The organism is Methylobacterium sp. 2A (assembly GCF_009806555.1).
GTDB lineage: Bacteria > Pseudomonadota > Alphaproteobacteria > Rhizobiales > Beijerinckiaceae > Methylobacterium.
In genome coordinates this window covers 564,652-619,683 of the sequence record NZ_VUOK01000003.1, presented here as the reverse complement: position 1 = coordinate 619,683, position 55,032 = coordinate 564,652, and the positions used below count along the sequence as shown (strand labels likewise).

The following is a 55,032-nucleotide window of genomic DNA, read 5'->3' as shown; positions in this document are numbered from 1 at the left end:
CGGCAGCAGCGCCCGCGCGGCCGGGTTGGCCTCCACCACCAGGGTCCGCCGGTCGACCAGGATGACCGGGTCGGGAACGTGGGCGAGCAGCGCCTCGGCCACCGCGTGGCGCTGCGTGGTCGCGGCCGGCCGCGGCGGCGATTTGGTCGGGCCGCGGCCACCGAGCCAGCCGCCGAGGCAGATCGCGCCGAGGCCTGCCAGGATCAGCGGAAGGTCGAGGTGTCCGGCGAGCGCGGCCGCCAGACCGAACAATCCGCCGGCGATCGCGGCGCCGCTCCAGGCCGGAGAACTGCGCAGGGGCTCGGACATGGCGGGCGGTCCGGTCCGGTCAGCGCGGTCCGGCCTCATCGCGCCAGGCCCGGCCGGACGGGCCGGCGGTGCCCTCCGGAGGGCCGGGATCGCGCGCGCCGCCCGCCCGCTTCACGATCTCGTAGAGGCCGAGCATCGCCAGGGCGGTCACGAACGGCACGACGTAGTAGCAGCCGCGGAACAGCAGCAGCGAGGTCAGCACCTCGTTGCGCGGCAGGCTCGACAGGGCGAGCAGCACGGTCGCCTCGAACACCCCGATGCCGCCCGGCGCGTTCGACGCGATGCCCAGCATGGCGGCGAGCACGTAGATCGCCAGGAAGGTGGTGAAGCCCAGCGTCGTCTCCTGCGGCAGCAGGACATAGAGCACCGCCGCCGCCGCGCAGACATCGCCGATGCCGACGAGCATCTGGCCGATCGAGACCGAGGCGCCGGGCAATTCCAGACGCCAGTGCTTGACGGTGATGCTGCGCTTCTTGGCCGAGACCCAGGCGAGATAGCCCAGCACCAAAGCGAGCGCCACGAGACCCACGGTCTGATTGATCCGGATCGACGTGAAGGCGAGCCCGGCGAGCTGACCCGCCTCGATGATCAGGCTGAGGCCCAGGACCACGCCCATGCCGAGCCAGAAGGTGAAGCCGGCGATCACCGTGAGCGCCGCGATCTTGGGCGTGGTCAGGCCCTGCCGGGAATAGATCCAGTAGCGGATGGTGCCGGCAGTCAGCAGCGGGAAGCCCAGGGTGAAGCTCACCGCATAGCTCGTGAACGAGGCGAGCGCGGTGATCCGGTAGGGCACCTTGATCCTGAGCTGGCGAAGGGCCAGCGCGTCGTAGCCGGTGAGGAACAGGTAGCTGATCCCCACGAACAGGAAGGCGAGGCCGAGCTGTCCGGCGGTCGCGGCCGCGATCGCGCTGCGCACCTCCGCCCAGCTCACGCTCTGGACGAGCTTCCACAGGACGCCGAGCGAGACCGCGAACAGCACGATGCTGGCGCCGGTGCCGATCCAGGCATAGCGGCTGCGCCGGCTCTTGCGTTTTTCGGCCGAGGCCTCCTGCTGGACCGGCTCAACCGGCTCGGCCGGCTTCCGGTGCTGATCCTGAAAATTCATGCCGTTCGGCGTCCGCCCTTCCGGCTGCGCGGCCCGGCCACGGCCGTGAGCCCGCGCCGGATGGTCCCGGACCGCGGCCCGTTGCCCCGCATGTAGGCCGAACGCAGGCGCAAGGCCAGGGAAGGTGCCGCCGTGATGGGCGTTCTATCCTCAGCCGGTTGTCCCATCGAGGATTGCAGCCGCCTCCGCGAGGCCGCGTCGGATGCGGGCCGGCACCTCCGGCGAGGTGCAGACATAGGTCGGGCTCGGATGCGGGATCTTGATCACCGGCAGGCGCGGGCGCAGCGCCGTGATGGCGGGCGCCGCCTCGCCCGCGTAGCGCCCGGCCAGCACCGCCACGGCGAGATGCGGCAGGAGATCGATGAGCGGCGCCAGATAGGGGGCGGCCGCCGCGACTTCGGCCCGCCGGGGTGCCCGGTTGAGGGCGCCCTCCTGGTGGATCAGCCAGGGCACGGCGTTCCAGATCAGGGTGTCGGCGCGCCTGAGCTCGGCCTCGGCGAGGAAGTGGAACAGGTTGGCGGCGGTGCCGTTCGCGCTGTCGCGGGTGACGAAGCCGGTGCGCAGCACCGCCGGGCCGGGCGTCTCCAGCAGGAGCAGCATCCGCGCGCCGACGCCGCCGTCCAGCGGGTCGGGGATGGGGACCGGAGCGCCGCGCTCGGCAGAGATCCGCGCGGCGAGCGCCCGGATCGGCGCGATGTGCGGCGCCCCGATCAGCGCGCGGCGGGCCGCGAGCGCATCGGGGTCGGCCAGCGATTTCGGCGCCTGCGGCTCAGCCGGCATCGAGACCGGGGATGGATAAACCGAGCCGGCCCGAGAGGCGGAACCGCTCGATGCCGTTCTCCCGGACGAGCCGCGCGTCGAGGCCCGCCTCGCCGCCGAACTGGAAGCCGATCTGGCTGGCATAGGCCGCGCAGGCGGTGCGCTTCCGGGCCTGGGCGTCCGGATCGAGGGTCACGATCCGCGCGGGAAGCTCGGCGAACAGGCTCGCGAGCGGTTCCCGTGGGGCGGCCTCGCGCACCGTGTAGGGGAAGTCGCGCCACCACAGGATCGGGGGCCTTGGATCGCAGCCGCGCAGCGCCCGGACCGCCTGGACGTGATCGACATGGCCGCCGATCGCCTGCGGGGCGAGGAGGAGGTCCGGTTTCTCGGCGGCGATCAGAGCCGCGATGGCGGGTGCGAGGTCGCCCGCGATGCCGTCATCGGCCCGCGTCCCGGAGAAGAGCTCGGGTGCCGAGCCGTAGCCCCTGTGCGGCGCCTCCCGGAACGGCAGATGCACGGGCGGGGCGATGCCGAGCGCGGCGGCAGCCCGGATATCCTCGTCCCGGCGCAGCGCCATGTAGTCGATATCCGCAGTCAGGCCCTTGTCGAGCTGGCAGGCGAGCGCGAACCCCTTCGGGTCGGCGACGCTTCCGGTGAACAAAGTCGCCATGACCACCCGCCAGCCCCCCTGCGCGAGCCGCGCCAGGAGGCCGCCGCAGGAGAAGGCCGCGTCGTCGAGATGGGGCGAGAGGGCGAGCGCGGTGGGCATGGTTCGGAATGATCGCCTTCGACAGGTCCGATCCTCGCCCTCATCCTGAGGTGCTGCGGAGCAGCCTCGAAGGAGGGCTCCAGGGATCGCAGCGCTTTCTGGAGGGCTCCTTCGAGGCCCGCTGGCGCGGGCTCCTCAGGATGAGGGATTGGATTGGAATTCCCGAACCTAACGCATCCGTCAGAGCAGGTGCGGCTCGGCGCGGAAGCGGCAGGTCGGATCGTAGGGCAGATCCTCCGCGAAATCGGTCGCCGGCTTCTCGTGGCGCACCCGCGCGTAGATCTCCATGATCTGCCGCCCGACCGCGTGCCACGAATAGACCCGCCGGCACTCCTCCAGGCCGGCCGTCGCGAGGCGGCGGCGCAGATCGGCATCCGTGATGATCCGGGTCAGCGCGGCGGCGAGCGCCGGCACGTCGCCGGGATCGACCAGCAGCCCGTTCTCCCCGTCGCGCAGGCAATCCGAGACGCCGACCGCGTGGCACGAGACCGTGGCGAGCCCTGCCGCCAGCGCCTCCAGGATCGTGTTGGAAAACCCTTCCGCGTAGGTCGGCGAGACGAACACGTCCGCGCGGCGGTAGAGGTCGGGCACGGAGCCGTACTCGGCATAGCCCGTGAAGGCGATCTCGCGCTCCGAGAAGGCGTGCTCCGCGGCGAGCGCCTTGGCCGGGTCCACGTCGGGCCCGATCCCCGAGATGGTGGCGGCAAACGGCGTGCCCTGCGCGCGCAGGAGCGCCAGGGCCTCGATGAAGTCGAGCACGCCTTTCCGGCGGTCGACCCGGCCGTGATAGAACAGCCGCACCGGGCCGGCATGAGGCGCCGGCAACCCGTCTCGGGTGCCCTGCGCGAACCGGTCGGTATCGACCGCGCCGGGCACGATGGTGAAGCGCGCGGGGTCCGATCCCAGCCGCTCGCAGACCTCGTCCACGAAGGAGGCGCCGCCGATCAGCAGCGCGTTGGCGTGGGCCAGAACCTCGCACATGGCGACCCGGTGCGTCTCGCAGCAGGAGCCGACCCAATGGCCGTCGCCGCCCTGGATCGAGACGACGCTCGGCACCCCGAGTTTCCTGGCCGCGAGCAGCACCGCCCAGCCGGTCGGATAGCCGTACTGGGCGTGCAGGATGTCGAAGGGCTTCTGGGCGTGCTCCCGGGCGATGGCGTCGACCATCGTGGCGATGTCGCGCTCGAAATCGCCGGCGGTCTGCTCGCCGAGCTGTTCCAGGCCGATCACTTTGACGCCGGGCACAGGCGGGGGCGGCCCGCCGCCATAGACCCGGGTGCCGAAGGCATCGCCCCGGTACTGCGAGATCATCGTCACGTCGTGGCCGGCCTCGACCAGCTCGCGCAGGAGGTTCTGCGCGTAGACGCTCATGCCGGATATCGCCGGGAAGTAGCGGCGGCTGAGGAAGAGGATTCTCATATCCGCCTGCGGTCCGAACTGTCAGCCGAATGGCCTCCCCTACCCCTTGCGGGGAGGGATAGGGGTGGGGGTGGTGCAGGATTGAGCGGTGCGGGGCCTCCTGCGCCACCCCCACCTCCGGCTCCTCCCCGCAAGCTTGAGCGATCCCGGGCAGGCCCGGGGTCGCCAGGGGAGGAGAGAAGCGCGCACCTCCTCACTGCCATTGCCGCCGCGTCTCCTGCTCGCCGGCCAGCACCGGCCCCGGACGTCGGCAGCTGCGGAGATAGTCCAGCGCCTGCGGGATCATCACGTCGGCCCGATGGCTCTCGCGGGAGAGCTCGACGCAGATCAGCTTGCCGAAGCCGACCTCCTCCAGGGCTTCCAGAACCCCGGGCACGTCCATGTCGCCCTCGCCGAAGGGCAGGTGGATGTGGCTGCCGCGCTTCATGTCCTCGATCGCCACGGTGCCGATCCGGTCGGCGAATTCCCGCACGGCGGCCGCCGGCTCGCGCTCGCCGGTGACGAGGCAGTGGCCGGTATCGAGGGCGAGTTTCAGCCCCGGCACGGCGAGGGCGGCGTAATCGTCGAGCGTCTCGATCAGCATGCCGGGCTCGGGCTCCAGGCAGGGCACGACCCCGGATTCGGCGGCGAAGGCCGCGACCTCGTGCAGCCCCTCTTCCAGCCAGCGCCGGGCCTCGCCGTGGTCGACGCCCGGCTTCGGCACGCCGGCCCAGAACGAGACGGCCTCGGCGGAGAGCATGGCGCCGATCTCGATCGCCCGCTTGAGGAAACCGACCCGCCGGGCGCGGCCCGCGGCGTCGGCCGTCACCAGCGTCGGCTCGTGCTTGGCGGACGGATCGAGGAGGAAGCGGGCGCCGGTCTCGATGACGCAGGCGAGTTCCAGCTTCTCCAAGAGGCTCGCCACCCGGCCGGCTTCCGTCGCCCAGGTCTCGGAGAACGGGTCGAGATGGTGGATGTCGAGGGTGAGCGCCACGCCGTCGTAGCCCGCCGCCTTGATCAGGTGGAGCGCGTCGTCGAGCCGGTGGTTGGCCGCGCCATTGGTGTTGTAGGCGAACCGGAGCGTCATGCCGCCCTCCCCTTTCGCTCTGCGAGGCGGAACGGCGCGTGGTGCGATTCCGGCTCGCGGTAGAGCGGATAGTGGCGCCCGACGATCCGCTCGGCCAGGGCGGTATCGAACAGCGGCTGGCCGCCGAACCGTTCCAGGGCCTCCGGCGTGAGGCGAACCGGACGCAGGGTCTCGCTCTCGGTGCCGAACGTGATCAGCGGGTGGTCGCGGTCGAGGAGTTTTCGCGTGTTGCGCTCGCCGATCCGGTAGTAGCTCATGGTCTCGACCTCGAGCCCCGGCACGATCGCCTTCACGACGCCGACACCGCCGCCCGGGGGCGTGCAGTCGATGTAGAGCACGTCGAACCCGGCTTCTGTGAGCCGGTCGCAGGCGATCTTGCCGCGCGCATGGCCATCGGCGGCCGGCGTGGAGGGCAACTCCGAAAAACGCTTGGTGCTCCGCTCGGAATAGACGGTGTCGGCCAGCACCCCGCGCAGATCGGCGGCCGGCATCTCGATCCATTCGAGCATCGCCTGAAGGGCGCGGCTCTCCTCAAGGTCGAGGCTGGGCAACGCCTTCTGAATGAACGCGTCGACGTAGCCCGGCGGGGTCACCGTGGCGGCCATGGCGAGGGGGCCGTGCCCGAAGGTCTTGCGGACGCGGGCGGCCTGGAACTCCAGCAGCGCCTTGCGCAGCGCCCGCTCCCGGTCCGGATCGCAGGCCTCGCCGCAGGCCGACAGCGCGATCGGCGCGGGCGTGCGCGCCGGGTCCTCATCGTAGCCGACGACGTAGAGATTGGTCAGGCCGAACTGGTCGGTGGCGAATTTCGGCAGCGCCCGGATACCGAGATCCTTCAACCGCGCCAGCATCGCGGCGTTCTCCGGGCCGATGCCGTCGAGGTCGAGCATCACGCCCTGGTCGAGCGCCCGGAAGAGGAGGCCGTTGCCGTCCCGCTGGAGCAGCTCCAGCACGCCGTGACCGAGGGCGAAGGGCACGTCCGGCCCGGCGCCGAGGCCGTTGGTGATCAGGTTGGTGAAGGGCTTGTAGCCCTCCGACAGCTCGAAATAGTCGGTCGCCGCGATGTCGAGCGGCATCAGGACGATCTCGCCGGTGGCGTGTCGGATGGCGGGCGTCCATTCGAGCACCGTGTCGCGGCCGACCGGCGAGCCGGCGGGCAGGCACAGGGTCAGCGGGTCGGCGACCGACTGGGCGCCGTAGACGCGGGCGAGATCGGCGTAGCTCGCCCGCTCCTTCGCGCGGGGCAGCACCGCGAGGGACGGCATCAGGTTCTCGGCGATCTCCGCGACGGCGCCGATCAGCGCCTCGTCGTCGGTGGCGCCGTAGCCGATGCCCGACGGCATCGCGCCGACGAAGAACGGGTCATCAAGGAACAGGGCCACGAACCAGACCGGGATGCCGGTGCGGTCGAGGGGCGCCAGCGGGAAGCCGACGATGCGCCCCTCGGGCAGGATGTCGAGATAGGCCCTGACCGGATCCGGCAGGGTCTCGGGCAGGCCCTCGATCGGCCGCCTGGCGCCGAAGCGGTAGGGGCGCGGCGCCTTGATCCGCTCGTGACGGGCGCGGTCGTCCTGGTCGTGGAAGGCGTCTGCGTTGCTCACGTCGTGTTCCCGTCTGCCTCGAACCGTCGCCTGCTCCCTCTCCCATCCATCCCCCTCATCCTGAGGTGCCGGAGCGCCGCGGAGGCCTCGAAGGAGGGCTCCAGAGGCCACTGCGATCCCTGGAGCCCTCCTTCGAGGCCCGCTGGCGCGGGCACCTCAGGATGAGGGCGTGGGTGGGAGGTGCCAGGACCCGGTTGCGTGATCGAATATCCTGCCCGCTACCCCTGCCCGTAGGCGCGGGCGACGAGCCGCATCGTGTGAAGGTCGCGGGACGCCGAGTACGCCGCCCGCTCCTCGGGACGGCGCAGGGCCGAACCGAAGGCCCGCACCTGCTCGGTGAAGGGCGAGCTGTCGGCGTCGAAGGCCAGCGGCTCCGCGCGTCCGCTGGCACCGTCGATGAAGGTCAGCGCCCCTCCGGCCGTCTGGCCCATCGTGTTCTCGGCCACGAGCATTCCCTTCGTGCCGACCACCTCCAGGCGGCGGCGGGGCAGCGCGTCGGGGCAATTATAGGCGACGTGCAGGCTCGCCAGGGCGCCGCCCGCACTCCGCCCGATCAGCAGGGCGCCGTCATCGACCGCGTAATCCTGCGCCCTGGTCTGGGTCAGGGCCGCGAGATCGGCGATCGGCTCGCTGAGCAGGAAGTCCACGAGATCGAGCCCGTGGGGCGCAAGATCCATCAGGGCGCCGCCGCCGGCCTGGGCGGCGTCGATCCGCCAGTTCGGCTGGCCCGCCTCCGACCAGTCGCGCCCGAGCCAGCAGGCGTAGACGATCCGCACCGCCGTCACCGTGCCGAGCCGCCCGGCCTCGATCTGCGCGCGGATCATCCGGTGGGCCGGGTGATGCCGCTGATCGAAGGCCGTCCCGTAGAAGATTTTTTGCGACTCCACCGCGCGGACCATGGCCTCCGCGTCACCGAGCGTCGCCGCCATCGGCTTCTCGCACAGGATCGCCTTGCCGGCGGCGGCGAGCGCCTCGACGGCGCCGCGATGCAGGTGGTTCGGCGTCGCCACGTAGACCGCCTCGACCTCCGGCTCGGCGATCAGGCCGGCGAGACCGGCATGCGCGCGGGCGCCCGCCTGTTCCGCCGCCGCGCGGCTTGTCGGATCGGGATCGCAGACCGCAACCAGCCGATGCCCGGCGGCGCGGATCCCGGGCTCCATGTAGTCGCGGGCGACCCAGCCGTAGCCGACGATGCCCCAGCCGACCGCGTCCATCACCACCGCTCCGGCAGGTCGACGAATTCGCGCACGCGGACGCGCTGCGTGTCCGGGGCGTCGGGGTTTCCGTCGAAGGTCAGGTGCTCGGGGCCGGGGGAGTGCAGCGGATAGGTGGCGCGGGGGGCGTATTCCGCCTCGTAGCGCTCGGAGGGCCAGCGGATGACGTAGCGGTCACCCTCGGGTGCATAGAGGGGGTTGAGCCGCAGCACGGTGCCGGGCTTCGGCAGCGTCAGGCCGTCGACCAGGGCGCGCGGCGCCGGGCGCATCCCGGGCCCGCACACCACCGAGAAGGCCTCGCAGCGCCGCAGGGCCGCGGGCTCCTGCGGCGCCGGCGCGCGGACCCCGACGAGCGCCCGGGTCAGTTCCGCGTCGTCGTACACGAGGGCGTCGGGAAACAGCTCGGCGATCTCCTCGGCCGTGACCGCCCGCCCGGTCGAGAAGCCCGGGCAATCGCGGTTGTGGATGTGGCTGAGCGCCAGCCAGCCATCATCGCCGGCATTCTGGCGGAGGTTTTCCAGAAGGGCCGCCTTGTCGTCGAGGAAGTAGAAGGCGTCGTTGCAGGCGACGAGATCGACCGGCGCCCCCGGGATCGGCCAGTGCGGCGAGCCCGCGTCGAAGCAGACGAGCTGCGCCTTCTCGGCCACGACCCAGTGGCGCGCGACCCAGAGCTTGGCGAAGACCACGTCGGCCCCCGCGACCTTGCAGCCGCGCCGCTGCAGCTCGCGCAGGTAGTGGCCGATGCCGCAGGCGAACTCGAAAACGCACGTCGGCTCGTTCCAGTGCGCCTCCAGCAGCGACAGCCCGGCCAGGAAAGTCGGATCGCTCCAGCGATGCAGGAAATAATCGCCGACGCGGCCCCAGCCGAGGCGGTGAACGGCGTCGCGCAGGGTCGCGGTGCGCCGGTCCTTGATAAGCCGGATGATCGCGGCCGGGTCGGCGGGCGGGCCGTTCCACCAATCGTCCTGATCGACCAGCAGGGCGGCCAGCGCCTCGTCGGATTCGCCCGCGTCGAGATGAGCCAGCACCCGCTCGACCAGCGCCGCGCGGTTCACCCGCAGATACGGGATCCCGTCGATGACGGGCCAGCGCGCACCGGTCTCGGCGTCCCGCAGGGCATGCGGGCCGTCGGCCTTCAGCGGGTTGCCGGTGTCCGGCGCGAGGAGTTCGAACGGGATCATGGCTCTCGGGACCGCCCGGGCAGATGGGCCGCGGGGTCCGGCGATCAAGGCGGGATCTGCGATCAAGGGATGTGCATGTCGGCGAGGACGCGATCGTGGAACCCCTTCACCGGGCCGGCATGGACCAGCTCCCACTCGTCGAGCACCATCCCCATCGTGGTCGAGGCGCCGCGCAGGTGCTGGGCGATCTGGAGCACCCGGTCGATGCAGTCCGCCGCGTGGAAGGCGCGGCCCTCCCCGGTGGCGTCGTCCGGCAGCACCGCGCGGGCGCGCTCGACCTGGCCGCGCAACGGCTCGGCGAGTTCGGCGAGCGCCCAGGCAGTGGTGGCGGCCATGATCGGCCCGAGATGGTCGCCGAGCAGCATCTCGCCGGTGAAGCCGGCATCCGGCATGGCAGCGTTGTGGACGTGGTGGGCCATGGCGGCCAGGAACACGGTGCCGGGATCCGCCCGGTAGAACGGGCTGAGGCACACGCCGTAGACCGCCACCATCAGGCAATGCTCGGCGTGGTTCTCCGGCGGTTCGAGCAGGATGCGGGCACGGCCGGGACAGGTCACGCCGGCCCGCGGCTGCTGTGCCAGGGCGGCGACGAAGGCGGGCAACGGTCCAAGCTCGGCCGGTGGACGCGGAGCGAGCCGAGCCCGCAGGCGAGCCCTGAGCGCGGGATCGAGTTCGCCGGTCACGGCGTCGAAGCCCGCGATCAGCACCGCGGAGGCCGCATCGTCCGAGAGGCCGGCGGCGGTCAGGAAGGCTGCGTCGAGGTCGCACAGGCGCGTGGCCGCGAGAGTCGTTGCCGTGATGTCGAGGGCGACATCGTCGGGCGCGGCGCCGCCGGTCAGGAGCCCCCACGCTTGCGCGAACAGGCGCTCGGCGATCGATCCCGTGCGGCCCGCAGAGCGCACGCGCTTGAGGTCGTTCATCTCGACCAGAAGGTCGCGCAACGCCTCGGGCGCGGCGGCGCCGGGTTGGAGCGGATAGATCTCGCTGGACATCGTTTCTTTCGGTCCGCAGGGAGCGGTTCGCGTGGGGGCACATGCCCAAACCGCCGACCCTCGGAAACTAAACCGCGAATCCCCTCCCCCTTGCGGGAAGAGGTCAGGGGTGGGGGTGGTTCAGGATGGAGCGTCCCGGTGCCACCTGGACCACCCCCACCTCCGGCTCCTCCCCGCAAGGGGGAGGAGAGAAGGCCTGCGAACGTTCAATGCACGCCGAGCCAGTCCCGCAGCATCTGCTCCTGCTTGCCGAAGGCGTGCTCCGGCCCGTGGCCGTTCTTGACCATCGGCGCCTTGAAGAAGGTCGAGAGCTGCTCCTGCACGCCGCCGTCGCCGCGCTTGTGGGCGAGGTCGAGCACGCGGGCGATCTCGATGACGAGCGGCGCCGCCAGGATCGAGTCCTTGCAGAGGAAGTTCACCTTCACCTGCATCCGCTGGCCCATGAAGCCGGTGACGTCGATGTTGTCCCACGCTTCCTTGTCGTCGCCGCGCGGGCGGTAATAGTGGATGTGCACGAGGTGGTCCTCGACCGGGTAGCCGAGGATCGAGTCGAGCACCGTGCCCTTGGTGTTGAGCTTCGACTGGAGCGAGTTCGGGTCGTTCAGGGCCAAGCCGTCGCGGTTGCCCAGGATGTTGGTCGAGAACCAGCCGTCGACGTGGAGCGCGCGCGCCTTGAAGGCGGGGGCCAGCACCGTCTTCATCATGGTCTGGCCGGTCTTGCCGTCCTTGCCGGCCACCGGGACGTTCAGCTCCTTGGCGAGGTCGAGGAGCGCCGGCACGTCGGCCGCCACGCTCGGGGTGAAGTTGGCGTAGGGGATGCCGCTCTTGATCGCCGCATAGGCGTAGAGCATCGCGGGCGAGATCGCCTCGTCGCTCGAATCCAGCCCCTTCTCGAAGGCGGCGGTGGAGTTCAGGGTCGGGTCGTTGAGGTCGGGCCAGCGCTCGGTCGAGGCGAGGTTCACCACGACCACATCGTCGAGGTTGCTCTCCTTCTGGAAGCGCCGCAGGTCGTTGGCGATGACCGACACCGCCTCGCGGTGGTCCTTGGCGACGATGCGGTTCCGGCCGTCGATGTTCTTGCAGAACTTGGCGCTGCCCACCGCCGGCCAGGGCGTGATGCCCTTCAGCGCCTCGGCACCGTCCTCGATATCGTCCTTCGACAGCACGCCGTGGCCGCTCGCCGCGGTGGCGAGGTCGTCGCCGTTCAGGTCCCAGCCGCCGAAGACCAAATCCTTGTAATCGGCCATGCCCGCCACGGAGAGGCCGGCGAGCGGCAGCCCGTCGAGCCGGTTCGAGCCGGATTTGATCATCTCGATGCCGGCGATGGCGGTGGTGGCGACGGCGCCACCCATGCCAACGAACGCGACACCGACGCGGCGACCGGACTGCATGCTCATTGGAAACTGATGTCCTTTTGCGGACGCGGGTGGCGTCTTGAAGGGTCCGTCCTGGGACGGAAAGTTCGCCCGCCCGGGGCCGTACCTAACTGGCTCAGTGCTCCGGCGTTCCAAGCCGAATGCGACAACTTTGCCCCGTCAGGACATGCGCTTCACGGATGAAGACGCGCCTTCCGGCGCGAGAGGACTTGTCAAAACAAGACGTTGGCGCCGTCTCCGATTGTATCGGATCTGAAGCGCGCGCGGCACGGTCCGCCGCGATCCGCGTCCTTAAGGCCCGCCTAACGGGCACGGTTAACCCTTCGTTGACCGTGCCACGCTTGGATCACGGGGTCGTCCCATTCTGGTCACGGCCGGCGCCGATACGGCCGCCGCTCAAGAGAGCCCGGCCGCCAGACGCCGGGCCGACGCAAGGACCGATCTGAAGAGGATTGAGGATGGGGGTTTTCCCGGAGCCGGCGCGTCGCGCCGACGACGTGAGCCGACTCGTGCCCGACGCGAGCCGTTTCGAGGATGAAGCCGTGGCGTGGCTGCCGCGGGCCGGCCGCAAGATGGGGCGCCGGTCTTCCCGCCCGATGCACCGGAACCGGCTGCGCCAAGTCACCGGGAAAGTCACCGGTACGGTGGCGCTCGGACTCGTCGCCGGGTTCGGATTGCCGCAGGCCGCCTTCGCGCCCGCCTATTTCGCCCCCACCGCCCAGGCCCACGACCGGGTCGACACCAGCCCGCGCGCGGCCCAGGCCCTCACGGCTCGAACGCAGATGCAGGAGACCGCGGTGCCGGAGCCGTCGGGCCGGGATATGGCCCTGCGCTCGACGCTCGATCAGGATCTGCCGCAGGACGCGCAACAGGGCGCATCGGCCGACGCCGCGCTCCGGTGGAACGGCCTGCCCGTGCCGGAGCAGGAGCCGGCGACGACGGCGCTGATCCAGGACGACCTCGCCGCCCTGCCGCGGGTGACGCAGGCGCAGGGCGAGGACGCCGTGCGGTTCGGCGAGCGCACCGTGCCGCGCAAGGTGGTCGACACGATCGTGAAGGCCTCCGACGAAGCGGGCGTCGATCCCGTCTACATGATGGCTTTGGCCGACAAGGAATCGAGCTTCGACACGGACGCCAAGGCCGCGACCTCCTCGGCGCAGGGCCTGTTCCAGTTCGTCGCCCGGACATGGCTCGAAATGATCCGCGATTACGGTGCCCGCTACGGGCTCGCCGAGGAGGCCGCCGCCGTGAAGGGCCGGGGCGCCGCGATCACGGTGGCCGGCCCCATGCGGTCGCGGATCCTCGGCCTGCGCAACGACCCGCGGGTGGCGGCCCTGATGGCCGCGGAGCTGATCAAGCGCGATCGTGAGCGGATCGAGGCCCGGGTCGGCCGGGCGCTGACCAAGACCGAGCTCTACCTCGCGCATTTCCTCGGCACGGCGAGCGCCGGGCGCTTCCTCTCGCTCTCCTCCGAGAAGCCCGACGAGGTTGCGGGCCGCGCGTTCCGCAGCGCCGCCCGGGCCAACCGTCGCCTGTTCACCGAGGCCGACGGCGGCAAGCGCCGCAGCCTGACCGTGTCGGAGCTGCACGATCGGCTCGACGGCATGATCGACCGGCGGCTCAACCGCTACCAGGGCGTCACCGCGGTGGCGGAAGCGCTCGACAAGGCGCAGGGGCAGACCGATGTCGCCAGCACCGACGAGGCGGCTTCGACGGCCGGCAATCGCCGCGTCGAGGTGACGGAGGCGCTGCCGCCGGACGGGGTGTGACGGCCGCCTCACCTCAATGGCCACCGGCCGGTGCTCCGCCGCCGAGCCTGACGCTCTTCAGGCTGAGCGCGATCGGCACCGCGCAGGCCGCGACCAGGCCGAGCACCCAGAACACGTCGATATAGGCCCAGTAGGCGACCTCCGTGCTGAGTACGCTGCCGATCCAGGCGGTCGCCTGGTTCTGCGCCTCGACGCCGACATAGCCGTGCTCGGAGAAGTACTGCGTCGCCTGCCGCATCGTCTCCTGATAGGCGGGCTGGCCCGGATTGATGCTCTCGACCAGCCGGCTCTGATGGAACTGGCTCCGGTACGCCAGGATGTTCTGGGCGAGCGAGACGCCCATCGAGCCGCCGACGTTGCGGGCGACATTGATCAGCGCCGAGGCCTGATCGGTCTGGTCCTTGCGGATCCCCTCGTAGGAGGCCGAGGTGATCGACAGGAACACCATCGGCAAACCCAGGCCGATATAGACGCGCGACCACGCGAAGAACGCGAAGGTCGTGGTGCCGTTGAGCCGCGTCAGATCGTACATCCCGAGCGCCACGATCATCATGCCGGTGGCGATCAGCCATTTCGGCTGGACGTAGGCCGATGCGCGTCCCGTGAGGAACATCATCACCACCGTGACGATGCCGCCGGGACCGAGCACGAGGCCTGACAGGGTGGCGGTGTAGCCGTAATAATCCTGCGTGATCTGCGGGATGAACTGCGTGGTCGCGATCAGGATCGCGCCGGTGAACATCATCACCACGAAGCAGGATCCGAACTGGCGGTTGCCGATGAGCCGCAGGTCGACCGCCGGATTGTCCTTGTTCAGGAGCCACGGGATCATGGCGACGAACGAGACCACCATCAGCACGCCGGAGACGTTCATGAGCGTCGAGGTGCCGAACCAGTCCTTCCGCTGGCCCTCGTCGAGGATCACCTCCAGCGAGCCGAGGAACAGGGCGACCAGCAGGAAGCCCACGATGTCGAAGCGGATGCCCTTGCGCACCAGGGCGCGCCGCTCCTTCTTGGCCGCCTCGCTGTCCTCGATCAGCCAGTACATCAGCCCCAGCGCGATCACGCCCACGGGGCCGTTGATCAGGAAGCACCAGTGCCAGGAGGCGTTGTCGGACAGCCAGCCGCCGAGCGTCGGGCCGATCACCGGCGCGACCACGATGGCGACGCCGTAGAGCGCGAAGGCCTGGCCGCGCTTCTCCGGCGGGAAGGAATCGGCCAGGATCGACTGCGCCAGCGGCGCCATGCCGCCGCCGCCGAGCCCCTGCAGCACCCGGAAGAACAGGAGCGATTCCAGGCTCCAGGCGAAGCCGCACAGGATCGACGAGATCGTGAACAGCGCCACCGACCACATGAAGAACGCCTTGCGGCCGTAGCGCTTGGCCAGGAAGCTCGACGCCGTGAGCGTGATCGCGTTGGCCACGAGGTAGCTGGTGACCACCCAGGCGGCCTCGTCAGGACCCACCGCGAGGCCGCCCGAGATGTAGCGGAGCGCCACATTGGCGATGGTGGTGTCGAGCACCTCCATGAAGGTCGCGAGCGCCACGACGCCCGCGATCAGCCAGGGATTGTGGCCGCCCGGCGCCTTTCCGGGCGCCTTGCCGGGCGCCTTGCCGGGCGCCTTGCCGGGCGCCTTGCCGGGCGCCTTGCCGGAGGAGGCTCTTCCGGCCATCGCGCTCACCGAACCTTGACGGTCGGGACGATCGACATGCCCGGGCCGATCGAGACATCCGTCGGCCAGTCCTTGACCACGATCTTGACCGGGATGCGCTGCGTCACCTTCACGTAATTGCCGGTGGCGTTCTGCGCCGGCAGCAGGCTGAAGGCCGTCCCGGAGCCCGGCTGAACCGAGGCCACGGTGCCGTGGATCTTGCGGCCGGGATAGGCATCGATCTCGATATCGACCGGCTGGCCCGGCCGCATGTCGTTGATCTGCGTCTCCTTGAAGTTCGCCGTGACCCAGATGTCGTCGGGCACGAAGGTCGAGAGGGTCTGGCCGGCCTGGGCGAGCTGGCCGATGCCGCCGGTGAGCCGCACGACCCGCCCGGGTTGGACCGACCGGATCGTGGTGTAGCCGAGGTTCAACTGCGCCTGCTCGACCTGGGCCTTGTCGCGGGCGAGCTGTGCCTGGGTCGAGGCCTTCTGGGCCTCCAGCGAGCCGATCTGCTTCTGCGCCGCGACGACGCTGGCATTGGCGCTCTGGAGCGAGGCCTGACGCTGCTGGAGCGTCGAGGTCGCCGACTGCGATTGCTGGATCGAGCCCGAGCCGCGCTCGGCGAGGTCCTTGTAGCGGGCCGCGTCCTCTTGCGCGAATTTCAGCGCCGCCTCGGCGGTGGCGACCTGCGCCTTCGACACGTCGATATTGGCATTCTGCGCCTGGATCTGGGCATCGATGTTCTTGATCGCGGCCTGATCGGCCTCGACCTGCGCCTGGGCCTGATCGAGGGCGATCTCGTAGTCGCGCTGATAGATCTGGAACAGGATCTGCCCGGCCTCGACATGCTGGTTGTCGGTCACCGGCACATCGACGAGGTAGCCGCCGACCTTCGGCTGGATCGAGATGCTCCGGGCATCGACGAAGGCGTCGTCGGTATTCTCGTATGGATGCATGTAGAGCAGCCAGTAGAAGAAGATCCCGACGCCGAGGGCAATGACCGCGAGGCCCCCGAGCAGGAAGGCCCACGGATGCCGCCGCAGGATGTTGGGGCGGGACTGGCCGCCCTCGGCCTCGTCTTCCTCCTCGGCCTGGGCCGCGTCGCCGTCGGTCTTGCCGTCGGCCTGGGCAGAGGGGTCCTCGTCCTCCGAGCCGGGCTTGCGTGCCGTTTCGGGCCGGCCGAGATTCAGGACATCGCGATCCGGCGCGTCGTGGTCGCCGGTTCCGGTCCGGCCCTCGGCCGGCCGCGCGCGCGCGTCGGCTTCGGGGGCCTGCCGCTGATCGTCAAACATGGGAAGTCGCCGCCCGATGGGCCGGTCACCTGACGGCGACCGGGCGCTGCACATCGCCCGCCTCGCCCTGCAAAAGCCCGCTATGGCCGCAAGGTTCCATCAGGGATCAACCGCCCCCAGGAACGGTTACCGCAATGCGGCGTTCTGCGCCCGAAACCTTTGCCGTTCACGGCTGTGTTCCGGAGTCTTGCCATGACCAGCAGCGTCACACCGCAAAGCGGCCCGACAGGAACCTCCCCCGGCGGCGTTCCGCTGGTGGGTGTCGCCCGCCTCGATGCCATGAGCGCGGCGCTCGCCCGCAACTGGTGGCTCGTCGCCCTGCGCGGCGTCGTCGCGATCCTGTTCGGCGCCCTCGCCTTCATCGCACCGGGCGCCTTCGTGCTCTCCCTCGTCCTGTTTTTCGCCGCCTATACGTTGACCGACGGCGTCTTCGCCATCCTCGGCGCGATCCGGGCCGCGCAGCGCCACGAGCGCTGGGGCTTCCTGCTCCTGGAGGGGATCGTCGACATCGTCGTGGCGGTCGCCGCGGCGCTGGTGCCGGCGGCGGCCGTCTGGGCCTTCGTGCTCCTGCTCGCCGCCTGGGCTCTGGTGACCGGCGGCCTGATGATCGCCGCCGCGTTCCGCCTGCATCTCCATTACGGGCGCTGGTGGCTGATCCTCGGCGGCGCCGTGTCGATCCTGTTCGGGATCGCGCTGATCATCAATCCGGGCATATCGGCTTTGGTGCTGACATGGTGGATCGGCGGCTACAGCTTCGCCTTCGGCGTGCTGCTGCTGATCCTGGCGTTCCAGCTCCGCAATCGGCATGGCGCCGCCGGGCCGTCGCCGACGCCGGTCGGACGGTGAGCCTGTCCGGTGATCGATCTGCGTCGCGGCGCCGGAAGGACACCAGTCACGATGCGGCTTAGAACGGGCCTGCGGCCGGAATGACCGGCCCTGGGATGCCCATGCGATGATGCCCGATGCGCCGGAGAGCGCCCCGGCCGACGGGTCGGCACCGTCAAGCCGGAAGACCGGGCGGGATCCCGGCGCTCCCGATCCCCGCTCGGCCGCCCGGGAGGCACGGCGCGCCGCCGGCGACCTGACCCGCAGCCTGTGGGCGCTGATCGTCGCCGGCGTCCTGGCGCTTGCTCGGGCGGGACGCGCCGTGACGGCGCGATCACGCAGCCTGTTGGAGCGGCGCCGCCTCCGACCGGAATCCGTACCTGCGAGACCGGCCGTGGTTTCGCCGCAGGCCCGCGCCGCGTCGCCGCTCCTTGCGCGTCTGCGCCGGCGGCCTCTCCTCCTCGCCGCCGGGGCCGCGATCCTGCTGCCGATCCTGGCGCTGGGCGTCTTCCTGCTCGCCGCCCTCCTGACCCTGCCGCCGCTCGGCGGAGCCGTGGTCGAGAGCGGTCAGCGGGCGATCACCGTGGAGGCCGATGACGGCCGGGTCTTCGCCACCCGCGGCAGTTTCCGCGGCCAGAAGCTCACCGCGGCCGACCTGCCGCCCCACCTCGCGCAGGCGATCGTGGCGATCGAGGACCGGCGCTTCTACAGCCACTGGGGCATCGACCTGCGCGGCCTCGCCCGCGCCGCGTGGCGCAACGCCCTGGGCGGCGGCGTGCGCGAGGGCGGCTCGACGATCACGCAGCAATATGCCCGCCTGACCTCCCTCAATCAGGAGAAGACGCTCTGGCGCAAGGTCCAGGAGGCGATCCTGGCGCTGCGGCTCGAATCGACCATGAGCAAGGACGAGATCCTGCTCGGCTACCTCGACACCGCCTATTTCGGCGCCGGGGCCTACGGGGCCGACGCGGCGGCACGGCGCTATTTCGGCAAGCCCGCCAAGGCGCTGAACCTGCCCGAATCCGCCATGCTGGCCGGGCTGGTGCGCGCACCCTCGACGCTCGCGCCCACGCGCAACCTCGGCGGCGCCAAGGAGCGGGCCGACGTCGTGCTCCAGGCCATGGTGGAGACCGGCGCGATCACGCAAGCCGAGGCCGACGCCGCGCGCCGGCAGAGCGTGACCCTGAAGACGCCGCCCGAGGCGCCGCCCGGCACCAATTACTTCCTCGACATGATCGCGGGCGACGTGAAGCGGCTCGCCGGCAAGGACGGCGACCTCACCGTCCGCTCGACCCTGAACCTCGATCTCCAGAGCCTCGCCGAGGGCGTCGTCGCCCGGCGCCTCGACAAGGACGGGCGCCGCCGCAAGGTCGGACAGGCCGCCATGGTGGTGCTCTCGAAGGAGGGCGCGATCCTCGCCATGGTGGGCGGGCGCGACTACGAGGACAGCCAGTTCAACCGCGCCGTCCAGGCCAGGCGCCAGCCGGGCTCCCTGTTCAAGCTCCTGGTCTATCTGACCGCCTACGAGCAGGGCTACACGCCGGATTCCGTCATGGTCGACCGGCCCGTGCAGATCGGAGACTGGGAGCCGGAGAACGATGACGGGCGCTACCGCGGATCGGTGCCGCTGCGGACCGCCTTCGCGCTCTCGATCAACACGGTGGCGGCGCAGCTCGGCCAGGAGGTCGGCATCCCGGCGGTGATCGCCACCGCGCGCAAGCTCGGCATCCAGTCCGATCTGCCGAACGTGCCGAGCCTCGTGCTCGGCTCCGGTGCCGTGAGCCTCCTGGAGATGACCCGGGCCTACGGCTCGGTCCTGGCGGGCCGCACGCCCCTCCAGGCCTACGCCATCCAGGCGATCCGCGGCTCGGCGCCGCAGCCGCTCTACGTCCAGACCGACCCCGCCCCCGGGCCGGGCCTCGCTGAGGCCCCGCGCACCATGATGCTCGACTCGCTCCAGGCGGTCGTGGAATCCGGCACCGGCAAGGCTGCGCGGGTGCCGGGCCAGATCATCGGCGGCAAGACCGGCACGAGCCAGGATTTCCGCGACGCGTGGTTCGTCGGCATGACGCCGGATCTCGTGGTCGGAATCTGGGTCGGCAACGACGACGACAGCCCGATGAACCGGATGTTCGGCGGCGAGATGCCGGCCGGCATCTTCCACGACTTCGTCCAGCGGGCGGCGGAGAAGCTGGCCAGGGGTAAGCCGCGCCCCTCGGCCGAGCGGGCGGAGCCGGTCCGGGCGGCGGCGCCCGCTGCAGTCCCGGCCGCCGTCGGAGAGCTGCGCGGCGTGCCGGAGGTGATCGATACCGGGACCCTCACTCTGCGCGGACGCGTCGTGCATCTGCTCGGCGTCGAGGGCGAGCGCGGCCACCTCGCCCGCCAGCTCGCGAGCTATCTGCGGCGGCGGGAGGTGGTCTGCACCGGGCTCTCGGACGGCGCCACCGCCCGCTGCCAGATCGAAGGCGACGACCTCGCCGGGCTGATCCTGGCGGCCGGCGGCGCCCGCGCCACGGAGGACGCGCCGCCGGATCTGCTCGGCGCCGAGGAACAGGCGCGCGCCGAGCGGGTCGGCCTCTGGGGTCGCTGAAGGCTCAGCCGTTCCCGAGCTTGGCCAGGGTCTTCGGATCCGGTTCGCCGTTGAAATACCGTGTCAGCGCCTCGGCGAAGAGCGGCTCGTCGGGCGCGGCGGCGGCGAACAGCGTCATGCTGGAGCGGAACTTCACGTCGTCCGGGGAGCCGAAGATCGCGTGCGCCGAGCGGCCCGACACCCGGTTCACCGCCGCCGTGCAGGCCCGCAGGCGTTCCCCGAGCGTCGGATGGCCGAGATAGGCCCGGGCCTCGTCCAGGGAGCCGATCGCGTAACGCTGCGCCATCGGGCTTGAGCCGAGGCCGGCGATCTGCGGGAAGATGAACCACATCCAATGGCTGCGCTTCTCGCCTGCTTCCAGCTCCGCCAGGGCCCGCGCATGGACACCCGCCTGCGCCTCGACGAAGCGGCTGAGATCGTAGGTATCCGCCATCACCGCCCTCCGCTCCGGTCGCGCTCCGTGACGCGCCGGCCGCCCTGGTGTAAGCGCCGCCCATGTTCGGCACGCTCGTCGCCTTCATGGTCGCGAATCCCGCGACCAGTCACGCCCTGACGGCCATCCTCGAGACCGCCGGCATGGCGGTTGCCCTGACCCTGCTGCGCACGCCGCGGCCGGAGGGCACCGCCGCGCTCCTCGTCTCGACCTACTATTATGGCCGGGAGGCCGGGCAGCGCGAGCACGACATCAAGCATGCGGGCTGGGATGCCGTTCAGGCGCATCTCGGCGCCGAGTTCCTGTACGGCTGGTCCCTGCCGAACCTTCAGCAATGGGTGGCGCCGACCTGCGCGGCCTGGGCGGTCGCGGGGGCGATCTGGTGGCTTCGCTCCCGGACGGAACGGGCCGGCGGGGCTTCCCGGTAGCGATCCGGGAGCGGCCATCAGCTGCGCGCGAAGGGACCGTCCGAGGGGCCGATCTCGCTGCGGTCGCCGAGCAGTCGCCGCCCCGAGGCGATGATCTGGACCGTATCGCGGCTGCTGCACTGACGCCGGGCCAAGGCCTCCAGATCGCGCAGGTAGTCGATCACGGGACTGCGCTGCTTCTCGCCCCGTCCGATCACCGGTTCGACCCTGGCGGTCACCGTCCCGGCCACCGTGTTCCAGAAATCGGGCGGGCAAGCCGCCGGCTCCCGAATCGAAGGCTCGTGCATCGCTCGTACCCTCCTGCCTCACCGACAGAGCTTTTCGGGTGATTCACGAAGCGTCGCATTCACTCATGTTGAAGGCCGCCACACGATCTGGCGATCACCCCGCCGGCCTCGCGCCATCGTCATCCGCGCGGGCCGGACCTCCTGTCGCGAACGGGACAAAACAGGGGCTGCCTTCGCGCGTTTGCTTCCTGACGGACGCGCAGGGGGCGACATGGCGGCGGATGGTTCACCGACACGGGACAGTACGGCCCGACAGGGTCAGGCTGAACGCCGAGGGGAGACACGCCTGCGCTCGATCGCCAAAGCGGTGAGCTGGCGGCTCGTCGGCAGCCTCGACACGCTGGTGCTGTCCTACCTGTTCACGGGGAACGTCCTGATCGCCGGCTCCATCGCGTCGACCGAGACCGTGACCAAGACGGTGCTGTATTACCTGCACGAGCGGGGTTGGGCGCTGGTATCGCTGGGGCGGGCCTGAAGGACGATCCTGACCTGCCGCGCCCCTCTCTTCCCGCCTCTGCGGGGAGCGGGAGAGACGCGGAAGCGTTCGCCCCGCTCCGCGACCGAAATGCGCGAGCCACCAGCCGATAGCCCGGCCTCGAAACGAAAACCCCCGTGGACAGGTCCACGGGGGCCTCGATCCTCGGCAACCAGACGGGTTGCCCGCTCTGCTTACTTGATCAGGGCGAGCAGCGCCTTGCCGGCCTTGGAGTTCAGCTCCTTGGCGTCCAGCGTGCCGTCGCTGTCCGGGTCGGCCAGTTTGAAGCGCTCGGCGACCGCGGCGAGATATTCCTTCTTGTCGAGGGTGCCGTCGCTGTCCGGATCGGCCTGCTTGACGCCGGCCGCGCTGAGACGGCCCTTCAGCTCGCGGGCGTCGAGGGTACCGTCGGCATCCTTCTCGAGACGATCGAAGGTCGCGGAGGCGACCGCCTCGACTTCCTTCATGTCCACCGTGCCGTCATTGTCGGTGTCGATCATCTTGACGGCGCTCGCACCGCTCATGGGCTTCGCCAGCGCGGCCGGAACCGACAGGCTGGACACGGCGAGCGCAACCACGGCGAAGCCACTGAGAACACGAAGGGTCATTGCCAAATTCTCCCGAAACATGATGCGCGATCTTCCTAGTTGGCGATTCGCTTTGCTGCAAGTGCGAAATCGGCGGATCACGGTCGTTCGGAAGGGCTCAACAGCATCGCCCATGTGGAAAGGGGCCGGCGGATGCCGGCCCCTCTAGTCCTGAACAATCGTCAGTCCTTTGTCGGCGGACCGAATCAATACCCGTCATCGCGGCGGACGATCGATTGATCGTCGTACCGCTGGCGCCGAGAGAGGCGATCCTCCGCGTAGACGCGATCGCGGCGATACGCCTCGCGCCGGAAATCCCGCTCACTGCGGGCGCGGGGGCGCAGGTCCACAATGGAACCATCGGGCCCGAGATCGATGCGCTGCGCCGCTGCGGGAACGAGGCTCGCGAAGGAGGCGGCCAGGACGGCGCCGGCACGCGGGATCTTCATGGGATTCCCTCCGTGCGTTGGATACCCGACCGGTCTTCGTGCGGATCGTTCCCCGACAGACCCGATTCTTCCCGCGCCATCCCGGCTCTCGATCGCGATCAGGCCAACGTCGCCAGATCCTGGAACCAGTGCTGAGCCTGCACATAATTCTTCACCCGCGACGAGAGCGCATGCGGATTGGTGTCGTGCACCACCCAGACCTGCACCGCATCGTCGACGACGATCTCGTGAATGCGCGCGAGCAGCTTATTCTGCTCCTCGACATCGAAGCTCGCCTTCACCTTGTCGCAGAGGGCGTCGACCTCGGGATTGCGGTAGTGGCTCCAGTTCACCCCGTTCGGGGCGATCTGCTTCGAATCGTAGAAGCGCAGGATCGCGTAGAACGGGTCCGAGGTGACGTAGGCGATATTGCTGGCGCTGATCCCCTTGAGGCTCGGATCCGCCGCCCCCTGGCGCCAGGCGGTGTAGGCGACCTCAAGCTCCACCGTCTTGAACTCGACCTGGATACCAACCTCCGCCCAGCTCTGCTGCACGTACTCGTTGATCGGCAGCGACAGCATCTGCCCGGTGCCGCCGGTCGGGATCAGGACCGTAGCCTTGACCGGGTTCTTGGTCGAGAACCCCGCCTCCTCCACGAGCTTGCGCGCGGCCTCGACGTCGGTCTTGATCTGGAAGCTCGGCTTGCCGAACCACGGGCTCGATTGCTGGACCTGCCCAACGGCCGGCTGCGCCAGCCCGCCCATCAGCTCGACGACGCCGGCCCGGTCGATCGCGAGGTTGGCGGCCTTGCGCAGGCGCAGATCCCGCCAGGGCGAGCCCTCCAGCATCGAGAGGTGGTAGTTCCAGACATGCGGCGTGTCGTTGCCGACGACGCGCATGCCGGCGGCCTTCAGGCGCGGCACGGCGTCGGGTGCCGGTGCCTCGATCAGGTCGACATTTCCGGAGAGGAGCGCGTTCACCCGGGCGAGATCCTCGGGCACGCAGGTGAGCGTCAGCTTGGCGAGCTTCGGCACCCGCCTGGGGTTCCAGTAGCCGACATTCGGCAGCAGTTCGAGGCGGACCCGCGGGACCAGCTGGCCCATGCGGAACGGCCCGGTGCCCGACGGCTCGAAGGCGAACTTCGCCCAGTCGCGGCCGACCTTCTCGTACTGCGCCGGCGAGGAGATCAGGAACCAGAGCATCTGGTACGGGAACAGGCTGTCGGGCGTCTTGGTGGTCACCTGGACGGTCCTGGCATCGAGCTTCTTGTAGCTCGCGACGCCGGGCAGGCGCGGGCGGACCTGCGCGGCCTGCCGCTGGTCGAAATGCGGTGCCTCCTTGTTGAGCACCTTGTCGAAGTTCCAGATCACCGCGTCGGCGTCGAAGGTCGAGCCGTCATGGAACGTCACGCCCTCGCGCAGGTGGAAGGTCCAGAGCTTCGGGTCGGCCTTGTCGGCCTCCCAGGACGTGGCGAGGCCGGGGACCATCTTGCCGGGCCGGTCGGCGATATCGAGTTCCCAGGCGACCAGCGGGTCGTAGAGGGTGAGTCCGGTGAACTGGTAGCCGCCCGCGCCCCGGTCGGGCTGGCCGGTGGTGAGCGGCAGGTCGGTCATCGAGATGCCGTAGGTCAGGCTGCCCGGCGATGCGCCCTGCGCGCCGGCCCGGCCGGGTGCCCCGAACGCGGCCAGCGCCGCGCCCCCGACCATGAGCGAGCGGCGTGTCGGCTTGATCAGGTCCATCGTGTCTCTCGGCTGGAAGCGGATGCGCCGCATGGAGCGGCGCCCGCTCTCCAGGCGCGGCGGCGTTCTCCGCGCCGCGACCCCATGCTGCATACAGTATCATGCACGCATCATGCCCAATCGGGCGGCAGCCGGTCGGGCCGCACTCAGGCCTGCCAGACCTGCCCGGGTCTGAGGGCCAAAAACCGCTCCGGCGGGAGGCCGGCCGCCCCGAGCGCCGCATTCAGCGCCTCGGCGGGACGTTCGATCCCCTCGTCGGTCAGCTGGAACGTGCCCCAATGGTGGCCGAGCGCTTGTTCGGCGCCGAGGAGACGGAAGGCCTGCACCGCCTCGGCGGGATCGACATGCTGCGCGCGCATGAACCAGCGTGGCTCGTAGGCGCCGATCGGCAGGGTCGCCAGCCGGGGCGGTCCGAATCGGGCCCGGATATCCCGGAACAGCGACCCGTCGCCGAAGCCCGTGTCGCCCACGTGGTAATGCACGCCCCGGGGCGAGGTGATCACGAAGGCGCACCACAGGGCCATCCGCCGGTCGCGGATGCCCCGGGCCGACCAGTGATTGGCCGGGGTCAGGTGGACCTGCAGGCCGTCGCCGAGATCGACCGACTCACCCCAGTCGCGGGCCTCGACATGCATGGTGTCGTCGTAGCCGCGCAGGATCGTGTCGTTGCCGAGCGGCGCCACGATCAGCGGCTGGTGCGCCTGCCAGATCCGCGCGACGGCCGGCCCGTCGAGATGATCGTAGTGGTTGTGGGTGATCAGCACCGCGTCGATCGGCGGCAGGTCGGCGAAGGCGAGGCCCGGCGGGTTGACGCGCTTCGGCCCCGCGACGCGGACCGGGCTCGCGCGCTTGGCGAAGACCGGGTCGATCAGGATGTTGCGGCCGGCGACCTGCACGAGATAGCTCGCATGCCCGATCAGCACGACCCGCAGGCCCCCGACGCGCTCGGGCGGGTGGTCCGCCGGGAAGGGGCTCGGGAAGCTCTTGGGCCAGGGCTCCCGCTCGCGCTTGGCCTGCCAGCGGAGCACGTCGGGCAGGGACTTGTCGGTCGCCTGATCCGGCCGGAAGAAGCGCAACCCGTCGAAGTGATCCGAGACGGGGCCGCGATAATAGGGGTTCCGGCCGCGCCGGTGGGCGGCATAGCCGACGCCGCCGAGTGTCATCACCGTGGCCGCGCTCGCGACCGTAAGCAGGCTGCGCCGTTTCATGCTCCCGGAGATGGCGGGTGGCGCGCGCCGGTCAAGCTCCCCGGCCTTGCGGCGGCGAGCCTCAGTCCACCGCCTCGGCGGCCAGCGACAGCCGCGCCCGGTAGACGATCTTGCCGACACCGTCGCGCACGCAGGCGACATAATCCTGGCGCTCGACATCCGGCAGCATGTCGCGGGCGATCGCCGACATGATCCGGGTGACCTTGACGCGGGCGGCCGGAAGATCCGGCAGATCGAAGCCGACCTCGTCGCGGATCGGCTGCGAGCCGTCGTGAAGATCGATGAAGAAGCGAGGCATCGGCGCCAAGTGTCTCGGAAAGAGGTACTGCGGTGGGATAATTGCTCTCGTCATGGTTAATAGGAACTTAATTTGCGGATCGATCAGTTTCTCCGCTGGCTTGATCCCCCGTCGGGGCCTGTGCGGGATCGATCCGTTTCCGCGCGTTACCTCCTCCCCTCTGCGGGCTTACGGATTCACCCTTCGGATTTGGTATCATCGTGCGGTTGCCGAGTGGGGCGCATGAGCCAGCGTCGCCTCTCCAAGAGGGATATGTGAACGCCGCAGCCGCAACGGGGAAGGAAAACACGCTTGATTTTCAACCCTTTGGTGTCCGGCGGAGACGTGTGAATCCGCAAGTCCGCGCGGGACAGGGACAGCGAGAGGGATCAGGTCTGTCCGAACGAGGCGCGACCTGGACGCGCTTCAATGGCGCGCTCGATCCAGCCCCTTCTCGTCCCTCACCCCAACCCTGTCCGGCTCGGGAGACCGGGCCTGTCGCGCTCTGCCGCCACCGTCGAGGTCCGCCGGAGATGTGTGCGGATCGCGATCGACACGCCTGCTACGGCTGGTTCGCCGTCAGGAGCGCCAGCGCAATTCCCGCCGCTCCAGCGGGTTCGCGAACGGGCGCCCGTCGCGCGATGATTCCAGCGCCTCGCGCTTCAGGCGGAAATACCATTGCGACGGCAGATCGCCCTGGCCGAACAGCACCATGGTGGGCTTGCGGTCGAGGCCGTCCTGCGCGTGCTGGAGGACCTGCTGGTCCTGGGTCAGGAACTGCCGCATCAGCGGCCGGGCGACCGGCTTGAGCAGGTTCAGCGCCGGCATGTTCCAGTAGAGGGCGTTGGTGAGCAGCGTCCGGTCCGGCGTGAGCGGCGTCGCAAAGGTGTAATTCGCCACCCGCTTCTCGCCCGCGTGGATCCGCTCCAGGCGGCTTCCCGGCAGGCGAAACTCGATCTCGACCTCCGGCACGCCGCCGAGCAGCCGGTAGACCGGGGAACTCGTCGTTGTGGCGTGGCTCGTCATGACGAAGCCGTGGGGCACCGGCTGGAAGGTCTTCACCTTCTCGCGGAGCTGCTTCGAGGGCCGGAACCACCACGTATCGTGGACGAAGGCGACGTGCCCGGGATCCACGAGGCTCAGGGTGGTGAGATCGAAGGACGCCTCGACCACGAGTTCCACCACCAGGGATCCGGCGGGCGTGAAATCGAGCTCCGGCAGCGCGGGGACATCGCCGCCGGCCGGTCCGGTATGGGGGTTCACCCAGAGAAAGCCGGCGCTCTCGCGGATGGGAAAGCGCTGGACCTGGATGCGGGAGAAATCGGCGGCGTCGTGCTCCGAGAGGGTCGGCACGTCGCGGCAGCGCCCGTCCGTGCCGAAGCGCCAGCCGTGGAACGGGCACATCAGGGTGTCGCCGTCGAACCGGCCCTTCGACAGGGCCATGCCGCGATGGGGGCACCGGTCGCGCAGGGCGAAGGGGGTTCCGTCCGGGGCGCGGCCGAGCACGATCTGCTCGCCGTTCAGCTCCACGGCGCGCAGGCCCGTCTTGCTGCCGGCCCTGCCGAGGCTTCGCGACTGGCCGACGCAGTACCACGCATTCCCGAGCGGCTGGCGCATGGCGCCGGGATCGAGGGCGGCCTCGTCGGCGGGGCGCGGCGGGTTGGTGAAGGGCGCGTTCACGGCGGTTCGGGCTGGCGGCGGGGTGCCCGTCATACGCCCGGCGGCCGGGTCGGCAAAGCGCGGAGCCGGGGAGGACAAACGGGCGCAGGCGCGGGGCTTCACAAGCCGCCTCCGGCCCCCTACCTTCGCTTCACCCGCAACCAACGAAAGGAGGTGATCCAGTGTCTCATTGTCATCAGCCGTGTGTCTCGGCTCATCGGACCTGGACCGTCGCCTCCGGCGCGTCGCTCTAAGACGCGTCAGAGCCCCGATCTCGGGACAGTTCCGCCGGACAGCACGGTTCGGCAATGGAAGGGCCATCCTCTCGGGTGGCCCTTCGTCGTTGAAGGTCTAGCGCTTCTGCATCTGGAACAGCGGCTGGGCCAGGGCCTCGGTCCGGGCGCGCCACAGGTCGCGCTCCTCGCGCAGCGCGTCGCGCTCGCCGACGAGGGCGACGCGCTCGGCGGCCGCCTTCTCCCGCTCGGCCTGCATCGCCTCGCGCTCGGTCCGGAATCGCTCGCGCTCCCCACGCATCGCCGCCTGCTCGGCCCGCAGCTCTTCGAGGGAGCCGATCTCGTCCTGGATATGCGCGCGCAGGGTGCGGATCTCCTCGGCGAGCATCGCCTGCAACTCGTCCTGCCGCTCGTGCTCGAGGCGCAGCTTCGCCTTCAGCATCAGGTTCTCGGCCATCAGCTCGGAGATGTCGGCATCCTCGGGCTCGGCTGCCTGCGCCGGGCCGGCGGGCGCCACCACCCGCGGCGACCACGCGGCCTCGGCGGTTCCGCGACCGGCCTTCGGATCGGGACGGGCGGCCTCGGCCGGGCTGTGCGTCTTCATCGCCGAGAGCCAGTCCCGCAGCGGACCGGGCGCGGGGCGGTTGCCGGACTCGGGCGGCAGGGAGCGGGCGGGTTCCGACATGGGCGGCGTCCTGATGGAATGCGCCGAGTGAAGGCGGAACATGCTTAACGACTGGTAAAAGAGCGGCGCGTTCCCTGGCCGCGGAGAGGGCCGGACGCCGCTCAGGCCGCGGCCTGGTCCCCGGCGCCGAGCGGCACGGTAGCCCCGTCGCTCCGGCCGAGCATCAGGAAGACCACCAGAGCGGTGATGGCCGTGATGCCGGCGAGCAGGCCCAGGAGCCGGCCGAAAGCCGCGCCGTAGAGCGCCACCACCGTCTCCGGCAGGAGGCCGGGCATCACGGTGAGGGCGCCCCGGAGATCGCCGCCGGCCAGAAGCTGGCTCGCCAGCGAAACGGGTCCGCCTGGGCCAACGGCATCGATCCGCGCGGCGATGAGGAGCGACAGGACCGCGCCCACCACGGCGAGCGCCACGCCTTCGCCGGCGACCCGCACGGTCGAGAACAGGCCGCTGGCCATGCCGGCGCGCTCCTTCGGGACGACGCTGACGGCGAGGCCGTCCATCAGGCCCCAGGGCAGGCTGATCCCGATGCCGACGAGGAGCATCGGCAGGGCGGTGACGAGGGGAGGCGCGCCGATGGGCGTGAGCGCCAGCCAGAGGAGGCCACCGGACGAGACCAGGAGGCCTACGCCGCAGATCGTGGCCGGCCGGAGCCAGCGCGTCAGCGTCCCGGCGGCCACCGGCAGGACGACGAGCGGCGCCGAGAGCGCGACCATCAGGCTGCCCGCCGCGGCCTCACCCATTTCCTCGATGCCGACGAACCGCACCGGCAGCAGGATCAGCAGGATCACGAACCCGTAGGCCGGCGCGGCCGCGAGCAGCTGGACGCCGACGAAGCGGGCGTAGCGGAACAGGCCGAGATCGAGCATCGGCCGCGCCACCCGCCGCTCAATGACGATGAAGGCCGCCAGGCAGAGGCCGGCCCCGGAGAGGCAGCCGAGGACGACGCTGTCGGCCCCACCGCGCGCGGGGACGAGCAGCATCCCGTAGGTGAACAGCGTCAGCATCGCGGTGAAGCAGAGGGCGCCGCGCCAGTCGAGCCGCGAGGCCGCGGGATCGCGGCTGTCCCGCACCGCCCGGCGGCCGAGGAGCGTGGCGAGCGTCGTGAAGCCGACCACCGTCAGGAAGACGCTGCGCCAGCCGAAGGCCTCGATCATCAGGCCCGACGCGATCGGCCCCAGCGACAGCCCGACACCGAAACTCGTGCCGAGGAAGCTGAAGGCGCGCAGCCGCTCCGACCCTTCGAATTCCTGCGCCAGGGCGGCTGCGCCCCCCGCATAGGCGGCCGCGGCGGCGAACCCCTGAAGACCGCGCAACAGGTCGAAGACCAGGATGTCGGGCGCGGCCACGAGCGCGAGCGAGGCCAGCGCGAAGGCGCCCGTGCCGGCGAGGAAGATGCGCTTGCGCCCGTACCGGTCGGCGAGGGCGCCGGCCGCCAGCAGGGTCGAGCCGAAGGTCAGCATGAAGGCGTTGGTGGCCCAGGCCATGGCGACGGGGCCGCCCTCCAGGCTGCGGCCGATCGCCGGTAGGGCGACGGCGGTGCCAGTGAAGGCCAGCGGCATCGCCACCGCGGCGAGGCAGATGGCGAGCAGGGCGAGCCGTTTCGTGGCGCCGACCTGCGGCGCGACGCGCGCGTGAAGCATGAGGATATCGTCCGAGGCGAAAGGGGAGGCAAAGCGGGAGGCGCCATCGCCCCCCGGCCTGCGTTCAGTTTATCTGCGCTCGAATGGGCGATAAGACCGGCTCCGTTCCGATCAATCCGGCACGGAACGCTCGAATGGACCCGTGATGAATCGACTGGCTGGCCTGTCCGCCTTCGTGCGCACGGCTGATCTCGGCAGCTTCGTCGCCGCCGGCCGCGCGCTCGGGCTGTCGCCCTCCGCGGTCGGCAAGGCGGTGACCAAGCTGGAGAACCAGCTCGGTGTGCGCCTTCTCCAGCGCTCCACGCGCAGCCTTCGCTTGACCGACGAGGGGCGGGCCTTCCACGAGCGCTGCCGGCGCATCCTCGACGACCTCGACGACGCGCATGCGAGTGTCCTGCGGTCGCGCGAGGCTCCGCGCGGGCGAGTCCGGATCTCCTGCCCGATCGTCGCCTATCACTTGCTGCTGCCGGTGCTGCCGGATTTCCTGGCACGCTACCCGGAGATCGAACCCGATCTCGACTTCTCCGACCGGCTCGTCGACCTGATCGAGGAAGGGGTCGACGTGGCGATCCGCAGCGGCCCCTTGCCGGATGGCCGAATCATGGGGCGGGCGCTGCGGCCGTTCCGGCTGCTGCTCTGTGCAGCACCGGCCTATCTCGACCAGTTCGGCGTTCCGAGGACGCCGCGGGAGCTCGACGGACACGCCAGCATCGGCTTCCGCTTTCCGAATTCCGGCAAGGTCCAGGTCTGGCCCCTGCGCCAGCCCGAGGGCGACGCAGAACCCGACCGGCGCCACAGGATCGTGTGCAACAACATGGAGGCGCTGCACGGCGCAGTCCTGTCCGGCCTCGGGGTCGGCTGCATGCCGGACTTCTTGGTGGCGGGTGCGCTGAGAGCGGGCACCCTCGTGCCTCTCCTCCTCGATCATCTCGATGCACCGGGGCAGTTCAACCTGATCTGGCCGTCGAGCCGCCATCTCTCCCCAAAGGTGCGCGTGACGGTCGATTTCATCGCCGAGCGGCTGTTTTCGAGCGAATGCCGGATTCCGGATCCGCTTCCCGCGCCCGAAGCCTGATCCGGGAAAATCGGAGCAAAAATTGACTTTCGCCGCCGGCGCGGCTACGCCCCGCGCTCCCGATCCGAAGCAGATCGACCGATGCCAAGCCGACCGGTCCCATGAGGCCGGAGGTCAACGCCCGACAGCGCGTCTGCGCCCTCGGGCGCGATGGGTGTTGGCCGTTTCGCCACGACGGGCCCCGCCGGCCGAGGCACCCGCATGACGCCAGATCAGCAAACGTTGAAGATCGAGGACGCGATCAACGAGACCTGCCCGTGGTCGGGCAAGCCGATCTCGGCCGACTCGCTGACGCTCTATAACGGCGCCGTGGTGGGCTTCTGCAACCCGGAATGCCGGGACAAGTTCGCCAAGGCCCTGCGCAGCTTCGAGGCCGCCCTCCAGGCGCGCCGCGTCGAGCGCGCCGGGCTCGAACAGTAAGCGCGGGGCGTCAGAGCATGTTCGAAGGTCTGTCCGACCGCCTCTCCGGCATCCTCTCGGGGCTCACCCGCCGGGGAGCGCTCACCGAGGCCGACGTCACCGCCGCCATGCGCGAGGTGCGCCGCGCCCTGCTGGAGGCCGACGTCGCCCTCGAAGTCGTGCGCGGCTTCACCGACAAGGTGAAGGAGAAGGCGGTCGGCGCCGTCGTGCTCAAGTCGGTGACGCCCGGCCAGATGGTCGTGAAGATCGTCAACGACGAGCTCGTGGCGATGCTCGGCACCGACGCCGAGACGATCGATCTCAACGCCCCCGCCCCGGTGCCGATCCTGATGGTCGGCCTGCAGGGCTCGGGCAAGACCACCACCACCGCCAAGATCGCCCGGCGGCTCTCCGAGCGCGAGAAGCGCAAGGTGCTGCTCGCCTCCCTCGACACCCGCCGCCCGGCCGCCATGGAGCAGCTCGCGGTGCTGGCGAAGCAGGTCGGCGTCGAGTCGCTGCCGATCATCGCCGGCCAGTCGGCGGTGCAGATCGCCAGGCGCGCCATGGATGCCGCCCGGCTCGGCGGTTTCGACGTGGTGATGCTCGACACCGCCGGCCGCACCACGGTGGACGAGGGCCTGATGGCCGAGGCCGCCGAGGTGAAGGCCGCGACCAAGCCCCACGAGGTGCTGCTCGTCGCCGACGCGCTGACCGGCCAGGACGCGGTCAACACCGCCCGCGCCTTCGACCAGCGCCTCGGCGTGACCGGCATCGTGCTGACCCGGATGGACGGCGATTCCCGCGGCGGCGCGGCTTTGTCGATGCGCGCCGTCACCGGCAAGCCGATCAAGCTCGTCGGCACCGGCGAGAAGGTCGATGCGCTGGAGGAATTCCACCCGTCCCGCGTCGCCAACCGCATCCTCGGCATGGGCGACATCGTCTCGCTCGTCGAGAAGGCCGCCGAGACCATCGACCACGAGCAGGCGCTCCGCACCGCGGAGAAGATGCGCAAGGGCAAGTTCGATCTCGAAGACCTGTCCATGCAGCTCGCCCAGATGGAGAAGATGGGTGGGATCGGCGGCCTGATGGGCATGCTGCCCGGCATGGGCGCGATCAAGAAGCAGGTCGAGGGCGCCAATCTCGACGAGAAGATGTTCAAGCGCCAGCGCGCCATCATCTCGTCGATGACCCCGCAGGAGCGGAAGAACCCCGACCTCCTCAAGAACTCCCGCAAGAAGCGCATCGCGGCGGGCGCGGGCGTCGATGTCTCGGAGATCAACAAGCTCCTGAAGATGCACCGGACCATGGCCGACATGATGAAGGCGATGGGCTCCGGAAAACGCGGGATCGGGCAGGCGCTCGGCTCGATGTTCGGCCTGGGCGGCGGCATGGGGGGTGGAATGGGCGGCGGCATGCCCGGCCTTCCCCCCGGCATGCCGGAACCGACGCCGGAGCAGATCGCGGCCCTGGAAAAGCAGTTCGGCGGCAAGCTGCCGCCGATGCCGCCGGGCCTGGGCGGCGGGGGCGGCATGCCGAAGCTTCCGGGGCTTCCGGGCCTCGGCGGCCCGAAGCTGCCGGGTCTCGGTGGGTTCATGCCGGGGAAGAAGAAATGAGCGTGCTCGCGGCGCAGGCCGTCGATCCCGAACTCGCGCGTCTGCGCGACAGCATCGACAACTTCGATGCGGCACTGATCCATCTCCTCGCCGAGCGGTTCCGCTGCACGCAGCGGGTCGGCGAGCTCAAGGCCCGAAAGGGGATCCCCCCTTCCGATCCGGACCGGGAGGCCCGTCAGGTCGCCCGGCTCCGCAAGCTCGCGGTCGAGGCCAAGCTCGACCCCGATTTTGCCGAGAAGTTTCTGGCCTTCGTGGTCAAGGAAGTCATTCGGCACCACCAGTCGATCAAGGCGGACCACGAGTCCCAGATCGAGCAACAGCGAAAGTAGTCAGACCATGGCCCTCAAGATCCGTCTCACCCGCGGCGGCGCCAAGAAGCGCCCCTATTACCGCATCGTCGTCGCCGACGCCCGCGCCCCGCGCGACGGCCGCTTCATCGACAAGGTCGGCGCCTACGACCCGATGAAGGCCAAGGACGATCCGGCCCGCATCGTGCTCGACAACGAGAAGATCCAGGGCTGGCTCGCCAAGGGCGCGCAGCCGACCGACCGCGTCCTGCGCTTCCTCGACCAGGCGGGCCTGGCCAAGCGCCCGACCCGCAACAACCCGCAGAAGGCCGAGCCGGGCGAGAAGGCCAAGGAGCGCGCCGCCAAGCGGGCCGAGAAGGCCGCCGCCCCCGCCGAGGACGCCGCCGCTTAAGGCGCGGATCATGGCGCGCCGCCCCGCAGGTCCCTCCCCCCGCGACGGCGGCCGTCGGGGCCGCATGAACGCGGCGGTCGGCGCGATCGCGCCCGACGCCGCGACATCGCCCAAGGCGCCGGCCCCCAAGCCGGCGTCGCCGGCCGACCCGAACCTCGTCCTGATGGGCGAGTTCGGGCGGGCGCACGGGCTTACCGGCGAGGTCCGCCTCAAATCCTACACGTCCGATCCGCGGGCGATCGCCACCTACGGCGCCCTCCTGACCGCGGACGGCCGCAGCCTGACGCTCGCCGAGGTGCGCCCCGCGCCGGGCACCTCCCCCGACATGCTGATCGCCCGGGTGAAGGGCGTCTCCGGCCGTACAGCCGCCGAGGCGTTGAACCGGGTCGCGCTCTACATCCCCCGTGACCGCTTGGCCGCCCCCGAGGACGAGGACGAGGTCTATGCGGCCGACCTGATCGGCGCCACGGCCGTGGATGAGGCCGGCACCGTGATCGGGACGATCGTAGCCGTGCCGAACTATGGCGGCGGCGACCTTCTGGAACTGCGCCCGCCGAACGGCGGCGCCACGGCGCTGCTGCCCTTCACCAAGGCCTTCGTGCCGGTGCTCGACATGGCGCAGCGCCGCGTCACCGTGGCGGCGCCGGAGGATCTGTTCGCCCCGCCGGGGGAGAAGCCGGCCGACGATCCGGGCTGAGGCCGCCGCGGCGGGGAGTCAGGCCTGTTTCCGGATCTCCGAACAATCCCCCTCATCCTGAGGTGCGAGCGCAGCGAGCCTCAGGATGAGGGGATTGGTTTGGAATATCGGTCCCTCGGCCGAATCAACGGGATGTGCTACGGCGCCGGCGCCGCCACCGCGGTCCGGGCGATCACCAGCGGCTCGGCGCTCAGCGCCAGCGGCCCGTCGAAGGGCCGCTCGTGGAGCGCGATCAGGCCGAGGGTGGTGACCATCGCCAGCGAGAAGGTCGTCAGAACCGTCGCCTGGGCGGCGGGGTGCTCCGTGTGGACGAGGCCCAGGGCCACCAGGGTGAGCGCCGCCAGGATCAGCAGGGTCAGCCACTTGGTCCCATCGCTGGCGGTCTGGCTGAGCGCCAGCCGCTCGCCGCGGTCGCCCCGCAGCGCCATGGCGGCGCCGACCAGCGCGCTGTGGGTCGGCGCCCCCGCCTCCGCGGTGATCTTCGGATCGGAGACCGTCTCCAAGAGGCGCCGCAGCCCGGCCCCGGCCTCCGGGGCATAGCCGCCCTCGCTCATCCGCGGCCATTCCCGCTCGATCACCGCGTCGAGATAGGCGACGAGGGCTGCCCGGATGTTGCGCATGTCGGAGGCCGAGGCGAGGCTGAGATCGTAGAGCGCCAGGGCATCGGCGCGCTCGGCCTGGAGGGCGCGGGCGGCCGAACGCTGGCGCTCCCAGGCATCGTTGGCCACGAAGCCCGTGAGCAGGGCCAGCAGGGTCGCGAGCGCGGTGAAATAGGTGGGCACCATGCCGGCGCCGAGGCGGCGCATCACCGGACGCGTCGGGCGCAGATGCGACAGCCCGTACAGGACCGCGCTGAGGGCGCCGAACAGCAGGGCCAGCACCGCGAAGATCGCCCAGAGCGGTTGATCGAGCCAGAGTCCGAGGAGCATGCGGCGGCCTGCATCGTGGGCGACGGGTCCGCGATGCTGACAACCTTGAGCTGAGAAAGGGTGAAGGTTGCACCGCTCACCGCACGCCTCTTCAGGCGCCCTACCGCTGCGTCGCCCCGGACCGGCAGGGCCGCACCGTCTGCGGCGCCGGCCGCCGATCGGGCGCGGGGGAAAGCGACCGCTAGCGCACCGGGCGGGGCAAGCGCGTCCGCAGCGCAGGCCGGCCCCGAAGGCAAGGCGTAGAAGAGGAGTAGAAAATCGATCACCACGAACAACTAGAACCGGACAGGCAAATACAACATTCTCCAATCGCCAACATAAACGATATGGTATTTCTCGAATGGATGGTCTATTAATTGACGACAATTGAGACGGCAGATTGCTTCAGATGCCCGAAGAAGCTCGCAACGACGCTCGAGAAGAGCATGATGCTTTCGCGATCGGCGATTTCGTCCTGGAGAACGGCGCAAAGATCCGCGACCTGCGCATCGCCTACACAACGTTTGGCAATCTGAATCCAGATAAAAGCAACGCCATCCTGTTTCCGACTTGGTATTCCGGCACGCACACGATTCTCGAACAGGCCTATATCGGCCGCGGCAGACCGCTGGATCCCGATCGATATTTCATCATCCTGGTCAATCAGATCGGCAACGGCGTATCGTCGTCGCCAACGACGGTGCCGCCGCCCTACGGCAGAGCCCGCTTCCCGCAGCCCTCCATCGCCGACGATGTCAGGGCGCAGCACCGGCTCGTCACCGAGGCTTTCGGCATCACACGGCTGGCGCTGGTTCTGGGCGGCTCGATGGGCGCCCAACAAACCTGGGAATGGGCCGTCCGCTTCCCGGAAGCCGTCGCCCGGGCGGCCCCGATCGCCGGCACCGCCGCGACGACGCCGCACAACCAGCTGCTGGTGGACACGTTCATCGAGGCCATAACCGCCGACCCCGCCTATGACGACGGCTGGTACGCCGAGGGCGCCGTCCACAGGGGGCTCCGGCGTCATGCCCGCCTGTTCGCCGCCGCGGGCTTCACGCCGGCGCTGTTCAACCGGGCGCTCTGGCGCGACCACGGCTTCACCACGGTCGACGATTTCCTCACCGGCTTCGTGGAGGGCCATTTCCTTCCGCAGGACCCGAACAACCTGCTCACCCTGCTGCGCAAATGGCGGAGCGGCGACGCGCGCCCGCATGGCGGGGGCGATCTGGCCCGGGCTCTGGCCCGCGTGACGGCGCAGGTTTCCGTCATCGCCATCGAGGAAGACGGCTTCTTCCCCCTGGCCGATATCGAGGCGGAGCAACGGCTGGTTCCGCACAGCCGACTGGTGCGCGTCACCTCGCCCTGGGGCCACCTCGCCCTGTTCGGCCTCGACCCTGACTACAACCGCGCGGTGGATTCCGCGCTCGGTGCCCTGCTCTCGCTCCCGGCACCGCAGGAGGTCCCATGAGTGCAAGCATCCTCCCGTTCGTGGACGAGCCGCGTCCGGCGATCGATCCCCACCCGCTCAGCGACTACGTGGCCTGGGCCGGACGCCGCAACCGCAATCCGATCCTGGAGGTGTTCCGGGAGCGTTTTCCGAAGACCGGCGACGTCCTGGAACTGGCCAGCGGCGCCGGATTGCACATCAACTACTTCGCCCCGCATTTCCCCGACGTGGCGTTTCAGCCCTCGGACCTGACCGAGGAGGTCTTCGCCTCGATCGAGGCCAAGCGCGCCGAGCAGGGGAACGCCAACGTCCGCGACCCGATCCGCATCGATCTGACCGATGCCGCGACGTTTCCGTCCGACGAAAGGCGCTACGACGCGATCTTCGTCATCAACATCTTCCAGGTCGCCCCCGTTGCCATCAACGACGGGATCGCCGCCCTGGCCGCGAAGACCCTGAAGGATGACGGCCGCGTCTACATCTACGGCCCGTTCAAGATCGACGGTCGGTACACGACCCCATCGAACCAAGCCTTCGACGAGGAGATCCGCGCCGCGGCCGTGCCGGAATGGGGGTTGAAGGATGTGCGCGATCTCGAGGCCGCGGCCAGGCCGCACGGCATCGTTCTCACGGAGACGATCGAGCGGCCGGCCAACAATTTCATCCTGGTCTTCGGCCGGGCCGGGTCGCCGGCCACAAACCATTCGACATCATGATCGTCCGGCCGGCCCCTTATGCGCCCCTCGGCGACGCGGGTGCGCCGATCCCGGCAACGCCCTGACGTCCGGCGTCGGCTCCCCATGGCTGCACGCGTCGCCATCGTTGTCGGGGCGGGAGCCGTCGACGGGCTCGGAGCGGCGCTGGCCCGTCGCTTCGCCGCCGAAGGTCTCACGGTCTTGGTGGCCGGGCGCACCCAGCGGCGCCTCGGCGCGATCGTGGCCGGCATCACCGAAGCGGGCGGCCGAGGCGAGGCCGTGCCGACCGATGCCACCGACGAAGCCCAGGTCGCGGCCCTGTTCGCGCGCGGCCGGGCGATCGGGCGGCCGGAACTGGTGGTGTTCAACGCGGGCGGCAACCTGCCTGCGCCGGCCCTGGACCTGGGAGCGGGGCCGTTCGAGACCCTGTGGCGGCAAAGCGCGTTGGGCGGGTTCCTGGTCGGCCGGGAGGCCGCCCGTCACCTGCCGCCCTCAGGGGGCGGAACACTCCTCGTCACGGGTGCCACGGCCTCGCTGCGCGCCAGGCCGCCCTTCCTGGGCTTCGCCTCCGCCAAGGCGGCCCTCCGCGCGGTCGCCCAGGGCCTGGCGCGCGAGTTCGGCCCCGAGGGCCTGCACGTCGTCCATGTCGTGATCGATGGCGTTCTGCAGGGCGATTATGCCGCGACGCATTTCCCGACCCTGGTCGCGGCGCGTGGCGCGGAGGGTCTCCTGTCGGTCGCGGATGTCGCAGACCTCTACTGGTTCCTCCACACCCAACCCCGCAGCGCCTGGACCCACGAACTGGATGTCCGCCCCTTCAAGGAACCGTTCTGACCCCCGACCGACCCATTCGATCATGCAGGAGAGCCGTTTCATGACCATCCCGGCCGTCTTTCTCTATGCCGAGTACCAAGTTTCCATCCCGTTCGAGACGATCGAATGGCAGCCCATCGACGAGGACATGAAAACATTTGCGGGCCTCCTATCGAAAACGTGGCTGAGCGGCATCAAGACCAACAGCGTCGGCGGCTTCTACGCGTTCGACAGCCTGAAGAACGCGCAGGCCTATATCGACGGGTTGCTCGTCCCGTTCGCGGCCCGGATCGGGGGCAACTTGAGCGTCCGCCTGTTCGATGCGGAGGTGACCCGCGCCGCGAGCAGCGCCATCTACTCCCCCTACTATCCGGCCGCGTCGGCCACGCCCTGATGGCGGGGCGCCGGCGGGCGTCCGAAACTCTCCGGCGTTGACCGGGCCGCCCCGTGCGCGCGATCAAGCGCCATGACGCGCACGGACACGCCCTGGCGGGCCACGATCCTCACCCTGTACCCGGAGATGTTCCCCGGCCCCCTCGGCGTCTCGCTCTCGGGCGATGCCCTCGCCCGGGGCACCTGGAGCCTGGAGGCCCGCAACATCCGCGAGCATGGCCTCGGCCGCCACCGGGCGGTGGACGACACCCCGGCCGGGGGCGGCGCCGGCATGGTCCTGCGCTGCGACGTGCTGGCGGCTGCCATCGACGCTGCGAGCCCCGCCGACGATCCGCGCCCCAGGCTGCTGATGTCCCCCCGCGGCCGGCCGCTGACCCAGGCGCGGGTCCGCGCCCTCGCGGACGGCCCCGGCGCGGTGATCGTCTGCGGCCGGTTCGAGGGGGTGGACGAGCGGGTGATCGCCGGGCGCGGCCTGGAGGAGGTGTCGATCGGCGATTACGTGCTCTCGGGGGGCGAGATCGCCGCCCTGGTGGTGCTCGATGCCTGCGTGCGGCTCCTGCCCGGCGTGATGGGCAAGACGGAATCGGGCGTCGAGGAGAGCTTCGAGGGCGGCCTCCTCGAGTATCCGCATTACACGCGGCCCCGCGACTGGGAGGGCCGCGCGATCCCCGACGTGCTGTCCGGCGGCAACCACGCCGCCATCGCGCGCTGGCGGCGGGAAGAGGCCGAGCGCATCACCGCCGAGCGGCGGCCGGATCTCCCCGGCGTCGCTCAGGCCGCCTCCAAGTCGATCACCGGACCGTCCCGGTCGTAGTCCAGGGGATCGCATTGGAGGGCCCGCGGCTCCGGCCGTCGCAGGCGGCTCGGGAGCGCGATATGGGCCGTTAACGCCCCAATAACCACAAGCAGAGCAGACCAGACCGCCACTATCCCGGCGCTGTGCATAGACATCGCTGTACCTCAAACGCTACGCGGCACAGCATTAAGCCTAACGGGCCAGGCTTAATCGACTGTTCCGCGCGCGCCGACTGCCTGTCCCGGCCGGGGCCAACCCGTCAGGATTGCAAGGCTGACAAGCGCTTGCCAGACGGCCGGTTTCGGCGCATGCGCGAAGCTGGGTTCTCCTCCCCGCCGAGGAGCGCTCCTCTGCAGGATGGATTCGCGATGACCAGCCGCCCCACGCAGCGCCCGCGCGTGCCCCATTTCTCCTCCGGCCCCTGCGCCAAGCGCCCGGGCTGGACCCCCGCCGCCCTGGCCGAGGCCGCGCTCGGCCGGTCGCACCGCTCGCCGCTGGGCAAGGCCAAGCTCGCCCGGGCGATCGACCTGACGCGCTCCGTCCTGCAGGTGCCCGCCGATTACCGGATCGGCATCGTGCCGGCCTCCGATACCGGCGCGGTCGAGATGGCGATGTGGACGCTGCTCGGGCCGAAAACCGTCGAGGTCGCCGCCTGGGAGGCGTTCGGCAAGGAATGGGTCACGGACGCGCTGAAGCAGCTCAGGATCGATCCGCGCATCCACCAGACGCCCTACGGCGTCCTGCCGGATCTCGCCGCGATCGACACGAAGCACAACGACGTAGTCTTCACGTGGAACGGCACCGCGGCCGGCGTGAAGGTGCCGGACGGCGACTGGATCGCGGCCGACCGCGAGGGTCTGACGATCTGCGACGCCACCTCGGCGGCCTTCGCGCAGCCGCTGCCCTGGGACAAGCTCGATGTCGTGACCTTCTCCTGGCAGAAGGTGATGGGCGGCGAGGCGGCCCACGGGATGCTGATCCTCTCGCCCCGCGCCGTGGCAAGGCTCGAAAGCCACACGCCGTCCTGGCCGCTGCCGAAGGTGTTTCGCCTGACCAAGGACGGCAAGCTGATCGAGGGCATCTTCAAGGGCGACACGATCAACACGCCCTCCATGCTGGCGGTTGAGGATTACCTCGACACCCTGGCCTGGGCCGAGCGGATCGGCGGCCTTCCGGTGCTGCACGCCCGGGCGGATGCGAATGCGAAGGTGATCTACGACTGGGTGGCGCGCACCCCCTGGATCGCGCCGCTCGCGGTCGATCCGGCGACCTACTCGAATACCGGGGTCTGCCTCGTGATCGCCGATCCGGACGTGCTGGCCCGCGGCGACGCGGCGGTGTCGGCCTTCGCCTCCAGCCTCGTCGAGCGCCTCGACCGCGAGGGCGTCGCCCTCGATATCGGCGCCTATCGCGACGCCCCGGCGGGCCTGCGGATCTGGTGCGGCGCCACCGTGGAGACGTCGGATCTGGAGGCGCTGACGCCCTGGCTCGACTGGGCCTTCGCGGAGGAGAAGGCGGCGCTGACCAAGGCGGCCTGAACACCCGGCCTGCGCCGCTCCCGTCCACCCTTGCGGGAGCGGCCGCACGACCGTGCCGCCGCGCCGGGATTGCGCGACGTCTCAGACCACGCTTCGGAGGTCCGCGATGAGTCGCCACGCCGTTGTCCGCTGCGCCTGGGATTCGGAGGCCGCCGTCTGGTACGTCTCGGACAGCGATGTGCCCGGCCTCGCGACGGAGGCGGCCTCGCTCGAAGCGCTGCGGCAGAAACTCCCCGGCATGATCGAGGACCTTCTCGCGGTCGTTCCGCGTGTCGATCTATGTCTTGACCTTGCGGCTCACGTCCCGGATCGTAGACGCTGAAGCATCGAGCCTTTGCCGAACGCTGGAACGTGCATCACCGGCAAAGTCCGGCGATGCCCGGAGCAAGCAATGGCCCATAAGATCATCGGCCTCATCGGCGGGCTGAGCTGGGAAAGCTCTGCGGAATATTATCGGCTCATCAACGAACGCGTTCGAGCCCGGCTCGGGCCGCTGCACTCGGCGCGCTGTCTGATGTGGTCGTTCGATTTTGCCGAGATCGAAGCGCTGCAGCATGCGGGGCGCTGGGACGATGCAACCGGCCTCATGATTGAAGCGGCCGATCGCCTCCAGCGCGGCGGCGCCGAGATCGTGCTCATCTGCAGCAACACGATGCACCGCATGGCAGACGACATTCAGAGCGCCATCGCGGTGCCGCTCCTGCACATTGCCGATCCGACAGCCGAACGTATCAGGACGGCCGGGCTCCGGTCGGTTGGCCTGCTCGGGACAGCCTTCACCATGGCGCAGGACTTCTACCGGGGGCGGCTTGCGGACCGTTACGGCCTGGATGTCCTGATCCCGGACGAGGCGGACCGCGCATGCGTCCATCGCGTGATCTACGACGAGTTGGTCCAAGGTCGGATCGAGTCGGCCTCCCGCGACGCATATCGCGCCATCATGGCCCGCCTCGTCGAGCGGGGCGCCCAGGCGATCATCCTCGGTTGCACGGAGATCATGCTGCTGGTCGGGCCGGAGGACAGCCCCGTTCCTCTTTACGACACCACCGCGATTCACGCCGAGGCCGCCGTCGATCTTGCCCTGGCCCCATGAAAAACCCCGGCCCTTTCGGAGCCGGGGTTTTCCGTTTCGAAGACGCGGCCCCGCAGGGCCGCGCCATCCGTCTCAGTAGTTGTAGGCGCGCTCGCCGTGATCGGCGATGTCGAGGCCCTCGCGCTCCTCCTCCTGCGTCACCCGCAGGCCGATCGTCAGGTCGACGAGCTTGTAGAGGATCGCCGAGCCGATGCCCGACCAGAGCAGCGTCAGGCCGACCGCCTCGGCCTGGATGATCACCTGGCTCATCATGTCGTAGGCGCCGACCACCATCTCGCCCGGCTTCGACGAGTAGTCGGGGATGCCGACGCCGCCGAGATTCGGGTCGACCAGGATGCCGGTCGCGAGCGCACCCAGGATGCCGCCGACACAGTGCACGCCGAACACGTCGAGCGAGTCGTCGTAGCCGATGGCGTTCTTCACCGTGGAGCACATCACGAAGCAGACCACGCCGGCGACGAGGCCGAGCACGATCGAGCCCATCGGGCCGGCGAAGCCCGAGGCCGGGGTGACGGCCACGAGACCCGCGATCGCGCCCGAGACCATGCCGAGCAGCGACGGCTTGCCCTTGAGCACCCACTCGGCGAACAGCCACGCCACGGCGGCGGCGCAGGTCGCCACGAAGGTGTTGAGCATGGCGAGCGCGGTGGTGCCGTTGGACTCGAGGTTCGAGCCGGCGTTGAAGCCGAACCAGCCGACCCACAGGAGCGACGCGCCGATCATCGTCATGGTCAGCGAGTGCGGGGCGAGCAGGTCGCGGCCGTAGCCGATGCGCTTGCCGAGGATCAGGCAGCCGACGAAGCCCGCGATACCGGCGTTGATGTGCACCACGGTGCCGCCGGCGAAGTCGAGGGCGCCCTTCTGGAAGAGGAAGCCGGCATCCTTGTTGACGGCGTCGAGGGCGGCCTGCGCAGTCGCCTTCGAGGCGTCGTCCGTGGCGGCGGCGAGCGCCTTGGCGGCGTTGCCGACCGCATCCGGGCCGCCCCAGTACCAGACCATGTGGGCCATCGGGAAGTAGATGAACGTCACCCAGAGGATCACGAACACCACCAGCGCCGAGAACTTGATCCGCTCGGCGAACGCACCGATGATCAGCGCCGGGGTGATCATCGCGAACGTCATCTGGAAGCACAGATAGGCGTATTCGGGGATCACGACGCCGTTGGAGAAGGTCGCCACGGTGGAGTTCGGGTCGATGCCCTTCAGGAACGCCTTGGAGAAGCCGCCCACGAAGTCGTTGATGCCGCCGCCGTTGGTGAAGGCGAGGCTGTAACCGTAGAACACCCAGAGCAGGCCGACGATCGCCACGATGGCGAAGACCTGGGTCAGGACCGAGAGCATGTTCTTGGTGCGCACGAGGCCGCCGTAGAACAGCGCGAGGCCGGGCACCGACATCATCAGCACGAGGGCCGAGGAAATCAGCATCCAGGCCGTGTCACCCTTGTTGGGAATCGGTGACGGCGGCGGCGAAGCGGCTTCCGGTGTCGGCGTCTGCGCGAGGGACGGCTCGATCAGGAGGGCGGCGATCGCCGCCCCTCCCAAGCCGAGCATGAGGGCATGACGAAGTTTCATGGGCACGTGGCTCCCGGTCGTAAATCCGTGTCGTTTGAAAAGAGAGAATCTGCAGCTCGCTGGCCCGGTCGCGCCGGGCCGCGGATCAGAGAGCGTCGGCGTCGGTCTCGCCGGTCCGGATGCGCACGGCTTTCTCCAGCGGCATCACGAAGATCTTGCCGTCGCCGATCTGGCCGGTGCGGGCCGCCCCCGCGATGGCGTCGATCACGCTCGACGTCAGGTCCGAGGCGACGGCCACCTCGATCTTCAGCTTGGGCAGGAAGCTCACCGCGTATTCCGCACCGCGGTAGATCTCGGTGTGGCCCTTCTGGCGGCCATAGCCCTTCACCTCCGTCACCGTCAGGCCGTGGACGCCGATTCCGGTGAGCGCGTCGCGCACCTCCTCGAGCTTGAACGGCTTGATGATGGCCATCACGATTTTCATGGGCGACGCCCCCTTCGAAATGCCTGGGAACCGTTGCCGTCACCCGATCCGCCGACGACCCGGCTGGGCCGCCGGCGGGCTCGGGATGGCCCGCGGTCGAACGCCGCTATTCAAGGAGCGTGCCAGATAAGCTTGACCGGGAACCTTTTCCGGACCCGCCAATCTGCACACGAATTGACCGATTGTGATCACGCGATGCGCACATCCCGTCGATGCCTCGCCCATCCGATGCGCAATCTGCTCAAGAAAGGGGAAATCGCCGTGTTGCCGATCGGCAACGCACGCTCAGGAACGGATTCTAATCCCGAACCGGACGGATCAAACCTTCCTGGGCCACCGAGGCCACGAGGTCGCCGGCCTGATTGAAGATCTGCCCGCGGGCGAAGCCGCGCGCGCCCCCGGCGACCGGGCTGTCCTGTGCATAGAGCAGCCAGTCGTCGATCTTCACCGGCCGGTGGAACCAGAGAGCGTGGTCGAGGCTCGCCGCCTGGATGGTCGGATCGAACACCGAGCGCCGGTGCGGGATCAGCGACACGTCGAGCAGGGTCATGTCGGAGGCGTAGGCCAGCACGGCCCGGTGGAGGGCCGGATCGTCCGGCAGGGCGGCGGCCGCACGCAGCCAGACGTTGAAGACCGGCTCGGGGGGCGGGCCGCCCTTCCCGGCGGCGATGTAACGGTTCAGATCGACCGGCCGCAGGGCGATCGGCCGCTCGCGGCCGAAATAGGCGGCGATCGCCTCCGGCACGGCGCTGCCGCCGGCCGCCACCAGGGCCTTGCCGTCGAGGAGCCCCTCCGGGCCAGCCACCCTCGGCATCGCCGGCTGGTGGACCAGCCCCTCCTCCACCACCTGATACGAGACCGTCGTGGCGAAGATCGCGCGCCCGTGCTGGATCGCCTTGACCCGGCGGGTCGTGAAGCTGCGCCCGTCCCGGATACGTTCGACCTCGTACACGATCGGCGTGCGGGGATCGCCCGGCAGCATGAAGTAGGCGTGCAGGGAATGGGCGGGGCGGTCATCCGGCACGGTCCGGGTGGCGGCGACCAGCGCCTGGGCCACGACCTGCCCGCCGAAGACCCGCCGCCAGCCGGTCTTCGGGTTCTGACCGCGGAACAGATCGACCTCCAGCCGTTCGAGGTCGAGGATGGCGATCAGTTCGGCGACGGCGTCCGTCATCGCGTCGGTGTTGGCATCCGTCATGGCGCGCGGGGTTTCCGTTCGTTGCCCACATGCGACATAGGCCTATCGGACGAACCAAGCCAACGCCTCCCGCGCGGGAGTCACAACCGGAGATCCGCCACGATGACGGCCGAGACGCCCCGCCCCGGCAGCCGCCGCCTCCTGATCGCCGGGGGCGGCCTGCCCAGCCTCGCCTTGGCGCTCGCCGTGAAGCAGGCCCATGGGCCGGCGCTCGCCGTCACGGTGATCGATCCATCCGGCGCCGATTCGGCCCGTCATCGCGGCCGGGCCTACGCGCTGGCGGCGGGGGGCCGGCGGATGCTCGACCGCCTCGGCGTCTGGGACCGGGTCTCGGGGACGGCCGAGCCCATCACCGCGATGGTGATCAGCGACAGCCGCCTCGCCGATCCGGTGCGCCCGACCTTCCTGACCTTCGGCCAGGACGGGGAGGACGACAGGGACGAGGGCGAGCCCTTCGCCCACATGATCGAGGCCGAGCCCCTCGCCGAGACCCTGCTGCGGGCCTGCCGCGAGGCGGGCGTCGCCCTCGTGACGTCCGGCGTGGTGCGCGCGACACCGGAAGGCGCCGCGATCCACGCGGAGCTGACCACGGGCGAACGCCTGCGCGGCGACCTGCTGGTGGCCGCCGACGGCGCGCGCTCGCGCCTGCGGGAGGCGGCGCGGATCGGCTGGGTCGGCGGGTCCTACCCGCAGGTCGGCATCGTGGCGACGATCGGCCACGCCCGGCCGCACGGGGGACGCGCCTTCGAGCATTTCCTGCCCGCGGGTCCCTTCGCGATCCTGCCGCTGCGGGACGGCGGCGTACTCGGACACCGGTCCTCGATCGTCTGGACCGAGCGCGCCGACGCGGTCGACGCCCTGCTCGCGGGGGAGCCCGACGAGGTACTGGCCGAGATCGAGCGCCGCTTCACCCTCGACCTCGGCCCTCTGAGCCTGGAGCACGGGCCGAGCCGGCATCCCCTGGCGGTCGGCCTCGCCCGGCGCTTCTATGCGGAACGCCTCGCCCTGTTGGGCGACGCGGCCCACGTGGTCCACCCGATCGCCGGCCAGGGGCTGAACCTCGGCCTCGCGGATGCCGCCGCCCTCGCCGAGGCGGTCACCGGCGCGCTGCGCCTCGGCCTGGATCCCGGCGGCCCCGACATCCTGCGCGACTACGAGCGCGCCCGGCGCTTCGACAGCTTCGCCATGGCGGCGGTGACCGACGGGCTGAACCGCCTGTTCTCGAACGACGCCCTGCCGCTGCGCCTCGCCCGGGATCTCGGCCTCGGGATCGTGGACCGGCTGCCGGGGCTCAAGCGCTTCTTCATCGGCGAGGCCGCCGCCGCGCGGGGTTCGCGGCCCCGGCTGATGCGCGGGGAGGCGTTGTAGCGGGTGGGACCGGCGATCAGCGCGCGCCCTCCCCGCGCCGCTCCATGATCCAGCGCGTCGCCTCGGCCCGGGGGGCGACCACGTCGGTGTCGGTGCGCAGCTGCGGCGAGTAGGCCGGATCCTCCGCCAGCACGTCGTGCCAGCGGCGTAGGAAGCGCGCGGTCTGCGAGCCCGGGGCGAAGCTGGTCTGACGCGACGCGCTCTCGTGGTGCGCCATCTCGGCGAACGGCGTGTAGACGATGCGGTAGCCGAGCTGGCGCATCTTCAGGCACAGGTCGACGTCGTTGAAATCGAGGGCGAAATCCTCGTCGAGGCCGTTGACCGCCTCGAGCACGGCCTTGCGCGTCGCGAAGAGGGCACCGGTCACGGCCGAGCAGTCGCGCTGGGTCAACGCCCAGTCGCCGTAGGTCGGCTCGGCCGCGTCCCGGTTGTACCAGGGATGGGCGAACACGTCGAAGATGCCCCCGGTCATGCCGGCATGCTGGATCTTGCCGCTCGGGAACAGCAGCCGGCCGCCGACGCCGCCGACGCCCCGGTCGAGCGCGAAGGTCAGGAGCGCCTCGATCCAGCCGGGCCGGCGCACCACGAGGTCGTCGTTCATCAGGATGACGAGGTCCGTCTCGGCGGCGCGCCAGAGCGTGTTCATCTTGGCCGCGTAGTTGAATGTCTCGCCCGACGCCCGCGTCGTCGGCAGGCGGGTCACGGCGAAGCGATCCGCGCGGCCGCGATAGATCGCGTCGTCGGCCACATCGTCGCCGATCAACACCCGGATCCGGTCGGCCGGGTAGGTGCTCCGGGCGAGACTGTCGAGCAGGTTGATCACGTGCGGCTTGGCGCCCTCCACGGGGCGGCCCTGATCGTCCTTGGGGCGGCTCTGGTTGGTCGGCACCACGAGGGTGACGGGCGGGCGCGGGTCCAGCGTCCGGCGGATCTCCAGGGTGTCCGCGGTCAGCCCCGGCCCGGTGCGCAGGGGGATTCCCGTGGCCTCGAACCAGTGGTCCAGGGCGTGGGCCCGGGCCGTGCGCGTCGCCTTCGGCCGCTCCAGCGGCGAGGCGATCAGGGTCTCGGGGATCCGGTCGATGCCGATGCCGGCGGAGATCGCCCCGAGCAGGAACCGGAACCACGCGGCGCTGGCGTAGCGCTGACGGACATCCGGCCTGAGGCCCGCGAAGGTCGCGGCGCGGATCAGGAGCGGAAAGCCGATATAGTCGTCGGCCATGAGAAGGGCCGGGTTGAAGGCCGGCTTGCAGTGGACGCTCCGGACCTGACCCACGCCGTCCACCACGGCGTCGTCGCCGTAGAAGATGCCGATATCGGGCCGCTCGGCCATGGCGCGCGTGAGCTGCGCCACGAGGTCGGGGCGCAGCTCCGAGGCCGCCGGGGCCACGAACACGGCCCGGCAGGACGGCAGCTGCCCGGCGGCGACCTGGTCGAGCCGGCGCTCGTCGATCGGGCGATACTGGGGGTCGAGGGGCAGCGGCAGGATCGCGTCCGGCCACGCGAGCGCCCCCCAGGAGGCCGACGGGGCCGGGACCGGCTTCTTCTTCAACACGGGTCGCGTCTCCGGGGCGTCAGATTCGTTCGGCGGCCAGGAGACGAACGAGGCTCGCCTCCATGGCGGCCGCCACCGCGCCGGTGGACAGCCGCTCGCGGATCCGCGCCCGGGCCGCCGCTCCGATCCGGGCCGCATCCCCGCCCGTCACGGCACGGGCCGCGTCGGCGAGCGCCCGGGCGAGGTCCACCTCGTCCACCTGGCCCCATTCGGCACCGCGCAGGTACGGGCCGTAGGTCTGGTCGAGGGCGGTGACCTCGGCCTTCACGGGGAAGCCGCAGGTGGCGTCGAGGAAGTCGCGGCAGCCGCCGTAATCGGTGGCGACCACGACCTTGCCCATCTCCATCGCCTCCGCGATCGTGAGCCCGAAGCCTTCCGAGGAATGCGACGAGGCGTAGACCGCGCAGAGCTCGAACAGGGCGCCGAGCTCGTTCTGGGAGAGCGGCTGGTCGATCACCACCACGTCGCCGGTCTTGCCGACGAGGTCGAGGAGCTTCCTGCCCTCCTCGGGCAGGTCGAAGACGTGCTTGGTCTTGAGCACGAGCTGCCAGCCCGCCTGCCCGAGCCCGGCTGCCCGGAACGCCCGGATCAGCGCGTGCGGGTTCTTGCGGGCGAGATAGCTCGACCCGTCGAAGGCGTAGAGGATCACCCGCTTGGCGGGGTCGATCGCGAAGGCCTTGCGCAGGTTGGCCTTGGCGGCGGCGCTCGCGGGCTCGCCGGCCTCGTTCTCGACCACGTAGGGCACGACATCGACCGGGATGTCGGTGATCTGCCGGAAGATCGCCGCGCAGAATTCCGTGGGCGCCCAGATCGCGTCGAGGCGATCGACGGTCGGCAACCAGCCACCCGGCACGTGGGAGGTCTCCCAGACGAACAGGCCGATCTTCAGTCGCGCCTGCGCGGCAACCGCCTGCTGCGCGTCGCTCATGAGCGAATGCCAGCTGTCGCCGTTGAAATGCACCAGGGCGACATCCGCCGCGCCCGAGAAGCTCCGGGCCTGCCAGGCCGGCGCCACCCGGGCGTGGACGTGGAAGGGCCGCTCCATCGGGTGGATGTTCAGCGCGAACGGCGCCCGGTGCAGCGCGCGGGCGTAGCTGCGGGCGGCGACGCCGAGGCCGTTGGCGTAATTCATCGGCGCGATGAACGACACGCGCAGCGGCCGCTCGGGCGCCCGGGGCTTGCGCAGGTCCGTCCAGATCTTCGCGCCCGGATACGTGTAGGTCACGTCGAGCCGGTCGAGGTCGAAGCCGCTCTTCGCGATCGCGTCCCGCACCGCCGCCCCGCCGATCGCCGCATGCTCGCCGAGCAGCGAGCGCTTCACGAACGGGAAGCCTTGGGCCAGCATGTTCTCCCAGTCGAACAGGGTGCGGTTGTTGCGCGGGTCGTTGACCAGCGACATGTGCTTGTTCTGCGCCGAGAACAGGCTGCGCATCCCGAGCCCCGCCGCCCGCATCCGCTGCGAGAAGGTCAGCTCGTACTCGGTGATCACCGCGTTCTTGTCCGGCCAGTTCGCCACCGACAGGATGAAGTGGTTGAAGGCGTAGGAGGACAGGCAGCGCCGCTTCAGGGCCAGGAAGAAGCTCTGCAGGTGGTGACTGTAGTAGAAATTGTCGGCGAGCCCGATCACCGCCTCCGGGAACGCGTCGATCTTCGCCAGCAGCGCGGAAAAATCGTTCCGGTCGAGGGGACCGACGAGGCTGTCATTGGCGAGATACAGGGTTTCCGAATCGAGGAGATCGACATCCTCCAGCAGGACATGCGCCCAGGCGGCGAAGTCGAACCCCGTGTTCTCGCGCAGGTAGACCGAGGCGCACAGATCCAGGATCGCCTGCGGCACCGCGTTCTTGAGCTGGTCGGCGGCGATGATCAGGACGATGTCGGCCCCGTTCTCCGCGAAGGCCTTCAGGTAGGGCTCGACATGGCCCCGGATCCGCCCCTCGGGGCAGTGGGTGATGAACAGGGCCGTGCGGCCGTGCCGGCGCGGCTCCCGCTTCAGGCAGGAGAGGCGCGCGTCGGACGCCTCCGGCACCGCCGCGCCCGGCACGCGGCGGGTGAGCCGCCCCGCCTCCAGGCCGGTCAGCACGTAATCGACGAGCGGGTTGAGCCCGAGGGCCGCGACCTTCGGATAGCGGGCGCGATACCAGGGCGCGTCGAAGCGCGGCGACGGGCTGGTGCTGCGCCCGCCATCGGCGAGGAAATGCACCAGCGGGTTCTGCCCGGATTCGTCGTCGGCGAGGTAGGTTTCGGCGTACCAGCGCGTGTCGAACCAGGGGCCGGGATCGAGACCTTCCGCAGCGCCGTGCTCCAGATAATGGACCAGGGGATTGAGGGCGTCGGCCCGCACGGCGGCGGATTGGGCGGCGTACCAATCGGGATCGAACAGCGGATGGGGCGCGTAGCGGCGATAGCCGCCCGCCATCACGTAATGCTCCAGGGCCTCGAGCCCGCTGGTCTCGGCCTCGGGACAGCGCGTGCGGTAGAAATCCGCGTCGAAGATCCCGGAGCTGCGGATCAGGTCCACGTGCCGCGACAGGCCGGCGAATTCTTCCGGATTGCGCAGGTAGCCCTGCTTCCGGCCGGTCTCGTAATAATGGGCCAGCGCGTTGCCGCCGGCCGCCCGGGCATCCGGGTAGCGGGACAGATACCAGGCCGTGTCGAACAGCGGCGACGGGTCGGTGTCGGGGTTGGCCAGGAAGTGCAGGAACGCGCGGCCGCGCTGCTCCGCGCCACCGAGATAGCGTTCGGCGTACCAGTCCGGATCGAATAGCGGGTTGGGGCGGATCCCGGCCTCGGCGCCCCGGTCGCGGAAGTGGAGCACCGGATTGATGCCCTCGGCCCGGAGCCCGGGAACGGAATCGAGGTAGAGGTCGCCGTGGAACAGCGGGTGCGGCCAGCGCCCCTCACGGCCGCCATGGACCGCGTAATGCACCGCCGGATCGATCCCCTCGCCGACCACGTCGGGGTAGCGCCGGGCGTACCATGCCGGATCGAACAGGCCCGACGCCTTGACTGCCTGGATGACATCCGCCTGCCGGGGCTCGCCGCGGCGGCGCTTGAGACGGCTGGCCAGGGGGCGCGCGAGGGACTGCGCCGCCCCGGCGAGGCCGGCCTTCTCCGACGATCCGGCAGCGAATACATCTCGAAGGCGCATGGTCAGGTCCGGATACGCGGGAAGCCCGTGCAGCTGCCCAGGCCGCGATCCGCGAAAGACATCAGGGGATTCGGCCGGTCCGGCGATCGCGGGCGGGATCGCCCCGGCTGAGGCGCCTTCCTAAAGGTCCGGGTCGCCAACGCCAAGACCCGGCCGCCGGACCGCCGCCACCACGCCCGGGGTCCGCGGGACAGCGTCCGGAATTTCCGCTCCTCACCTATCCCGCAGTCGCCCCGTTCGTGTACGAGGCGCGCACGGCAGGGGTCGACGGCAGGCGGCCCGGCGATCGATCCGCATCCGGACGGAGCGCGGAGTCCCTGCGGGGCGCGCTCAAATGCGCGACCCCGACGCGCCCGAGGCCGGCCGCCTGCGCGGTCCGCGAACCATGGAGCCTACCGCAATGCGTGAACGCATCATCCTCCGCGCCGGCGAAGCCCTGGTGGCGGGCGGCCCGCCCAACACCGCCTCGGAGCCGGAGGTGATCATCGGCGAGCTCGACGGGCCGGTCGGCACCGCGCTGGCGACCCTGACGGGCGACCAGGTCGTCGGCCACAGCCGCGTCTTCGCGCTGCTCAACACCGACATCATGGTCCGCCCGGTGACGCTCTGCGTCTCCAAGGTCAGCGTGACCGAGAGCAAGTACACCTCGATCCTGATGGGCACGGTGCAGTTCGCCATCGCCAACGGCGTGCTCGACGCGGTGCGCGCCGGCTACATCCCGAAGGAGAAGGCCAACGACCTCGGCATCATCTGCTCGGTCTGGTTGAGCCCGGGGGTGATCCAGGCCGAGACGGTCGATCACAAGGCGCTGTTCGAGATCCAGCGCAGGGGCATGACCGAGGCGATCCGCAAGGCGATGAGCAACGAGCCCTCGATCGACTGGCTCCTCGAGAACCAGGACAAGATCGTGCACAAGTACTACACGATGGGTCTTGAGGGTAAGATCTGATCGATCGATCGACCGCGCCGGGCCTGGCCTCAGCCGTCCTGATGGGCGTGCCGGTGCGCGCCCTCCCCATGTTGGGCATGGCCGCCCTGGCCGTGATGCCCCATCGGGTGCCGGCGGCTGACCCACCAGAGATACGCGCCGAGCACACCGAACACGAGGTTGAGCCAGAACGTGTAGTTCAGGCCGAACCGCGTGAGTTGCGCGCGTGCGTCGACCCCGTGATCCGGCACGAGGCCGAGCCCGGTGAAGGCGAGGTCCATGACGAGGGCGGCGATCACCATCGTCGCGTAGAACACGGCCGCGATGTAGGCGGCCATGCGCCAGCCGAAGTAGCGCCGGTAGGTGTCGAGGAGCGGCAGCACGATGAGGTCGGCATAGAGGAAAGCGAGCACGCCCCCGAAGCTCGCGCCGCCGGCCCAGAGCACGGCAGCCAGCGGTACGTTGCCGATGGAGCAGACGAAGGTCGCCACGGCGATCAGCGGACCGAGCAGCGCGTTGGCGGGCACCTTGAGCCAGGGCGAGGCGTCCGTCAGGAACAGGGATTTCCACACCGCGTCGGGCACGAAGGCCGACAGGAACCCGCCGACCAGGAAGCCGATCGCCAGATCCTTCCAGAGCATCGACCATTCCATGGTGAAGTTCTGCGCCACGCGGATGCGGGTCTGCGGGTTCCGCAGGCGCTCGCCGAGGGTTTCGCCCGCCACGGTCATGCTCATGTGCTGGTGACCGCCCGCTTCCTCCTCGTGCCGGCGCGCCGCCTCGGCGATCCGCGCCGGATAGGTCAGCCGCACGAGGACGGCCATGACGATGATGAGCACGACGCCGCCGATCCACTCGCCCGCCATGAACGGCCAGCCCATCAGCAGGTACAGGACGATGCCGAGTTCGAGCACGAGGTTGGTCGAGGCGAACAGGAAGGCCAGCGACGGGATCAGCGCCGCCCCCTTCTTGAACAGCGTGCGCATGATCGCCGCGGACGCGTAGGAGCAGGACGAGGAGGCCATGCCGGCGAGCGAGGCCAGCGCGACCTCCTTCGGTCCGTCACGCCCGAGGGCGCGCTTCATCGCATCGGTGGAGACCACCGATTGCAGGAGCGCCGAGATCGCGAAGCCGAGCACCAGCGTCCAGCCGGTTTGCCACGCCATGCCGGCCGCCATCAGCAACGCCTGCCCGAGCTTCGTGACGAGTTCCTGCATCCGGCGCGCACCTCCTGCGGGAGAAGCGGCGAGCGGGACGACCGTTCCCCGGGGGCCGCCGGCGTGCGGCGATGCCGACCTTGCCAGCCCGGTATCATCGGGCCCACACTCGCAGGGTTGACCGGCGGGGTTCCACGGAGCCCGGGCAGGAGATGGATAGCAGCATGACGCAGGGGATCAGCCCGGCCACCACCCTCGACGACGGCATCGTGGCGACCGCGGAGAGCTGCCTCGCCGATGTCGGCGCGGCCCGGGAGGCGATCCACGGCGTGATCTTCGGCCAGGAAAAGGTGGTCGATCTCGCCCTCGTGACCATCCTGGCGGGCGGCCACGGCCTGCTGGTCGGCCTGCCGGGCCTCGCCAAGACCAAGCTGGTCGAGACGCTGGGCACCGTGCTCGGCCTCGACGCGCGGCGCGTGCAGTTCACCCCGGACCTGATGCCCTCCGACATCCTCGGCACCGAGATCCTGGAGGAGGATGCCGAGCGCCGCCGCGCCTTCCGGTTCGTGCAGGGGCCGGTCTTCACCCAGCTCCTGATGGCCGACGAGATCAACCGCGCGAGCCCGCGCACGCAATCGGCCCTGCTCCAGGCCATGCAGGAGGGCCACGTCTCGGTGGCGGGCGCCCGCCACGACCTGCCGCGCCCGTTCCACGTGCTCGCGACCCAGAACCCGATCGAGCAGGAGGGCACCTATCCGTTGCCCGAGGCGCAGCTCGACCGGTTCCTGCTGGAGATCGACGTCGGCTATCCCGACCGCGCCGCCGAGCGGCGCATCCTGATCGAGACCACCGGCGTCGACGAGGTGCGACCGCGCGCCGTGATGTCCACCGAGCAGTTGCTCACCGCCCAGCGCCTCGTGCGCCGGCTGCCGGTGGGCGAGGCCGTGGTCGAAGCGATCCTCGACCTCGTGCGCGCAGCCCGGCCCGACAGCGGCGACACGATCGTGAAGGACAAGCTCCTCTGGGGTCCCGGCCCCCGGGCCAGCCAGGCGCTGACGCTCGCCGCCCGCGCCAGAGCGCTGATCGAGGGCCGGGTCGCCCCCTCGGTGGCCGACGTGAAGGCGCTCGCCGAGCCGGTGCTCAAGCACCGCATGGCGCTGAGCTACGCCGCCCGTGCCGACGGCGAGACCATCGAGGGCCTGATCGCCAAGCTCGCGGAGAAGATCTGATCCGGAAGCATTTTCGAGTTGGGTGGATGCCGGCTAACATGAAGAAAATGCGTGCTTTCAAGCCATCGTCAGCGCTGAGCCGCCTCGGAGGGCTGCGCTGACGATGGTTGGAACCCACGCCCTCGACGCGGGCAGGCGCACCCCCGGCCGGCGCGAGAGCGAGGGCGCGACCGCCCTCTCCGACAAGATGCCCCGCCTCGTGCTGGAGGCACGGCGCGTGTCGAGCCTGCTGGCCCACGGCCTGCACGGGCGCCGCCGGGCCGGGCCGGGCGAGAGTTTTTGGCAGTTCC

General features: G+C 70.2%; 53 protein-coding genes (2 of these 53 cut by a window edge). 23 read left to right on the top strand and 30 right to left on the bottom strand.

Features of this window, described 5'->3' with window-relative positions:
• From FVE89_RS03055 to FVE89_RS03005, 11 genes are all read right to left on the bottom strand, one after another.
• Positions 1-309, bottom strand: the 5' portion of a protein-coding gene (locus FVE89_RS03055; protein ID WP_160532632.1) for an ATP-binding protein. The gene continues 963 nt to the left of window position 1, outside the view; only the first 309 of its 1,272 coding nucleotides appear in the window; its start codon is at positions 307-309; its stop codon lies beyond the left edge, outside the window.
• 19 nt (positions 310-328) lie between these two features.
• A complete protein-coding gene (locus FVE89_RS03050; protein ID WP_160532631.1) occupies positions 329-1,414 on the bottom strand; it encodes a lysylphosphatidylglycerol synthase domain-containing protein in 1,086 nt (361 codons plus the stop codon).
• A 150-nt stretch (positions 1,415-1,564) separates the two neighbouring features.
• A complete protein-coding gene (locus FVE89_RS03045) occupies positions 1,565-2,194 on the bottom strand; it encodes a uracil-DNA glycosylase (protein ID WP_160532630.1) in 630 nt (209 codons plus the stop codon).
• The gene (locus FVE89_RS03040) at positions 2,184-2,942 is read right to left on the bottom strand and encodes a PIG-L family deacetylase (RefSeq protein WP_160532629.1); all 759 of its coding nucleotides are present in this window, start codon (positions 2,940-2,942) and stop codon (positions 2,184-2,186) included. The genes FVE89_RS03045 and FVE89_RS03040 overlap by 11 nt, the downstream gene beginning before the upstream one ends.
• Before the next feature lie 180 nt (positions 2,943-3,122).
• Positions 3,123-4,361 carry a glycosyltransferase family 4 protein gene (locus FVE89_RS03035; RefSeq protein WP_160532628.1) on the bottom strand — a complete coding sequence of 413 codons (1,239 nt, stop codon included), beginning with the start codon at positions 4,359-4,361 and terminating at the stop codon, positions 3,123-3,125.
• 193 nt (positions 4,362-4,554) lie between these two features.
• Positions 4,555-5,427 (bottom strand): sugar phosphate isomerase/epimerase family protein, encoded by an 873-nt coding sequence (locus FVE89_RS03030; RefSeq protein ID WP_160532627.1) that lies wholly within the window; start codon positions 5,425-5,427, stop codon positions 4,555-4,557.
• Positions 5,424-7,025, bottom strand: a complete 1,602-nt coding sequence (locus FVE89_RS03025; protein WP_160532626.1) for a YcaO-like family protein — start codon at positions 7,023-7,025, stop codon at positions 5,424-5,426. The genes FVE89_RS03030 and FVE89_RS03025 overlap by 4 nt, the downstream gene beginning before the upstream one ends.
• A gap of 218 nt (positions 7,026-7,243) precedes the next feature.
• A complete protein-coding gene (locus tag FVE89_RS03020) occupies positions 7,244-8,239 on the bottom strand; it encodes a Gfo/Idh/MocA family oxidoreductase (RefSeq protein ID WP_160532625.1) in 996 nt (331 codons plus the stop codon).
• A complete protein-coding gene (locus FVE89_RS03015) occupies positions 8,239-9,420 on the bottom strand; it encodes a methyltransferase domain-containing protein (RefSeq protein ID WP_160532624.1) in 1,182 nt (393 codons plus the stop codon). The genes FVE89_RS03020 and FVE89_RS03015 overlap by 1 nt, the downstream gene beginning before the upstream one ends.
• A 62-nt stretch (positions 9,421-9,482) precedes the next feature.
• Positions 9,483-10,412: a hypothetical protein gene (locus tag FVE89_RS03010; RefSeq protein WP_160532623.1), complete on the bottom strand. Its 930-nt coding sequence runs from the start codon at positions 10,410-10,412 to the stop codon at positions 9,483-9,485.
• Positions 10,413-10,618: 206 nt separating this feature from the next.
• Positions 10,619-11,809, bottom strand: coding sequence for an inositol-3-phosphate synthase (locus FVE89_RS03005; protein WP_160532622.1), 1,191 nt, complete (start codon positions 11,807-11,809; stop codon positions 10,619-10,621).
• A 437-nt stretch (positions 11,810-12,246) separates the two neighbouring features.
• Here FVE89_RS03005 and FVE89_RS03000 point away from each other — a divergent pair, with 437 nt between their 5' ends.
• A complete protein-coding gene (locus FVE89_RS03000; protein WP_160532621.1) occupies positions 12,247-13,557 on the top strand; it encodes a transglycosylase SLT domain-containing protein in 1,311 nt (436 codons plus the stop codon).
• Positions 13,558-13,570: 13 nt separating this feature from the next.
• Here FVE89_RS03000 and FVE89_RS02995 read toward each other — a convergent pair whose 3' ends face one another.
• Complete coding sequence (locus FVE89_RS02995) at positions 13,571-15,229, bottom strand: DHA2 family efflux MFS transporter permease subunit (protein ID WP_202130514.1); 1,659 nt, start codon at positions 15,227-15,229, stop codon at positions 13,571-13,573.
• A 5-nt stretch (positions 15,230-15,234) separates the two neighbouring features.
• A complete protein-coding gene (locus FVE89_RS02990; protein WP_160532619.1) occupies positions 15,235-16,503 on the bottom strand; it encodes an HlyD family secretion protein in 1,269 nt (422 codons plus the stop codon).
• Positions 16,504-16,695: 192 nt separating this feature from the next.
• Here FVE89_RS02990 and FVE89_RS02985 point away from each other — a divergent pair, with 192 nt between their 5' ends.
• Entirely contained in the window at positions 16,696-17,349 is a 654-nt protein-coding gene (locus FVE89_RS02985) for an HdeD family acid-resistance protein (RefSeq protein ID WP_160532618.1), read from the top strand.
• A 106-nt stretch (positions 17,350-17,455) separates the two neighbouring features.
• Complete coding sequence (locus FVE89_RS02980) at positions 17,456-19,918, top strand: PBP1A family penicillin-binding protein (RefSeq protein WP_160532617.1); 2,463 nt, start codon at positions 17,456-17,458, stop codon at positions 19,916-19,918.
• Between the two features lie 4 nt (positions 19,919-19,922).
• Here FVE89_RS02980 and FVE89_RS02975 read toward each other — a convergent pair whose 3' ends face one another.
• Positions 19,923-20,351: a DUF1810 domain-containing protein gene (locus FVE89_RS02975; protein ID WP_160532616.1), complete on the bottom strand. Its 429-nt coding sequence runs from the start codon at positions 20,349-20,351 to the stop codon at positions 19,923-19,925.
• Positions 20,352-20,413: 62 nt separating this feature from the next.
• On the opposite strand from FVE89_RS02975, the gene FVE89_RS02970 reads away from it, so the two are divergent.
• The gene (locus FVE89_RS02970) at positions 20,414-20,779 is read left to right on the top strand and encodes a hypothetical protein (RefSeq protein ID WP_160532615.1); all 366 of its coding nucleotides are present in this window, start codon (positions 20,414-20,416) and stop codon (positions 20,777-20,779) included.
• A gap of 17 nt (positions 20,780-20,796) precedes the next feature.
• On the opposite strand, the gene FVE89_RS02965 is transcribed toward FVE89_RS02970, so the two are convergent.
• Complete coding sequence (locus FVE89_RS02965) at positions 20,797-21,066, bottom strand: hypothetical protein (RefSeq protein ID WP_160532614.1); 270 nt, start codon at positions 21,064-21,066, stop codon at positions 20,797-20,799.
• A gap of 307 nt (positions 21,067-21,373) precedes the next feature.
• Between FVE89_RS02965 and FVE89_RS02960 the strand changes: the two genes are divergently transcribed.
• Positions 21,374-21,541 carry a DUF2061 domain-containing protein gene (locus FVE89_RS02960; protein ID WP_342389806.1) on the top strand — a complete coding sequence of 56 codons (168 nt, stop codon included), beginning with the start codon at positions 21,374-21,376 and terminating at the stop codon, positions 21,539-21,541.
• Positions 21,542-21,735: 194 nt separating this feature from the next.
• On the opposite strand, the gene FVE89_RS02955 is transcribed toward FVE89_RS02960, so the two are convergent.
• The 8 genes from FVE89_RS02955 to FVE89_RS02920 all read right to left on the bottom strand — a co-directional run bounded on the left by FVE89_RS02955 (position 21,736) and on the right by FVE89_RS02920 (position 29,997).
• Positions 21,736-22,149, bottom strand: coding sequence for an EF-hand domain-containing protein (locus tag FVE89_RS02955; protein ID WP_160532695.1), 414 nt, complete (start codon positions 22,147-22,149; stop codon positions 21,736-21,738).
• Positions 22,150-22,334: 185 nt separating this feature from the next.
• Positions 22,335-22,577 carry a hypothetical protein gene (locus FVE89_RS02950; protein WP_160532612.1) on the bottom strand — a complete coding sequence of 81 codons (243 nt, stop codon included), beginning with the start codon at positions 22,575-22,577 and terminating at the stop codon, positions 22,335-22,337.
• A 98-nt stretch (positions 22,578-22,675) separates the two neighbouring features.
• Positions 22,676-24,295, bottom strand: coding sequence for an ABC transporter substrate-binding protein (locus FVE89_RS02945; protein WP_160532611.1), 1,620 nt, complete (start codon positions 24,293-24,295; stop codon positions 22,676-22,678).
• 146 nt (positions 24,296-24,441) lie between these two features.
• Positions 24,442-25,503, bottom strand: a complete 1,062-nt coding sequence (locus FVE89_RS02940) for an MBL fold metallo-hydrolase (RefSeq protein WP_160532610.1) — start codon at positions 25,501-25,503, stop codon at positions 24,442-24,444.
• Positions 25,504-25,564: 61 nt separating this feature from the next.
• A complete protein-coding gene (locus tag FVE89_RS02935) occupies positions 25,565-25,801 on the bottom strand; it encodes a hypothetical protein (protein ID WP_160532609.1) in 237 nt (78 codons plus the stop codon).
• A 558-nt stretch (positions 25,802-26,359) separates the two neighbouring features.
• Positions 26,360-27,493 (bottom strand): aromatic ring-hydroxylating dioxygenase subunit alpha, encoded by a 1,134-nt coding sequence (locus FVE89_RS02930; RefSeq protein WP_160532608.1) that lies wholly within the window; start codon positions 27,491-27,493, stop codon positions 26,360-26,362.
• Between the two features lie 297 nt (positions 27,494-27,790).
• Positions 27,791-28,357 (bottom strand): ATPase, encoded by a 567-nt coding sequence (locus tag FVE89_RS02925; protein WP_160532607.1) that lies wholly within the window; start codon positions 28,355-28,357, stop codon positions 27,791-27,793.
• Positions 28,358-28,458: 101 nt separating this feature from the next.
• Positions 28,459-29,997, bottom strand: a complete 1,539-nt coding sequence (locus FVE89_RS02920) for an MFS transporter (protein WP_160532606.1) — start codon at positions 29,995-29,997, stop codon at positions 28,459-28,461.
• 145 nt (positions 29,998-30,142) lie between these two features.
• Here FVE89_RS02920 and FVE89_RS02915 point away from each other — a divergent pair, with 145 nt between their 5' ends.
• The 6 genes from FVE89_RS02915 to rimM all read left to right on the top strand — a co-directional run bounded on the left by FVE89_RS02915 (position 30,143) and on the right by rimM (position 34,480).
• Positions 30,143-31,072 carry a LysR family transcriptional regulator gene (locus FVE89_RS02915; RefSeq protein ID WP_160532605.1) on the top strand — a complete coding sequence of 310 codons (930 nt, stop codon included), beginning with the start codon at positions 30,143-30,145 and terminating at the stop codon, positions 31,070-31,072.
• Positions 31,073-31,273: 201 nt separating this feature from the next.
• Positions 31,274-31,492 (top strand): glutathione S-transferase, encoded by a 219-nt coding sequence (locus FVE89_RS02910; RefSeq protein ID WP_160532604.1) that lies wholly within the window; start codon positions 31,274-31,276, stop codon positions 31,490-31,492.
• 17 nt (positions 31,493-31,509) lie between these two features.
• Complete coding sequence (gene ffh / locus FVE89_RS02905) at positions 31,510-33,084, top strand: signal recognition particle protein (RefSeq protein ID WP_160532603.1); 1,575 nt, start codon at positions 31,510-31,512, stop codon at positions 33,082-33,084.
• Positions 33,081-33,413: a chorismate mutase gene (locus FVE89_RS02900; protein ID WP_012320554.1), complete on the top strand. Its 333-nt coding sequence runs from the start codon at positions 33,081-33,083 to the stop codon at positions 33,411-33,413. Before ffh ends, FVE89_RS02900 begins: the two co-directional genes overlap by 4 nt.
• Positions 33,414-33,420: 7 nt before the next feature.
• Positions 33,421-33,783: a 30S ribosomal protein S16 gene (gene rpsP, locus FVE89_RS02895; protein ID WP_010683629.1), complete on the top strand. Its 363-nt coding sequence runs from the start codon at positions 33,421-33,423 to the stop codon at positions 33,781-33,783.
• A 10-nt stretch (positions 33,784-33,793) separates the two neighbouring features.
• Positions 33,794-34,480 (top strand): ribosome maturation factor RimM, encoded by a 687-nt coding sequence (gene rimM, locus FVE89_RS02890; RefSeq protein ID WP_160532602.1) that lies wholly within the window; start codon positions 33,794-33,796, stop codon positions 34,478-34,480.
• A gap of 137 nt (positions 34,481-34,617) precedes the next feature.
• On the opposite strand, the gene FVE89_RS02885 is transcribed toward rimM, so the two are convergent.
• Positions 34,618-35,409 (bottom strand): DUF4239 domain-containing protein, encoded by a 792-nt coding sequence (locus tag FVE89_RS02885; protein WP_160532601.1) that lies wholly within the window; start codon positions 35,407-35,409, stop codon positions 34,618-34,620.
• Between the two features lie 388 nt (positions 35,410-35,797).
• Here FVE89_RS02885 and FVE89_RS02880 point away from each other — a divergent pair, with 388 nt between their 5' ends.
• From FVE89_RS02880 to FVE89_RS02845, 8 genes are all read left to right on the top strand, one after another.
• Positions 35,798-36,856 (top strand): alpha/beta fold hydrolase, encoded by a 1,059-nt coding sequence (locus FVE89_RS02880; protein WP_160532600.1) that lies wholly within the window; start codon positions 35,798-35,800, stop codon positions 36,854-36,856.
• Complete coding sequence (locus tag FVE89_RS02875; protein ID WP_160532599.1) at positions 36,853-37,551, top strand: DUF938 domain-containing protein; 699 nt, start codon at positions 36,853-36,855, stop codon at positions 37,549-37,551. The genes FVE89_RS02880 and FVE89_RS02875 overlap by 4 nt, the downstream gene beginning before the upstream one ends.
• A gap of 84 nt (positions 37,552-37,635) precedes the next feature.
• Positions 37,636-38,364 (top strand): SDR family NAD(P)-dependent oxidoreductase, encoded by a 729-nt coding sequence (locus tag FVE89_RS02870; RefSeq protein ID WP_160532598.1) that lies wholly within the window; start codon positions 37,636-37,638, stop codon positions 38,362-38,364.
• A gap of 40 nt (positions 38,365-38,404) precedes the next feature.
• The gene (locus FVE89_RS02865; RefSeq protein ID WP_160532597.1) at positions 38,405-38,737 is read left to right on the top strand and encodes a YdhR family protein; all 333 of its coding nucleotides are present in this window, start codon (positions 38,405-38,407) and stop codon (positions 38,735-38,737) included.
• A 72-nt stretch (positions 38,738-38,809) separates the two neighbouring features.
• Complete coding sequence (gene trmD / locus FVE89_RS02860) at positions 38,810-39,550, top strand: tRNA (guanosine(37)-N1)-methyltransferase TrmD (RefSeq protein ID WP_160532596.1); 741 nt, start codon at positions 38,810-38,812, stop codon at positions 39,548-39,550.
• Between the two features lie 350 nt (positions 39,551-39,900).
• A complete protein-coding gene (locus FVE89_RS02855; RefSeq protein ID WP_160532595.1) occupies positions 39,901-41,070 on the top strand; it encodes a phosphoserine transaminase in 1,170 nt (389 codons plus the stop codon).
• A 106-nt stretch (positions 41,071-41,176) separates the two neighbouring features.
• Positions 41,177-41,392, top strand: a complete 216-nt coding sequence (locus FVE89_RS02850; protein WP_160532594.1) for a DUF1902 domain-containing protein — start codon at positions 41,177-41,179, stop codon at positions 41,390-41,392.
• Positions 41,393-41,461: 69 nt separating this feature from the next.
• Positions 41,462-42,163, top strand: a complete 702-nt coding sequence (locus FVE89_RS02845) for an aspartate/glutamate racemase family protein (RefSeq protein WP_160532593.1) — start codon at positions 41,462-41,464, stop codon at positions 42,161-42,163.
• Positions 42,164-42,235: 72 nt separating this feature from the next.
• Here FVE89_RS02845 and FVE89_RS02840 read toward each other — a convergent pair whose 3' ends face one another.
• From FVE89_RS02840 to tesB, 3 genes are all read right to left on the bottom strand, one after another.
• Positions 42,236-43,735: an ammonium transporter gene (locus tag FVE89_RS02840; RefSeq protein WP_160532592.1), complete on the bottom strand. Its 1,500-nt coding sequence runs from the start codon at positions 43,733-43,735 to the stop codon at positions 42,236-42,238.
• An 85-nt stretch (positions 43,736-43,820) separates the two neighbouring features.
• Positions 43,821-44,159 carry a P-II family nitrogen regulator gene (locus FVE89_RS02835; RefSeq protein WP_010683623.1) on the bottom strand — a complete coding sequence of 113 codons (339 nt, stop codon included), beginning with the start codon at positions 44,157-44,159 and terminating at the stop codon, positions 43,821-43,823.
• Positions 44,160-44,457: 298 nt separating this feature from the next.
• Positions 44,458-45,357 (bottom strand): acyl-CoA thioesterase II, encoded by a 900-nt coding sequence (tesB, locus tag FVE89_RS02830; protein ID WP_160532591.1) that lies wholly within the window; start codon positions 45,355-45,357, stop codon positions 44,458-44,460.
• A 102-nt stretch (positions 45,358-45,459) separates the two neighbouring features.
• On the opposite strand from tesB, the gene FVE89_RS02825 reads away from it, so the two are divergent.
• The gene (locus FVE89_RS02825) at positions 45,460-46,725 is read left to right on the top strand and encodes an FAD-dependent monooxygenase (protein WP_160532590.1); all 1,266 of its coding nucleotides are present in this window, start codon (positions 45,460-45,462) and stop codon (positions 46,723-46,725) included.
• 16 nt (positions 46,726-46,741) lie between these two features.
• Here FVE89_RS02825 and FVE89_RS02820 read toward each other — a convergent pair whose 3' ends face one another.
• A complete protein-coding gene (locus tag FVE89_RS02820) occupies positions 46,742-48,277 on the bottom strand; it encodes a glycosyltransferase (RefSeq protein WP_160532589.1) in 1,536 nt (511 codons plus the stop codon).
• A 19-nt stretch (positions 48,278-48,296) separates the two neighbouring features.
• On the bottom strand, positions 48,297-51,428 hold the full coding sequence (locus tag FVE89_RS02815; protein WP_160532588.1) for a rhamnan synthesis F family protein: 3,132 nt from the start codon (positions 51,426-51,428) through the stop codon (positions 48,297-48,299).
• 400 nt (positions 51,429-51,828) lie between these two features.
• On the opposite strand from FVE89_RS02815, the gene FVE89_RS02810 reads away from it, so the two are divergent.
• Positions 51,829-52,377 (top strand): formaldehyde-activating enzyme, encoded by a 549-nt coding sequence (locus FVE89_RS02810; protein ID WP_160532587.1) that lies wholly within the window; start codon positions 51,829-51,831, stop codon positions 52,375-52,377.
• Positions 52,378-52,406: 29 nt separating this feature from the next.
• On the opposite strand, the gene FVE89_RS02805 is transcribed toward FVE89_RS02810, so the two are convergent.
• Positions 52,407-53,573 (bottom strand): permease, encoded by a 1,167-nt coding sequence (locus FVE89_RS02805; RefSeq protein WP_160532586.1) that lies wholly within the window; start codon positions 53,571-53,573, stop codon positions 52,407-52,409.
• A 164-nt stretch (positions 53,574-53,737) separates the two neighbouring features.
• Here FVE89_RS02805 and FVE89_RS02800 point away from each other — a divergent pair, with 164 nt between their 5' ends.
• Complete coding sequence (locus FVE89_RS02800; RefSeq protein WP_160532585.1) at positions 53,738-54,742, top strand: MoxR family ATPase; 1,005 nt, start codon at positions 53,738-53,740, stop codon at positions 54,740-54,742.
• A 103-nt stretch (positions 54,743-54,845) separates the two neighbouring features.
• Positions 54,846-55,032, top strand: the beginning of a protein-coding gene (locus FVE89_RS02795) for a DUF58 domain-containing protein (protein WP_160532584.1). 725 nt of this gene lie beyond the right edge of the window; 187 of the gene's 912 nt are visible here — the first part of the coding sequence; its start codon is at positions 54,846-54,848; the stop codon falls past the right edge of the window.

What these genes read in the sequence shown, in the direction of transcription:
- FVE89_RS03050 (WP_160532631.1), bottom strand. Translation starts at nt 1,414, where the DNA reads ATGAATTTTCAGGATCAGCACCGGAAGCCGGCCGAGCCGGTTGAGCCG.
- FVE89_RS03045 (WP_160532630.1), bottom strand. Translation starts at nt 2,194, where the DNA reads ATGCCGGCTGAGCCGCAGGCGCCGAAATCGCTGGCCGACCCCGATGCG.
- FVE89_RS03040 (WP_160532629.1), bottom strand. Translation starts at nt 2,942, where the DNA reads ATGCCCACCGCGCTCGCCCTCTCGCCCCATCTCGACGACGCGGCCTTC.
- FVE89_RS03035 (WP_160532628.1), bottom strand. Translation starts at nt 4,361, where the DNA reads ATGAGAATCCTCTTCCTCAGCCGCCGCTACTTCCCGGCGATATCCGGC.
- FVE89_RS03030 (WP_160532627.1), bottom strand. Translation starts at nt 5,427, where the DNA reads ATGACGCTCCGGTTCGCCTACAACACCAATGGCGCGGCCAACCACCGG.
- FVE89_RS03020 (WP_160532625.1), bottom strand. Translation starts at nt 8,239, where the DNA reads ATGGACGCGGTCGGCTGGGGCATCGTCGGCTACGGCTGGGTCGCCCGC.
- FVE89_RS03015 (WP_160532624.1), bottom strand. Translation starts at nt 9,420, where the DNA reads ATGATCCCGTTCGAACTCCTCGCGCCGGACACCGGCAACCCGCTGAAG.
- FVE89_RS03010 (WP_160532623.1), bottom strand. Translation starts at nt 10,412, where the DNA reads ATGTCCAGCGAGATCTATCCGCTCCAACCCGGCGCCGCCGCGCCCGAG.
- FVE89_RS03005 (WP_160532622.1), bottom strand. Translation starts at nt 11,809, where the DNA reads ATGAGCATGCAGTCCGGTCGCCGCGTCGGTGTCGCGTTCGTTGGCATG.
- FVE89_RS03000 (WP_160532621.1), top strand. Translation starts at nt 12,247, where the DNA reads ATGGGGGTTTTCCCGGAGCCGGCGCGTCGCGCCGACGACGTGAGCCGA.
- FVE89_RS02995 (WP_202130514.1), bottom strand. Translation starts at nt 15,229, where the DNA reads ATGGCCGGAAGAGCCTCCTCCGGCAAGGCGCCCGGCAAGGCGCCCGGC.
- FVE89_RS02990 (WP_160532619.1), bottom strand. Translation starts at nt 16,503, where the DNA reads ATGTTTGACGATCAGCGGCAGGCCCCCGAAGCCGACGCGCGCGCGCGG.
- FVE89_RS02985 (WP_160532618.1), top strand. Translation starts at nt 16,696, where the DNA reads ATGACCAGCAGCGTCACACCGCAAAGCGGCCCGACAGGAACCTCCCCC.
- FVE89_RS02980 (WP_160532617.1), top strand. Translation starts at nt 17,456, where the DNA reads ATGATGCCCGATGCGCCGGAGAGCGCCCCGGCCGACGGGTCGGCACCG.
- FVE89_RS02975 (WP_160532616.1), bottom strand. Translation starts at nt 20,351, where the DNA reads ATGGCGGATACCTACGATCTCAGCCGCTTCGTCGAGGCGCAGGCGGGT.
- FVE89_RS02970 (WP_160532615.1), top strand. Translation starts at nt 20,414, where the DNA reads ATGTTCGGCACGCTCGTCGCCTTCATGGTCGCGAATCCCGCGACCAGT.
- FVE89_RS02965 (WP_160532614.1), bottom strand. Translation starts at nt 21,066, where the DNA reads ATGCACGAGCCTTCGATTCGGGAGCCGGCGGCTTGCCCGCCCGATTTC.
- FVE89_RS02955 (WP_160532695.1), bottom strand. Translation starts at nt 22,149, where the DNA reads ATGACCCTTCGTGTTCTCAGTGGCTTCGCCGTGGTTGCGCTCGCCGTG.
- FVE89_RS02950 (WP_160532612.1), bottom strand. Translation starts at nt 22,577, where the DNA reads ATGAAGATCCCGCGTGCCGGCGCCGTCCTGGCCGCCTCCTTCGCGAGC.
- FVE89_RS02945 (WP_160532611.1), bottom strand. Translation starts at nt 24,295, where the DNA reads ATGGACCTGATCAAGCCGACACGCCGCTCGCTCATGGTCGGGGGCGCG.
- FVE89_RS02940 (WP_160532610.1), bottom strand. Translation starts at nt 25,503, where the DNA reads ATGAAACGGCGCAGCCTGCTTACGGTCGCGAGCGCGGCCACGGTGATG.
- FVE89_RS02935 (WP_160532609.1), bottom strand. Translation starts at nt 25,801, where the DNA reads ATGCCTCGCTTCTTCATCGATCTTCACGACGGCTCGCAGCCGATCCGC.
- FVE89_RS02930 (WP_160532608.1), bottom strand. Translation starts at nt 27,493, where the DNA reads ATGACGGGCACCCCGCCGCCAGCCCGAACCGCCGTGAACGCGCCCTTC.
- FVE89_RS02925 (WP_160532607.1), bottom strand. Translation starts at nt 28,357, where the DNA reads ATGTCGGAACCCGCCCGCTCCCTGCCGCCCGAGTCCGGCAACCGCCCC.
- FVE89_RS02920 (WP_160532606.1), bottom strand. Translation starts at nt 29,997, where the DNA reads ATGCTTCACGCGCGCGTCGCGCCGCAGGTCGGCGCCACGAAACGGCTC.
- FVE89_RS02915 (WP_160532605.1), top strand. Translation starts at nt 30,143, where the DNA reads ATGAATCGACTGGCTGGCCTGTCCGCCTTCGTGCGCACGGCTGATCTC.
- FVE89_RS02910 (WP_160532604.1), top strand. Translation starts at nt 31,274, where the DNA reads ATGACGCCAGATCAGCAAACGTTGAAGATCGAGGACGCGATCAACGAG.
- ffh (WP_160532603.1), top strand. Translation starts at nt 31,510, where the DNA reads ATGTTCGAAGGTCTGTCCGACCGCCTCTCCGGCATCCTCTCGGGGCTC.
- FVE89_RS02900 (WP_012320554.1), top strand. Translation starts at nt 33,081, where the DNA reads ATGAGCGTGCTCGCGGCGCAGGCCGTCGATCCCGAACTCGCGCGTCTG.
- rpsP (WP_010683629.1), top strand. Translation starts at nt 33,421, where the DNA reads ATGGCCCTCAAGATCCGTCTCACCCGCGGCGGCGCCAAGAAGCGCCCC.
- rimM (WP_160532602.1), top strand. Translation starts at nt 33,794, where the DNA reads ATGGCGCGCCGCCCCGCAGGTCCCTCCCCCCGCGACGGCGGCCGTCGG.
- FVE89_RS02885 (WP_160532601.1), bottom strand. Translation starts at nt 35,409, where the DNA reads ATGCTCCTCGGACTCTGGCTCGATCAACCGCTCTGGGCGATCTTCGCG.
- FVE89_RS02880 (WP_160532600.1), top strand. Translation starts at nt 35,798, where the DNA reads ATGCCCGAAGAAGCTCGCAACGACGCTCGAGAAGAGCATGATGCTTTC.
- FVE89_RS02875 (WP_160532599.1), top strand. Translation starts at nt 36,853, where the DNA reads ATGAGTGCAAGCATCCTCCCGTTCGTGGACGAGCCGCGTCCGGCGATC.
- FVE89_RS02870 (WP_160532598.1), top strand. Translation starts at nt 37,636, where the DNA reads ATGGCTGCACGCGTCGCCATCGTTGTCGGGGCGGGAGCCGTCGACGGG.
- FVE89_RS02865 (WP_160532597.1), top strand. Translation starts at nt 38,405, where the DNA reads ATGACCATCCCGGCCGTCTTTCTCTATGCCGAGTACCAAGTTTCCATC.
- trmD (WP_160532596.1), top strand. Translation starts at nt 38,810, where the DNA reads ATGACGCGCACGGACACGCCCTGGCGGGCCACGATCCTCACCCTGTAC.
- FVE89_RS02855 (WP_160532595.1), top strand. Translation starts at nt 39,901, where the DNA reads ATGACCAGCCGCCCCACGCAGCGCCCGCGCGTGCCCCATTTCTCCTCC.
- FVE89_RS02850 (WP_160532594.1), top strand. Translation starts at nt 41,177, where the DNA reads ATGAGTCGCCACGCCGTTGTCCGCTGCGCCTGGGATTCGGAGGCCGCC.
- FVE89_RS02845 (WP_160532593.1), top strand. Translation starts at nt 41,462, where the DNA reads ATGGCCCATAAGATCATCGGCCTCATCGGCGGGCTGAGCTGGGAAAGC.
- FVE89_RS02840 (WP_160532592.1), bottom strand. Translation starts at nt 43,735, where the DNA reads ATGAAACTTCGTCATGCCCTCATGCTCGGCTTGGGAGGGGCGGCGATC.
- FVE89_RS02835 (WP_010683623.1), bottom strand. Translation starts at nt 44,159, where the DNA reads ATGAAAATCGTGATGGCCATCATCAAGCCGTTCAAGCTCGAGGAGGTG.
- tesB (WP_160532591.1), bottom strand. Translation starts at nt 45,357, where the DNA reads ATGACGGATGCCAACACCGACGCGATGACGGACGCCGTCGCCGAACTG.
- FVE89_RS02825 (WP_160532590.1), top strand. Translation starts at nt 45,460, where the DNA reads ATGACGGCCGAGACGCCCCGCCCCGGCAGCCGCCGCCTCCTGATCGCC.
- FVE89_RS02815 (WP_160532588.1), bottom strand. Translation starts at nt 51,428, where the DNA reads ATGCGCCTTCGAGATGTATTCGCTGCCGGATCGTCGGAGAAGGCCGGC.
- FVE89_RS02810 (WP_160532587.1), top strand. Translation starts at nt 51,829, where the DNA reads ATGCGTGAACGCATCATCCTCCGCGCCGGCGAAGCCCTGGTGGCGGGC.
- FVE89_RS02805 (WP_160532586.1), bottom strand. Translation starts at nt 53,573, where the DNA reads ATGCAGGAACTCGTCACGAAGCTCGGGCAGGCGTTGCTGATGGCGGCC.
- FVE89_RS02800 (WP_160532585.1), top strand. Translation starts at nt 53,738, where the DNA reads ATGACGCAGGGGATCAGCCCGGCCACCACCCTCGACGACGGCATCGTG.